Origin of the sequence: Pseudomonas sp. FH4, assembly GCF_000510915.2 — a bacterium.
Taxonomy (GTDB): domain Bacteria; phylum Pseudomonadota; class Gammaproteobacteria; order Pseudomonadales; family Pseudomonadaceae; genus Aquipseudomonas; species Aquipseudomonas brenneri.
The window spans coordinates 225,439-282,809 of record NZ_AOHN01000024.1 but is presented as its reverse complement, the minus strand read 5'-3'; the positions used below and the strand labels follow the sequence as shown (position 1 = coordinate 282,809).

The following is a 57,371-nucleotide window of genomic DNA, read 5'->3' as shown; positions in this document are numbered from 1 at the left end:
GTTCGCCCAACTGACCAGCCGCTTCCCTAACAGCCGCTACGCGCCGGACGCCAAGCAGCGCATGATCTACCTGCGCAACCTGCTGGCTTCCTACGAGATCCACGTAGCCCACTACTACCTGACGCGCCAGGCTTATGTCGCTGCCGCCAACCGTGGTCGCTATGTAGTGGAAAACTTCCAGGAAACCCCTTCGGTGGGTGATGGCCTGGCTGTGATGACCGAAGCCTACATGCGCCTGCATCTGGATACCCTGGCAGACACCAGCCTGCAGACCTTGAAACTCAACTACCCGGACCACCCTAGCCTGAAAGACGGCCAGTTTGTGCCGCAGGTTGCCGAAGCGGACAACCGCTCGTGGTTGAGCAAGTACACCCTGGGTCTGATCGAGTCCCGTCCGCCGTTGCCGCCGGGCGAAACCCGAGCCAACCAGGACATTCTCAAGCAGTACCAGGACGCCAAGGACTCCATTCCGTCGGACCTCAAGCCGCATGACGAGAACGGCGACGTGATCGAGGAAGAAGCCCCCGAAGCCCTGGGCAACAACCAGGACCGCTCGTGGTTCAGCTACATGACGTTCGGTGTCTTTGACTGACACCAGTCTGGCCACACAAGAAGGAGTCCCTCGGGGCTCCTTTTTTCATGGCGCGACTTTATTACCCTGTGCGCCGTTAACATCCTTGGCTAAACTGCCGGATTCCCTGTCGAGAAGCTGCCTGCCATGGTTCGTTTACTGTTCTGGATTGCCCTGATTGCTGCTGCGGTATGGTTCTGGCGCAAGTTCAAGCGCCCCGCTTCAACGCAGCAACACCCCCGCGAACAAGGCGCTGCGCCCATGGTTCGCTGTGCCCACTGTGGCGTACATTTACCCCAGGACCGGGCGTTGAACCAGCAGCAGGAGTGGTACTGCACCCAGGCGCACCTGGAGCAGGGACCGAAATCTATCGAACGCTGAAAACCCTGGACCTGCAGGCACCCAAGCTTATATCCGACCAGCGGGTGCATAGGGGGCGGGGTCAATCACCGGCTCGTGCCCCAACAGCAAGTCAGCAAACAACTGACAAGACGCAGGCGCCAATACCAGCCCGTTGCGGTAGTGCCCACAGTTGAGCCACAGACCTTCAAACCCTGGCACCTTGCCAATGTACGGGATGCCCTCTGGCGACCCAGGCCGTAAACCGGCCCAATGCCCCACCACTTCGGCATCCGCCAGCGCTGGAATCAATTCCACCGCCGAGGCCTTGAGGCTTTCCAGGGCCGGCTCGGTCGGCGTCTTGTCGAAACCCTCATGCTCCAGCGTACTGCCAACCAGGATATGCCCATCCCGACGCGGGATCGCATAGCGCCCCTTCGCCAGAACCATGCAGGACAGAAAGTCCGCAGCACACTTGTACAAAATCATCTGGCCCTTGACCGGCTCCACCGGCAACGTCAGACCCAGGCTGCCAAGCAACTCGCCACTCCAGGCACCGGCCGCGAGAACGACCTCGTCGCCCCGCACCTCACCCTGCGCCGTATTGACCCCGACGATGCTGCCGCCCTCCTGGATAAAGCCCTGTACCGCGCAATGCTCATGCAGGGTTACGCCGGGCAACGCCAACAACGCAGCCTTGAGGGATTTGACCAGGCGCGGATTGCGCACGTTGGCCACGTCCGCCATATAGATAGCCTGTGCAAACCCAGCACCCAGCACCGGCACCGCGTCACGGGCGGCCGAAACATCCACCTTGCTCAATGGCCGGCCTTCCTGAACGGCCCAGGCCAGGGCATCGGCTTCATCGTCCAGATCCAGCCAATACAGGCCCGTGGTATGAACCTCAGGGTCCACACCCGTGGCCGCAAACAGACGCTGGGCCAACTGTGGGTAGAAATCCTGGGACCAGTGCGCCAGCGCCGTGACTGCCGGGCTGTAGCGCCATGGATATAACGGCGAAACAATCCCGCCACCGGCCCAGGAGGACTCCTGCCCAAACGACGAACGGTCCAGAACGACCACCGCCCGCCCTTGAGTTGCCAGGTTGAACGCCGTCAACAGCCCGATAACACCACCACCCACAACCACGACTTGCTGTTGCTTGGTCATTGTTCCATTCAGCCCATAAAAAGAAAGGAGTGCCCACCAGCCTCAGCGCCCCCAGCATTCCTGACGCGTCGTGCCGGGCACAGCGCCGGGATTAGCCCGTGCGCCAGTGCTGGTCAAACTGAACTCACCACAAGGATCACCCAGCATCGCGACGGCAAAGGGCGTCGCGGTTAGCGTGAAATCCTGGGGATTCAGAATCACCGTGATTCTATAGCGATCATTGCCGGTGCTGACGCCGCTTGCATCAATAAAAGTGCCATTTCTCACGTAATAGCGCTCCAGATGCTGGGCTTGCTCCGTGAGCAGCCCGACAATTTCCGTGCGATAGGCTTTTTTCACATGGGCGGTGTACCCCGGATAAATCACCGCGGCCAATGTGGCAATAACCGCCAGTGCGATCAGTAATTCGATCAAGGTGAATCCTTTGCAGTTGCCGCTCATCGCGATGTCCACCTACTGAAGTTGTCGCCATAGAATTCGTCGAAATCGCTCACCGGCGTCATCAGCCGAGGCTACCCGTGCATAGACGCTCTCCAGAACGCTGCGCGACTGGCCGCTGATTCCCACTGCCGTGACCCGATACAAAGTCGCCGGGGTGTCGGGCGGCAAATGCGCCAATCCGATACCGACGCCCAGGTTTTGAATGCCATAAATACCCGCCTTCATGCCGACCCAGGTAACGGCCGAGACCGGATCGACGCCCGGCCGGCTGATGACATACGCCTCTTTCGGCGGTGCGCAGGTGACAAGTGACTGACAGGGCGGCAAACCGAATCCTTGCGCCTGCACAGCCGACTCACCGCGCCTGAGTCCGCTTTCGGCAGCCTGAAACGATTGGTTGCGATGCCGGAGGCTGCCAGCGAGCTGTTCCTGCGACGTTGCGCCCTGCATCGATGACAGCCCGAGAACCATCAACAACAGCAGCAACACCAGGCTGATCAACAGCACCATGCCACGCTGTCTGGGGGCCGATATCCGGAGCGCGCTATTCAAGACGATTACGCACGGCAGCGACAGCGCTATAGACCTGGTCCCGCACGCGGCCTGCCGGATCGCGGAGCGTCAACACCACACGCACACTGCGGATCAGCAAGTCATCATCGGGATCGCTGTCATACCGGGTCACGACACTGGAGCCAGGCTGGCTAGCCACCCCGAAGCTCAACTCGAACGCCCCCACGTTATCCACCAGCACTGCCTTGGCGGGGGATGCCGGAGTGCTTAGTTTCAGTTGCCCCGACTCAAAGCTGTAGGTCAGTTTGCGTACGGGAAAAGCGATCTGCCCGGCCCCTGGCTTGGGTGGCAGCCCCGAATAGGCCTGGGCGCTGCCGACACAATTGCTGAGCACCGTCCAGTCTGGCCGACTGCCCTGGCTACCGACATCGCTGGTAACCAGTGTCAAGCTGGTTGAGGCACCATTGACCACCACGCTGACCGGCCTGGAAAAGTCAGCAGGCGCCTGAGCAATCAAAGGCAGGGACAGGCAACCGAACATCCCCGCCAGACGAATCTCCTGGATCATCTTGCCCAGGACAAATCGACCCTCATCCTGCAATAACGCCGACGCGTACTGGCTGGCAGCGGTGCTTTGCGCCGCCAATGTTATCTGGACGGCCGCCAGGACCACGATCAGCCCCAAGCTCGCCGCCAGCAATACTTCGACCAGCCCAAACCCCGTACTGGAGCGCCTCATCGCGCAGGCCTCGGGTCAACCGCGACACGACTGGTCAGGGTGAATGTTTCACGGGTATTACCAGCATTGGCTGCGCGCGAATCATCCCAACTGATACTGATGGTGACTTCACGCTGATTGATCGCAATCGATCCTTTGGCGGTATCGCCGGCAAAGTGACTGATATTGGCCTCGAAGTCGTGCAAATCCAGATCCCGGACACTCGCGGCCACGGTGGTGGTGAGCGCAACATCGCCGCTCTCCCAGGCGTAGTCGGCACCGGCATTGGCGCGGATCCGGTCGAGCATGTCATAGGCAATGAAACTCGCCTGGCTGATCATCCTGGAGCTGTCGGTGTACTTGAGCACATTCAACTGGATCAGCCCGACCCCAAGCAGGCCAACGCCGAGAATCAGCAGCGAGACCAGCACTTCGATCAGGCTCATGCCGACCTGCCGGGTGGCACCAGAGGGGGCACAAGACGTTGCCGGGCAAGCGCGCATAGCCATCGTCATCCTTGTCGAGGGTCATCGAAACGGCCGAAATAGCCGTGTGTTGCCCAAGACTAGCGCCACACTCGCAGCCGCGCCGCCCCTAGGAATAAAGGGAAATACTTTGGACAGGAAGGCCATCACTGCACGGACGTAGACCACCGCTATAACTAGTACAGCCACAGCCCAATGAACTGTCCATGGAGGGACGAGGTATGAAACAACGCGGTTTCACATTGATCGAGTTGCTGTTCGGATTGATCTTCAGCGGCATCCTGGCACAACTGGCAGTACCCAGTTTCAAGAGCCTGCTGGACTCACAAACACGACTGAGCGCGGCGCAGACCCTGGCGTCCGGCCTGCGCTACGCCCGCACCCAGGCCATTGCACGCAATCGAACGGTGATCATCCATGCACGGGATGATGACTGGAGCCGAGGCTGGAAGGTGGTGGTGGACATGAATGGGCGCGGCCATCTGGACGACGACAACCCGGTATTGCTGGAGCGCCAGGACAATGGACGGATCCCCATCATCGGCAATACCCCGGTGCGCACGCAGATTCGCTTCAGCGGGTTGGGCGAACCCCTGCTGGCTGCGGGAGGGTTTCGCGCCGGCACTGTGCATGTGTGCTCAACGGACCAGCCGTTGAGCCTGCATCAGGTGGTGCTGGCGCCCACCGGTCGTATCAGCCTGCGCAGCGACAAGACCGAGCAGGCCTTGTGCCGGGGGTACGATGAACTGGGGCTCAGAGCAGCGAACGAACCCGCAGCTCCTTGGGCATGGAAAAAGTGATGTTTTCTTCACGCCCTGCCAACTCGTCGGCACCTGTGGCGCCCCACGCCTGCAACTGCTGGATCACGCCCCGCACCAGGACTTCCGGCGCCGAGGCGCCTGCCGTGATACCGATACGCTCGACACCATCGAACCAACTGCGCTGCAAGTCTTCGGCACCATCAATCAGGTACGCCGGGGTGGCCATGCGTTCAGCCAGTTCACGCAGACGATTGGAGTTGGAGCTGTTGGGGCTCCCCACAACCAGCACCACGTCACATTCGTCGGCCAGTTGCTTGACGGCATCCTGGCGGTTTTGCGTGGCGTAGCAGATGTCGTCCTTGCGTGGCCCACCAATGGCGGGGAAACGGGTACGCAGGGCGTCGATGACACGGCTGGTGTCATCCATAGACAAGGTGGTCTGGGTCACGAATGCCAACTTTTCAGGGTTATGCACTTGCAACTCGGCGACGTCTTTTTCGTCTTCCACCAAGTAGATCGCGCCGCCATTGCTGGCGTCGTACTGGCCCATGGTGCCTTCGACTTCCGGGTGGCCGGCGTGGCCGATCAGGATGCACTCACGGCCGTCGCGGCTGTAGCGCGCCACCTCGATATGCACCTTGGTCACCAGCGGGCAAGTCGCGTCGAACACTTTCAGGCCCCGGCCTGCTGCTTCTGTGCGTACAGCCTGGGAAACACCATGGGCGCTGAAAATGACGATAACGTCATCTGGTACCTGATCCAGCTCTTCGACAAAAATCGCGCCGCGAGCTCGCAGGTCTTCGACCACGAACTTGTTGTGGACCACTTCATGACGCACATAGATCGGCGGCCCGAAGACTTCCAGGGCGCGATTGACGATTTCGATCGCCCGGTCCACACCAGCGCAGAAGCCACGGGGGTTGGCGAGTTTGATTTGCATGCTGTGCCTCGTGTCTTGCCATGTAGGAGCGAGCTTGCTCGCGAAAATTTCACAGACACCGCGATCATTCAGGATGTCAGCATTATCGGTGAAGACCTTCGCGAGCAAGCTCGCTCCTACAGTAGGCCGGAATCGTCAGTTAGAGCGCTTTAACGTCGAAGATTTCAACATCAAAGGTCAAGGTCTTGCCGGCTAGCGGGTGGTTGAAATCGATGGTCACTTGAGTGTCATCGAAGGTTTTTACCACGCCGGGCAGCTCGGTATTCGCCGCATCATTGAAGATCACCAGCAAGCCTTCCGACAGTTCCATATCCTGGAACTGCGAACGCGGGATGATCTGTACGTTTTGCGGGTTGGGCTGGCCAAAGGCGTTTTCCGGGAGGATCTGCAGGGTGCGCTTGTCGCCGGCCTTGAAACCGAACAACGCAGCCTCGAAGCCCGGCAACAGGTTACCGTCGCCGACCTTGAAGGTCGCCGGGGCCTTGTCGAACGTGCTGTCGACCGTGTCGCCGTTCTCCAGGCGCAATGCAAAATGCAAGGTGACTTCCGTGTTCTGGCCAATGCGTTGTTCGGCCAATACTTGTTCAGTCATTTACGGTCTCTCCGGGTTTGTTGCCCTTGAACATATCCAGCGCCAGCATGACAGCGCCAACACAGATGGCGCTATCGGCAAAGTTGAACGCAGGGAAATAATAGCGGTTCTGCCAATGCACCAGAATGAAGTCGATCACATGGCCCAGGGCGATGCGGTCGTACAGGTTGCCCAAGGCACCGCCCAGCACCAACGCCAGGGCGATAGCCAGCCAGGTGTCATTGCGGCCCAGGCGCTTGAGCCAGACCACCAGCACCGCACTGACCACCACCGCGATCAGGGCGAACAGCCAACGCTGCCAACCACCGCTGTCAGCCAGGAAGCTGAATGCAGCGCCGGTGTTGTAGGCCAGGGTCCAGCTGAAGTAGTCAGGAATCACCACGATCTGCTGGAACATTTCCAGGGTGCCCTCGAAGTGAGCCTTGCTGACCTGGTCGATGACCAGGACCAGCAAGCTCAGGACGAGCCAGCCCAGACGTCCGAAACGGCTGGACTTAGGCATAGTGGCGAACCTCGCCAGCACCGCTGATGTTGTCGACGCAACGACCGCAGACTTCCGGATGCTCAGGGTTCACGCCGACATCTTCACGGCAGTGCCAGCAACGGGCGCACTTGGCGAAGGCCGACTTGACCACCTTGAGCTTGAGGCCCGGCACTTCGGTAGCGACCGCATCAGCCGGGGCCTGGGCGAATGGCGCCAGACTGGCTGTGGAAGTAATCAGCACGAAGCGCAGTTCGTTGCTCAACTTGCCCAGGTCGGCGCTCAGGCCCTCCTCGGCAAACAGCGTGACTTCGGCTTGCAGGTTGCCACCCACGGCCTTGGCCGCACGCTGGACTTCCAGCTCCTTGTTCACCGCGACCTTGACGGCCATCACGCCTTCCCAGTACTCACGGCCTAGTTCGAAGTCAGCCGGCAATTCGGTCAGGCCTTCGTACCAGGTATTGAGCATCACGGACTCGTTCCGCTCGCCCGGCAGGTATTCCCACAGTTCGTCGGCGGTGAAGGCCAGGATCGGGGCGATCCAGCGCACCAGCGCTTCGGTGATGTGGTACAGCGCGGTCTGCGCCGAACGGCGTGCCTTGCTGTCGGCGCCGGTGGTGTACTGGCGATCCTTGATGATGTCGAGGTAGAAGCCACCCAACTCCTGCACGCAGAAGTTGTGGATCTTCGAGTAGACGTTCCAGAAACGGTATTCGCCGTAGTGTTCCTGCAACTCGCGCTGCAGCAACAGGGTACGGTCCACGGCCCAACGGTCCAGGGCGAGCATTTCCTCGGCCGGCAGGATGTCGGTGGCCGGGTTGAAACCGGTCAGGTTCGACAGCATGAAGCGCGCGGTATTGCGGATACGACGGTAGGCATCGGCGCTACGCTGCAGGATCTGCTCCGAAACGGCCATCTCGCCCGAGTAGTCGGTCGAAGCCACCCACAGGCGCATGATATCGGCGCCCAGGGTGTCATTGACCTTCTGCGGCGCGATCACGTTGCCCAGGGACTTGGACATCTTGCGGCCGTTCTCGTCGACGGTGAAGCCGTGGGTCAGCAGTTCGCGGTACGGGGCGTGATCGTCGATGGCGCAGCCGGTCAGCAGGGACGAGTGGAACCAGCCACGGTGCTGGTCCGAACCTTCCAGGTACAGGTCGGCACGCGGGCCGGTCTCGTGACCCATCGGGTGCGAGCCGCGCAGTACGTGCCAGTGGGTGGTACCGGAGTCGAACCACACATCGAGGGTGTCGCTGATCTTGTCGTACAGCGGCGCTTCGTCGCCCAGCAGCTCAGCGGCATCCAGCTTGAACCAGGCTTCGATGCCTTCCTGTTCAACACGCTGGGCCACCACTTCCATCAACTCGACGGTACGTGGGTGCAGTTCGCCGCTTTCCTTGTTCAGGAAGAACGGGATCGGCACGCCCCAGTTGCGCTGGCGGGAGATGCACCAGTCCGGACGGTTGGCGATCATCGAGTGCAGGCGCGCCTGGCCCCAGGCCGGGACGAACTGGGTGTCTTCGATGGCCTTGATCGCACGCTTGCGCAGGGTTTCGCCGGCAACCGGCTCTTTGTCCATGCCGATGAACCACTGCGCGGTGGCGCGGTAGATCAGCGGGGTCTTGTGGCGCCAGCAGTGCATGTAGCTGTGCTTGATGGTTTCGGTGTGCAGCAGCGCACCGACTTCCGTCAATTTGTCGATGATCGGCTGGTTGGCCTTGAAGATGAACTGGCCGCCGAAGAACTCCAGCGAAGGCGCGTACACGCCATTGCTCTGCACCGGGTTGAGGATGTCATCGTTGACCATGCCATAGGCTTTGCAGGTCACGAAGTCGTCCACACCGTAGGCCGGCGCGGAGTGAACCACACCGGTACCCGAACCCAGCTCGACATAGTCGGCCAGGTACACCGGCGACAGGCGGTCATAGAACGGGTGACGGAAGTTGATCAGTTCCAGCGCGGAGCCGGTGGCGGTAGCGATCACCGAACCCTGCAGCTCGTAACGGGCCAGACAGGCCTCGACCATTTCCTCGGCCAGCACCAGCAGGCGATCACCAACGTCCACCAGGGCGTAGGTGAATTCCGGGTGCACGTTCAGCGCCTGGTTGGCCGGAATGGTCCACGGGGTGGTGGTCCAGATCACGATGGCAGCTGGCTTGGCCAGGCTCGCCAGGCCGAACGCCTGGGCCAGCTTGGCGTCGTCGGCGATCGGGAACGCGACGTCGATGGTCGAGGACTTCTTGTCTTCGTACTCGACTTCCGCTTCGGCCAGGGCCGAGCCGCAGTCAAAGCACCAGTTCACGGGCTTGAGGCCCTTGAACACGAAGCCGCCCTTGACGATTTCGGCCAAGGCACGGATTTCACCGGCCTCGTTCTTGAAATTCATGGTCTTGTACGGGTTGTCCCAGTCGCCCAACACACCCAGGCGGATGAATTCGGACTTCTGCCCTTCGATCTGCTCGGTGGCGTAGGCACGGCACAGCTCGCGGGTCTTGTCGGCACCCAGGTTCTTGCCGTGGGTCACTTCGACCTTGTGTTCGATCGGCAGGCCGTGGCAGTCCCAACCCGGGACATAAGGCGCGTCGAAGCCCGAAAGGGTTTTCGAGCGGATGATCATGTCCTTGAGAATCTTGTTCAGCGCATGACCGATGTGAATCGTGCCGTTGGCATAAGGAGGGCCGTCGTGCAGGACGAATTTCGGACGATCCTTGCCAATCTCGCGCAACTTTCCGTACAGGCCAATACTGTCCCAGCGCTGCAGGATCTGCGGTTCGCGCTGTGGCAGGCCGGCCTTCATTGGGAAGGCGGTGTCCGGAAGGTTTAGCGTGGCTTTATAGTCGGTCATTTAAGGCTCTTCATTAGCGATGGGCGCTAGGTGCGGCTAGTGCACGGGCGGCGGCGACATCCGCATTGATCGCCGTTTTCAACGCCTCAAGGGAGGCGAATCGCTGCTCTTCACGCAGCTTTTGGTGGAAAACCACCGTCAAACGCCGGTCATACAAATCCCCGGCAAAATCCAAAAGGTGAACTTCCAGGTGGGCCTTGCCATCACCTGCAACCGTAGGCCTGACACCTATATTGGCGACTCCGGGCCACGGCTGGCCGTCGATCTCGACACTCACCAGGTAGACCCCGGTCAGTGGCACGCGACGGCGCTTGAGTTGCACGTTGGCGGTTGGCGTGCCCAGTTGGCGCGCCAGCTTCTGGCCGTGCAAGACCCGCCCGGCAATCCGGAACGGGCGACCGAGCAAACGCTCGGCCAAAGCGAAGTCGGCAGCAGCCAGGGCATTTCGCACCTGGGTGCTGCTCACGCGCAGACCGTCCAGTTCAACGGTTTGCGCGGCTTCGACGGTAAAACCCTGGGTTACGCCGGCTTGTTGCAGGAAATCGAAATCCCCTACCCGGTCGCAACCGAAGCGGAAGTCGTCACCGACCTCCAAATGCTGCACACCCAAGCCATCGACAAGGATACGGTCGACGAACTCGGTGGCGCTGAGACTGCGCAAACGCTGGTTGAAGGCCAGGCACAGAACCCGGTCCACGCCTTCTTCGGCCAGCAACTGCAGTTTGTCCCGCAGGCGGGCCAAACGGGCCGGGGCCGTCTCGGGAGTGAAGAACTCACGGGGCTGCGGCTCGAAAATCACCACGCAGCTGGGCACGCCCAACTCGACTGCACGCTCGCGCAGCCGCGCCAGGATAGCCTGGTGGCCACGGTGAACACCGTCAAAGTTGCCAATAGTGGCGACGCAGCCCCGATGCTCGGGGCGCAGGTTGTGGAGACCTCGAACCAGCTGCATAACGCGCTTCTTGCTCATAAAGTGGTCGATTATAACCACACCCGGCCCCGGACGACAGGCAACAGCACAGGCCAAGTGATTCGAATCGAAAAAACAGCCAGCTTATTGTTGATTGCGATCAATTCAGCGCCTTGCGATTGAAATCCCGCAGACGGAAGCCCAGCAGCAATAACATGCCAAAGTAGGCGATCACCCCGGCCACGACCAGCAGGCCCAGGCGCAGGAATCGCTCCAGCATCTGCCCTTCGTCCCACGCGGGCATCCAGTGCATCAGCCCCAGCAATACCGCCGACATCACGGCCACGGCCAACAGCAACTTGAGGGCAAACACGCCCCAGCCCGGTTGCGGCTGGTACATTTTTTGTTTGCGCAGTTGATAAAACAGCAGGCCGGCGTTGATGCAGGCGCCGGCGCTGATCGCCAAGGCCAGGCCCGCGTGAGCCAGCGGCCCGATAAATATCAGGTTGAACAGTTGGGTGACCACCAGGGTGAAAATCGCGATTTTCACTGGAGTCCGGATGTTTTGCTGGGCGTAAAAACCCGGCGCCAACACCTTGATCACAATAATCCCCAGCAGGCCCACCGAATAAGCGATCAGCGCACGCTGGGTCATCAAGGCGTCGAAGACGCTGAACTGGCCGTACTGGAACAACGAAACGGTCAGCGGCTCGGCCAGGATCCCCAGGGCCAGGGCGCATGGCAGCACCAACACAAAGCACAGGCGCAGGCCCCAGTCGAGAATGCGCGAGTATTCATGGCGATCCTTGCTGGCATAGGTACGCGCCAGGGTCGGCAGCAAAATGGTGCCCAACGCCACGCCCAGCACGCCGGAGGGCAATTCCATCAGGCGGTCGGCGTAATACATCCACGACACGGAGCCAGAGACCAGCAGCGAAGCAAACGCGGTGTTGATGATCAGGGAGATCTGGCTGACCGACACCCCGAGAATCGCCGGCAGCATGTTTTTCATCACGCGCCACACGCCGGTATCCTTGAGATTGAGGCGCGGCAACACGAGCATGCCGATCTTTTTCAGGTGCGGCAGTTGGTACAACAGTTGCGCCAGGCCGCCGGCCAGCACTGCCCAGCCGAGCGCCATGACCGGCGGATCGAAATATGGCGTGAGGAACAGGGCAAAGATGATCATGCTGACGTTAAGCAGGGTCGGCACAAACGCCGGCACCGAGAAACGGTTCCAGGTATTGAGGATCGCGCCGGCCAGGGACGACAGGGAAATCAGCAATATATAAGGAAAGGTCACCCGCAGCAGATCACTGGTCAGGGCGAACTTTTCCGGGGTGTTGGCAAACCCGGGTGCCGTGGCCCAGATAATCCAGGGCGCGGCGAGCATCCCGGCGATGGTCACCAACATCAGCACCAGCGTCAAAAGACCCGAGACATAGGCAATGAATGTGCGGGTGGCCTCTTCGCCTTGCTGGGTCTTGTACTCCGCCAGAATCGGCACAAATGCCTGGGAAAACGCACCCTCGGCGAAGATCCGCCGTAGCAGGTTGGGCAGCTTAAACGCGATAAAGAAGGCATCCGTGGCCATGCTCGCGCCAAAAATACGCGCGATGAGGGTGTCACGCACAAACCCCAGAACCCGGGAAATCATCGTGATAGAGCTGACAGCGGCCAACGACTTGAGCAGATTCATTGAAAGAGTTTTTGCCTATAGATAAAGAGCAGGCGAACAAAGCGCCTACTTATGCGATACTACGCGCCTGCAACAGCACAGAGCCAAAGCTCGCGAGTTTACAGGTCAAGCGCCGGAAATAAATCACCCGCCTCTTCAGATCGACCACTCAGCAGTTCGCATCAGCCGCCCTTGACAAGACTTCAACTCATCGGCATGATTCGCGGCCTATTTTGTTTGCTATTTCCTAAAAAGTCTTTCGAGGAGCTCGACGGTGGCCAACACACCTTCCGCCAAAAAACGTGCAAAACAGGCTGAGAAGCGTCGCAGCCACAACGCCAGCCTGCGTTCCATGGTTCGTACCTACATCAAGAATGTAGTTAAGGCCATCGACGCAAAAGACGCTGCTAAAGCTCAAGCTGCTTACGTTCTGGCCGTGCCAGTTATCGACCGCATGGCCGATAAAGGCATCATCCACAAGAACAAAGCTGCTCGCCATAAAGGTCGTCTGAATGGCCACATCAAGGCTCTGAACCTTGCTGTTGCAGCCTAAGCGATAAGCTTGTTAAAAAACCGACCCCAGGGTCGGTTTTTTATTGCCTACGATTTATGCCACGCCCCAAAAAATGTGGGAGCTGGCTTGCCAGCTCCCACATAAAGCAACACTGCACCACCAGGCTTACTGCGCGCCAGGCCACGGCAGGATCGGAATTGCCGTCACCGCATTCTGCGGACTGCCTTCGATCAGGCGGTCGCTGTAGACCAGGTACACCAGGGTATTGCGCTTCTTGTCGAGGAAACGCACCACTTGCATAGTCTTGAACACCAGCGATGTGCGCTCCTTGAACACCTCATCGCCATCCTTGAGCTCACCCTTGAAGCGGATTGGCCCCACCTGGCGACAGGCAATCGATGCCTCGGCGCGGTCTTCGGCCAGACCCAGACCACCTTTCACCCCGCCCGTCTTGGCCCGGGACAGGTAGCAGGTCACGCCATCCACCTTGGGATCATCAAAGGCTTCGACCACGATCCGATCATTCGGGCCGACAAACTTGAACACGGTCGACACCTGACCAATCTCTTCAGCCGAAGCCAGCAACGGCACCGCCATCAGCAGGCCGAGCAACCCCTTCATTACACGCATCGATATGCTCCCTTTAGACCAGAATCAGGTTATCGCGGTGAACCAGCTCTGGCTCAGCCATGTATCCCAACAGACCGACAATCGACTCAGACGACTGCCCAATGATTTTCTGCGCCTCCAGGGCGCTGTAGTTGGCCAGGCCACGGGCAATCTCACGACCATCCGGCGCCACGCACACCACCATTTCACCCCGACGGAAACTGCCCTGGACCAGCTTGACCCCCACCGGCAGTAAGCTCTTGTTGCCCTGGGACAACGCCGAAACAGCCCCCGCATCCAGCACCAAGGTGCCGCGCGTCTGCAAATGGCCAGCCAGCCACTGTTTGCGCGCCGCCAACATGCCGCGCTCAGGCGACAGCAGCGTACCGATGCGCTCGCCCGCCTTGAGGCGATCCAGCACGCGCTCAATGCGCCCACCGACAATGATCGTATGCGCACCGGAACGGGCCGCCAGGCGCGCCGCGCGCAGCTTGGTCTGCATGCCACCACGCCCCAGCGCACCGCCGACACTGCCCGCCACCGCATCGAGCGCCGGATCATCGGCCCGCGCCTCGTAAATCAGTTGGGCATCTGGGTTGTTGCGCGGATCGGCATCGAACATGCCATCGCGATCCGTGAGAATCACCAGCAGGTCCGCTTCCACCAGGTTGGCCACCAGCGCGGCCAGGGTGTCGTTGTCGCCAAAACGGATTTCGTCGGTCACCACAGTGTCGTTCTCATTGATCACCGGGATCACCTTGAGCTCGACCAGGGCACGCAAGGTGCTGCGGGCGTTAAGGTAGCGCTTGCGGTCAGACAGGTCATCATGGGTCAGCAGAATCTGCGCAGTATGGCGACCATGCTCGGCGAAGCTGGATTCCCAAGCCTGCACCAACCCCATCTGGCCAATCGCCGCTGCAGCCTGCAATTCATGCATCGCGCTGGGTCGCGCGGTCCAGCCGAGGCGGCTCATCCCGGCGGCAACCGCCCCGGACGACACCAGCACCAACTCGACACCTGCCTCATGCAAGGCCACCATCTGCTCAACCCAGACGCTCATGGCCGCACGATCCAGCCCCTTGCCATCCGCCGTCAGCAACGCACTACCGATCTTCACGACCCAGCGTTGCGCACCCGTCACTTTGCTCCGCATCATCTTCAACCTTAGATTGAGGGCCGCGCGACCCAGCGCCGCCCATAACGTTATTCGTGACTACCGATTTCCAGATACTAAAACGCCGCTCGATTGAGCGGCGCTTAAGTTTATCGCAACGGATCAGTCACGCACGTAAATGATTTCCGGACCATCTTCATCATCCACGTCTTCCTCGTCCCAATCATCGTCACCGATGTCATGGACCGACTTGACGCCACTGCGACGCAGGGCACGCTGGTCATCCAGCGCCTGCAATTGCGCGCGCGCCTCGTCTTCGATGCGCTGGTCAAGATCCGCCAGTTCGGCCTTGTAGACCGGGTCGGCAGCCAGGCGATCTGCACGATCTTCCAGGTAGCGCATGATGTCACGGGTCAGACGCTCCGTGCCTTCTTTGGCAATGGCCGAGATCACGTAGACCGGACCTTCCCACTGCAGGCGGTCAACGATTTCCTTGACCCGCTCTTCGTGCTCCTCTTCGAGGATCTGGTCGCACTTGTTCAGCACCAGCCAACGGTCACGCTCAGCCAGGGACGGGCTGAACTTGGCCAGCTCGTTGACGATCACTTCGGCAGCGTCCGGGGCACTGGTTTCATCCAGCGGCGCCATATCGACGAGGTGCAGCAACAGACGGGTACGGGACAAGTGCTTGAGGAAGCGAATCCCCAGGCCAGCGCCATCGGAAGCACCTTCGATCAGGCCCGGAATATCCGCGACCACGAAACTCTTCCAGCGGTCGACACTGACCACACCCAGGTTCGGCACCAGGGTGGTGAACGGATAATCAGCCACTTTCGGCTTGGCCGCAGACACCGAGCGAATGAAGGTACTTTTGCCGGCGTTTGGCAGGCCCAGCAGGCCAACGTCCGCCAGCACTTTCATTTCCAGCTTCAGGTCACGCTGCTCACCCGGCTTGCCCGGCGTAGTCTGGCGTGGCGCACGGTTGGTACTGGACTTGAATCGGGTGTTACCCAGACCGTGCCAGCCACCCTGCACAACCATCAGCTTCTGGCCGGCCTTGGTCAGGTCGCCGATCACTTCCTGGGTCGCGGAGTCGATGATCGTGGTGCCGACCGGTACGCGCAGCACCATGTCCTCACCTTTTTTACCGGTGCAGTCGGTGCTGCCGCCGTTGGAGCCACGCTCGGCATCGAAGTGCCGGGTGTAACGGTAGTCCACCAGGGTATTGAGGTTTTCGTCGGCCATCATATAGATGGAACCGCCATCACCACCGTCGCCGCCGTTCGGGCCACCGTTTTCAATGAACTTTTCGCGACGGAAACTCATGCAACCGTTACCGCCGTCGCCTGCTTTTACTCGGATAGAAACTTCATCAACGAACTTCATAACAAAACGCCTCTCGCCGCACGGACGAGCTTAAGAAACCAAGACATAAGACTCTTGCAAAAATGAGCGCAGCGACCTCAATCGACGACTGCAAATCCCGCTGCCTTCGCCCACCACAAACAGCTTTGCAAGAGACTCACCCCACAAACGAAAAAGCCCCGTCGCAAGACAGGGCTTTTCCAGCGAGCTCGCAATTAAGCCGAGACAACGCTCACGTAACGGCGGTTGAACGCGCCTTTTACTTCAAACTTGATCACGCCTTCGATTTTCGCGAAGAGGGTGTGATCTTTACCCATGCCTACACCGTAACCGGCGTGGAATTGGGTGCCGCGCTGACGCACGATGATGTTGCCCGGAATGATTTTCTGGCCGCCATACATCTTAACGCCAAGGCGTTTGGCTTCTGAGTCGCGACCGTTACGGGTACTACCACCAGCTTTTTTGTGTGCCATGAGTCAATTCTCCTAGTGAGGAATTAGGCTGAAATTAAGCCTGAATACCGGTGATTTTGATCTCGGTGTACCACTGGCGGTGGCCCATACGCTTCATGTGGTGCTTACGACGACGGAACTTGATGATGCGGACTTTATCGTGACGACCTTGGGAGATCACTTCAGCCACAACGGTAGCGCCAGCAACAACTGGAGCGCCGATGTTCACGTCATCGCCATTGGCGACCAACAGAACGCGATCAAAAGTAACGGATTCGCCGGTAGCGATTTCCAGTTTTTCGATCTTCAGGTATTCACCTGGGGCGACCTTGTATTGCTTGCCACCAGTAACAATTACTGCGTACGACATGGTATTTCTCCGATAATCCTGCTCACCCAGCGCTTTATAAGAAGAGGTATTGGCTGGCATGGCTGCATGGGATGGACGTCCCGAATGCAATTGCGTAAGGCAGGTGCTGCCCAGGAAGTTCAGGGTGCGCGATTGTACGCAAGCTGTGGAAGGCTTGCAAGTAGCCATCCATCGCGCCTTGACACCCGGGGGCGCGGGTCCTAGCATGCCGCGCAACCCTTCTGGAGCGACTGTCGCTGATGCAACCCCAAGCTTTCTACCGCGCGGTGGCGGACGATTTTAGCGCCGTCGACGGCATCATCAAGAAGCAGCTGACTTCTAAAGTGCCGCTGGTCTCCAAAATTGGCGACTATATTACTTCGGCCGGCGGCAAACGCCTGCGTCCTTTATTAGTGTTGCTGTGTGGCAAGGCCCTGGGTCGTGAAGGCGATGACCTGCGCCTGCTGGCCGCCACTATCGAGTTCCTGCACACCGCCACCCTGCTGCACGACGACGTGGTCGACATGTCCGGTATGCGCCGTGGTCGCGAGACCGCCAACGCCATGTGGGGCAACGCACCCAGCGTGCTGGTGGGCGACTTCCTGTATTCGCGCTCGTTCGAAATGATGGTCGAGCTGGGCTCGATGCCCGTGATGAAGATCCTGTCCCAGGCCACGCGCATCATCGCTGAAGGCGAAGTGCTGCAGCTGTCCAAGGTGCGGGACGCGAGCACCACCGAAGAAACCTACATGGAAGTGATTCGCGGCAAGACCGCAATGCTCTTCGAAGCCTCGACCCACAGCGCAGCCGCTCTGTGCGAGGCGACCGCCGAGCAGGCCGAAGCCTTGCGCACCTTTGGCGATCACCTGGGCGTGGCCTTCCAACTGGTGGATGACCTGCTCGATTATCGCGGCGACGCCGAAACCCTGGGCAAGAACGTCGGTGACGACCTGGCCGAAGGCAAGCCGACCCTGCCGCTGATCTACACCATGCGCGAAGGCACGCCGGAACAGGCAGCCCTGGTGCGCAAGGCGATCCAGAAAGGTGGCATCGAAGACCTGGAAAGCATCCGCGCAGCCGTGGAGGCCTCTGGCTCGCTCGACTACACCGCACAACTGGCCCGCGACTACGTCGCTCGCGCCATCAAATGCCTGGAAGCCCTTCCAGCCAGCGAATACCGGGATGCCCTGGTGGAGCTGAGTGAGTTTGCGGTAGCCCGTACTCACTGATTGCGCCAACTGTAGGAGCGAGCTTGCTCGCGAAAAACGTCAACGATAACGCGCTGATTCTGGCTTTACGCGGTGTTCTTGAGTGCTTCGCGAGCAAGCTCGCTCCTACAGCGTTGATCCCTTTGCGCTAAAACCCTATATAATGTGCGACTTTTAGCCATCCTGACTTTCAAGGAGCCTTAGTGAGCACGTTGCCACCCTGCCCAAAATGCAATTCCGAATACACCTACGAAGACGGCGCCCAGCTGATCTGCCCGGAATGCGCCCATGAGTGGTCCGTCGGTGGTGAAGCCGAGGCAGCCAGCGATGAAACCGTGAAGAAAGACTCCGTCGGTAACGTCCTGCAAGACGGCGACACCATCACCGTGATCAAGGACCTCAAGGTCAAGGGCACCTCGCTGGTGGTCAAGGTCGGTACCAAGGTCAAGAACATCCGCCTGTGCGATGGCGACCACGATATCGACTGCAAGATCGACGGTATCGGCCCGATGAAACTCAAGTCTGAGTTCGTCCGCAAGGTCTGACCTGCCTGCCTCCATCCCGTGCCTCGCGCGGGATGGTGCCTCACCCTCCCCGCATCGCCCTCCCCAATAGCAAAAGGCCAGCCCTTTTGACCCTGCACAATGCCCACACAGAAAAACCAGGAAATTACCAATAGGGACTTGCTATTCCTTGAATAAGAATTATTCTCATTGAAACCTTTTCAAGGAGATGCGACCCATGACTTATTTGATTGATGCCTGGCTGGACCGTCCGCACCCTTACCTGCGGATCCTTCATCGGGAAACCGGGGAAGTGTGTGCCGTGCTGGAAGAAGAAGCGCTGAGTGAACTACAGGACCAGGGCGACCTGGACGTCAACGGCCTGAGCTCCAGTGAGCCTGGGGTGTTGAAAGAGGTGGTAAGGAACCTGTTTCTGTTCTGCTATGCCCGAGCATTGCGCCCGGTGACGGAGCTGCATGGCAAATTTCACCCATGAGCCACCCTGCAAAACACTGTAGGAGCGAGCTTGCTCGCGAAGGTATCAAAGGCACCGCGTTAATCCAGGAACTACGCGTTATCGTTGACGCCCTTCGCGAGCAAGCTCGCTCCTACAGGTAATTCAGCAGAAGGTCTTACAGAACGTCGAGCAGCTCGACGTCAAAAACCAGAACGCTGTGCGGCGGAATGCTGCCAACGCCTTGTGCGCCGTAGGCCAGTTCGCTCGGCACGTACAGGCGCCATTTGCTGCCGGCATTCATCAGTTGCAGGGCTTCGGTCCAGCCAGCGATCACGCCGCCGACCGGGAATTCTGCCGGCTGGCCACGCTCGTAGGAGCTGTCGAACACAGTGCCGTCGATCAGGGTGCCATGGTAGTGGGTACGCACCTGGTCTTCACGGGTCGGCTTGGCGCCGTCACCGGCTGTCAGCACTTCAAACTGCAGGCCGGAAGCCAGGGTGGTGATGCCATCACGCTTGGCGTTTTCAGCCAGGAACGCCAGGCCAGCGCCAGCTGCTGCTTCAGCCTTGGCTGCTGCTTCGGCTTGCATGATGTCGCGGATCACTTTGAAGCTGGCAGCCATTTGTTCCTGGTCAACACGGCTTGGCTTGCCGCCGAACGCGTCGGTCAGGCCGGTCAGGATCGCGTCCAGGTTCACGCCCGGTGGCGGGTTGTCGCGCAGTTGGTCGCCCAGCTGGCGGCCAATGCCGTAGCTGACGCGGGTTTCGTCGGTGGACAGATTGACTTCGGACATGGAAAGGCTCCGCTGTAGGACAACCGCAAAGGCCTGCAAAAGCGCAGTTTCTGCGTGTCATCCAAACTAAAAGGGCGAGCAGACTAGCACACTCGCCCTACGCTTGATGAGCCCAAAATCCCAGGCCCGAAGGCACCAGGCACGGATCAATGCTTGGTGACTTTATCCAGGTAACCCATGGCAAACGCCGAGATCACGAAGGTCATGTGAATGATCACGTACCACATCAGGTGCTGGGGATCGACGTTCTTGGCATCCATGAAGATGCGCAGCAGGTGGATCGAGGAAATCGCCACGATGGACGCCGCCACTTTCATCTTCAGCGACGAAGAGTCCATGGTGCCCAGCCAGTTGAGCTTTTCCTTGTTGTCATCAATATCCAGTTGCGAGACGAAGTTCTCGTAGCCGGAAATCATCACCATCACCAGCAGCCCCCCCACCAGGGCCATGTCGATCAACGACAGCAGCACCAGGATCAGCTCCGACTCGGCCATCGCAAAGACGTTGGGCAGCAGGTGGATCACTTCCTGGAAGAATTTCAGCGCCAACGCCAGCAGCCCGAGGGACAAGCCGAAATAGATCGGCGCCAGTAGCCAGCGGGAGGCGTACATTGCATTTTCGATAAAGCGTTCCATGGAATCTCACACAGCTTGGCTAGAAATGGCGGCGAGTATATCAGCCACGCACATTGCGCCATAACCACCCGGAAAACTGACCTGTAGCGCTTCTGTAAGACAATTTTTCTGCTAGTGTCGGCCTCATCAACGTGGCTCGATGCTGCCGGACAGGAATCTCAAATAATGGATGTGCGATCTCCCTTGGCCAGTCTTGGCCTGTGTGTGGCGTTGCTGGCGGCCGGCGGCTGCTCCCCCAGCGACGAGCACAAGCAAGCCAGTCTCGAAGAAAAAACCGCCCAGTTCGAGCAATCCCTGGACACGATCCAGGATCCCCGCCTCAAGGAAGCCGTAGCCGAACTGGGCGGCTCGTTGCTGTTGCTGGAGCGTGCGCGCATCAAGCTCGACACCAAGCCTGTCGAGACCGAGTACGGTGAAAACACCCTGGCCGCGCTTGCGCACTACCCGACGCCACAAGCACTGGTGGATACCTACATCAACGGGCTATTCGTCCTGCGCAAGAACTCGCACTCGGACTACCTGACCGACCTGCAACCGGTGTTCCCGTTCAGTTTCAATATGCCGGACCAATTCCCTTTCCCCCACGGCCTGGAATGGCAATCGGTAACCTTGAGCAACAACAAGATCATCCCGTTCCAGCCGGAATGGTCGGAAACCGACCCCGGTATCCAGTTGAGCCCCAGCAGTTCCAACCTGACCAACCCGGACGACCTGACCGTCACCTATCCGTTCATCGAAGGCATCGAGACGGACAACAAGAGCCAACCCCAACCCGTCACGCTCAAGGGCCAGGTAGAGGTCATCGCACCGCGTAAAGTCCTGACCTTCGACCTGACTCGCAAAGACGTGGGCCAGAAACGCAGCGAGGAAAACATCACCCTGACCCTCCTGGCCCTGGAAAACAACTACGCCGAGATCGAACTGACCAACACCGCGCCCCTGGCGCCGCAAGTGGCGGATGAATCGCCCAACCCACTGCTGGTCCAGGCCCGGGACACTACGGGGCAGTTTCTTTCCCGCTCCGGCTCAATCAACGAAAGCGCCGCCCAGGTGGCGTTCTACGAGCAGCAACTTTCGCAGATGCGCAAGCAGAAAACCTGGTCCGACGACTTTGAGAGGCAGTTGGGAGACGAGCAGAAAGCCTTTGAACAAAAGCAGGCCAGCCACTACGCCAAGGTCTACTTCAATGGGCAGATCGATAACCTGCAGGTCAACGTGCTGGACTTTTCCGAAGCGACCGTCACCCGCAAGGACCTTGAGCTGCCGATACGGCGCTTCGACAAAAACAGCCTGGAAAAAACCGTGCAGGCCCTGCCCATGCCGGTCACGGTGTATGACGACCAGGCCGCAGACTGGCTCCAAAGCGCCAGCCTCTCCGAAGACCAGTTGAAAAGCAGCATCAGCATCAGCCAGTCAGTGGAGGACGCCAGCGCCGCCCACATCGCCTTTGACCATCCTTTCACGTTCAATGACGACCTGATCGGCTCGACCCGCACCAGCAGCGATGCACCACTGACGTTCTTTACGGCAAACGATGAAGGCAAGCGCGGCGAGCCCATCGAGTTGCCCACCGAGGCCTTTGAAGTCGACCCATGGCGCGGCACGATCACCTACGACCTGAATTTATTCCCGGAAAACCCAGGGTTTGCCGTGGGATCAATCCCGCTGTTCCTGGCCAGCATCGAAAAAAGCACCGTCAGCACTGCACAATTGCCCAAGGGCCTGTCGGTCCAGGACAACGCGCTGATTGTCGACCAGGCGCTTTTCCCATCCGATAGCTGGCGGTTCTTTGCCAAGGACGCCAGTGGCAACTACTTGAAGGAAATCCTCGGCGTCAGCCATCGCGCCCAGGAATACGGCACCGCACTGTTTGATGTGCATTACTTTTATGGCCAGCCGACCGAGTTTGAAACCTACCAGCGTACGGCATTGAACACGGTGCAGTACGGCTTTGAAGTCAAGCTGGACAAGCCCGAGACCAAATAGCCCGCCAGGTCTACAGGTGCAGGGCCTGGGGCCGCCCACCATTAAGCTGTCGCAGGTGGGCTTGCAGGTGAATGCACCAGATCTGCGGGTCATCGGCCAGCTCGTAGCCGTGCAGGGTCAGGCTTTGCACGATGGACTCAAGAATATTTTCCGCGACGAACGGCCCATGGAAGGGCCCTTGGGACTTGATGGTCGAGGGCTGTTCGCCCGTCATTCCAGCGGCAAACAACAAAGTCCACATCCCGGTATCCCCCGCTAGAGGGCGAATGGAACATTCAATTCGGGTGACCAGGCCCAGGCACTGGCGGGTGAGGCAAAGGCTGCGCGGCATGGCGGCGACCCTCGGTAGATCCGGTGTTCAGCCTCCAGATACAAGGCTGTCTCTATCCCATGACTCCTGTAGATGTCCCTTGAGCTGAGAATAGAAGAAAACCGGTACAAACCAAGGTTGTAGGGACCAACGGCGGTTGGCCCCGAAAAATCCAGTCAAAATCATGACACGCTTTCTGTAGGAGCGAGCTTGCTCGCGAAGGTCTCAAGCACAACGCGTTAATCCAGAAGACACGCGTTATCGTTGTCGATCTTCGCGAGCAAGCTCGCGCCTACATGAGTGAACGCATCAGGTGGGCTTGGCCTCAGCCAACGCCTGCTGCGCCAGTTCCTTTTCCGCTTCCTTGAGGTCTTCTTCGCTGATCATCTCGGCAATGGCTCGCAGACGCTCAACCACACGGGCGTTGACGCTGCCCTCGGGGAATTGCCCTTCGGCATCCGGCTCACCGGCCGGCTCGCCCACCAGCAGGCTCAGCGCCTCGTCGGCCTGGCGCACGGCATACACATGGAACTGCCCTGCCCGCACCGCCTGCAAGACCTTCTCATCGAGCATCAACGTCGCGACGTTGGCCTGGGGAATGATCGCGCCCTGCTCGCCGGTCAAGCCACGAGCTTCGCACAGACGGAAGAAGCCTTCGATCTTCTCGTTGACCCCGCCCACTGCCTGCACTTCGCCAAACTGGTTGATCGAGCCGGTGATGGCAAAGCACTGCTTGAGCGGCGTCTTCGACAGCGCCGAAATCAACGTGCAAGCCTCGCCCAACGAGGCGCTGTCGCCGTCGACATAACCGTAGGACTGCTCCAGGGCGATGCTCGCGGAGATCGCCAGGGGGAATTCCTGGGCATAACGGCTACCCAGGTAACCGGTGAGGATCATCACGCCCTTGGAGTGGATCGGCTGCCCTAGGTTGACCTCACGCTCGATATCGACGATGCCGCTGCCACCCGGGTACACCGTGGCGGAAATCCGCGCAGGTACACCAAACGCCGAATCACCGACCTCCAGCACCGTCAGCCCGTTGCACTTGCCCACGGCTGCGCCGGCGGTGTCGATCAGGATGACCCCGGCGAGCATGTCGTCAAGAATCCGCGCCGATACTCGCCCGGTACGCGTGGCCTTGGCCTTCAACGCACGCTCGATATGCCCGGCGTCGGTGCGCTCGTCGCCCGCCAGGTGACGAATGAAGTCCGCCTCGCTGACCAGTTGGAACAGATCCCCGATACGCGCCGACAAACGCCCCTGATGCTCCGCCAGCCGTGCGCTGTAGGTTGCCAGCCGCGCCACCGCATCCGATGTCAGCGGCGCCATGCCTTCTTCCGAGGTCCGGGTTTTCAGCAACTGGGCGAACTGCTCCAGGCTTTCATCGACCATCGGGATGTCTTCATCGAAATCCACCAGCACCCGGAACATCTCCTGGAAGTCCGGATCCAGGTCTTGCAGGGTGTAGTACAACGAACGGGCGCCGATGATGATGACCTTGACCTGCAACGGGATCACTTGCGGATTGAGGGTCACGGTGGCCAGGCGGCCCAGTTCGCCCAGTGGCGATTCCATCTTCAGCTTGCGCGATTGCAGGGCCCGCTTGAGGGCGTCCCAGACAAACGGCTCGCTGAGCATTTTCTCGGCTTCCAGGATCAGGAAACCGCCGTTGGCGCGATGCAACGCACCGGGGCGCAGTTGCCGATAGGTGGTGTAGAGCGCGCCCTGGTCGGTGCTGTATTCGATCCGGCCGAACAGGTTGTCGTAAGTCGGGTGTGGTTCGAACACCACCGGCGCGCCACCATTGAGCGGATGGCCCACCACCAGGCTCGGGCAGTACTGCTCTTCGAGCAGCTTGCGCGCTTGGGCGTCGGTTTTCGCGTCGTCCACCAGCAACTCGACCACGGTCTTGAGCAGATAGACCTGCATCGCCTGCAGGTAACCGCAGACACCGGCGTTCTCGGCGTACTTCTCGGACAACGGTGCCAGCAACGGCTGCAAGGCCAGGGTGATGGTCTCTTCGTTGAACTGGCGCATCTGGTTGTTGGACTCGCGCTTCCACTGCGGCAAGCTGGCGAGTTCTTCGTTGAGGCGCTCTTCGAGCTCGGAAATATCGGTGTGGAAACGCTCGCGGTCGACTTCCGGCAGCTGCGAAAACTCGGCCTCATCCAGGGCCTTGCCATCGAGCATCGGGGTAAAGGCGATGTTGCTGCTGTCACGGTACAGCGCCACGTCCTTTTCCAAGGCCAGGCGCTCGATCACGTCCAGGGCACGGTCGTAGCGCTGGTTGAAGGCACGGTCGATGGCACTTTTGCGCTGTTGATACGTCGGGTGCTCGAATACCGCCGGGAACGTGGCGACCAAATTGTCGACCAAACCACTGATATCGGCGATGAACGGGGCCGCACCGCCCGCAGGCAATTCCAGGGCGCGGGGCTCGCGGGGTTCGTCGAAGTTATTGACGTAAACCCAGTCTGCCGGGGTCTGCAGGCGCTTGCCTTCGGCCTTGAGGTAGCGTTTGACGAACGAAAAGCGACCGGTACCGGGCTCGCCCATGACAAACACGTTGTAACCGGGGCGTGGCATCGCCACACCGAACTGCAATGCTTCAACCGCGCGTTCCTGGCCAAGCACACCGCGAAAGGGCTCCAGATCATTGGTGGTCGAGAAGCTGAACTGTTCAGCGGAGAAAGGACGAGTCAGCGCTTCGGGCGCTAGACGCAAGCTGGCAGCAACAGGATCAGGCATCGGGCTTCCTTACATCAGGCGGGGCAATGGCGGCATTCTGGCGCCGTGCGTAGCCGGCTGGCAAGGCACGACTGAGGTAAAGCATAGACACGGGATGCCGCCCGTAAAAAAACCAGTCTGCATTGATTGTTTTACAAAAACCCACGGAACCCTTGGAACATGCCTAAACTCCAAACTGCGCGGGTTGGACTAATAACTGGCCCCTAGGGCGCCATGAGGCGCCTGAACCCTTGTCCATTGGTTTGCACACAAAGAGAACAAAGCTATGAAACGGATCCTTCTCGGTACTCTCTTCACCGTCGTCTCCCTCAATGCAATGGCTGAAGCACCAGGTGGCCCGAACTGCGGTTGGGGCAACATGCTGTTCGAAGGCCAGCGCGGTACTCCCGCTCACTTCCTGGCTTCCACCACCAACGGCACCTCCGGTAACGCCACCTTCGGCATGACCTCGGGCACCAACGGTTGCAGCACCAACAGCGCGCTGACTTACGGCGGCAAATCGTGGATTGCCATGAATGGCATGATGAACGAGCTGTCCGAAGACATGGCCAAAGGCAATGGCGAAGCACTGACCACCTATGCCGTGGTCCTGGGCGTTGCGCCAGAAGATCGTGATCACTTCGCGGCTGTGACTCACGAACACTTCCAGCAGATCTTCAGCAAGGCTGACGTGACCGCCGAAGACGTGCACACCAACACCCTCGCCATCCTCAAGGGCGATGCCCGCCTGGCGAAATACGCCACCCAGGCTTAAGCTCGACCTGCCCGCGCCCTACCCGGCGCGGGTTTTATTTTTTGGACCTGCCCGCTTTGGGTCTTTATTTATTCCGACTTAAGTTGCCCCTATGCTCAAACGCCTTGCCTACCTGGCACTCTTCGCCTGCGCCCCGCTATCTGCGGCGCCGCACCTTGATGATCAACGTTTGCAGCAACTGGCCAATGATCCGTTCTGGCTCTCGCTGGGGCACTACGAAGCCGGCAAGATCAGCGGCTGGCGCAGCTATGTCAGCGACCAGAAATTCTTTCTCGCCAAAGACGGCGCGCACCACCCTGACGCCGAACTCAAGGCCACCGTAGAGGCGCTGTACGCCCCGGCCAGCCTCGGTGAAAAACACACCCAATGCGTGTACCCGGCCCGTACCCGCTGGCTCAAGGACCAGTTGCAACTGACTGACCTGCCGGCCGTGGACTGTGTCGAGTTCAAGCAATGGTTCAAGGACGTCGCGCCCCACAGTGCGGTGATGATCTTCCCGGCAGCCTACCTCAACAGCCCGTCCTCGATGTTCGGCCACACCTTGCTGCGTATCGACCAGGCTGACGTACAGAGCAACAAGACCGCGCTGCTCAGCTACGCGATCAACTTCGGCGCCTATATCGAAGGCTCGGACAACAGCCTCCTCTACGCCTGGAAAGGCCTGATGGGCGGTTATCCTGGCCTGTTCGCCCTGGTGCCCTACCAGGAAAAACTCTCCGAATACCGTAGCCTGGAAAACCGCGACCTGTGGGAATACCGCCTGAACCTGACCCAAGTCGAGACCGAGCGCATGGTCGAGCACGTGTGGGAGCTCAAGCAGATCCAGTTCGACTATTTCTTCTTCGATGAAAACTGCTCGTACCGCCTGCTGGAACTGCTGCAAGTGGCCCGCCCGGGCCTGCGCCTGACCGAACAGTTCCCGCTCACCGCCATTCCCACCGACACCGTAAAAGCGGTGAAAGACGCAGGCCTGGTGGAGAAAATCGATTATCGCCCGTCCCGCGAACGCGAGTTGCTGGAGCGCGCCAAGCCGCTGGACAGCGACGAGCAGCAATGGGTATTGAAGATCAGCGATGACCAGAAACAACTGCAAGACCCGGCATTCAAAGCCATCGGCAAAGATCGCCAGGCCCTGATCATCGACGCGGCCTACCGCCTTGGCCGCTACCGCGCCAATGGCCTGGAGCGCGACGCCGAACGCTCCCAGCGCAGTTTCGAATTGCTGCGGGCAATCAACCAGAACCCCGCGCCTGACCTGCAGATCGAACGCCCGGGCCTGCCCGAGAACGGCCACGAATCACGCACCTGGCAGGCCGGCATCGGCACCCGGGGCGACAAGGCCTTCGGCGAATACGGCCTGCGCATGGCTTACCACGACCTCAACGACAACGCCGAAGGGTTCCCCCTGGGGGCACAGATCGAAATCCTGCAGATGAAACTGCGCCAGTACGAGGGCAATAACTGGCAGCTGCAACAACTGGACCTGGCGACCATCCGTTCACTGACACCACGCAATGACTTGCTGCAACCGTTGTCCTGGCAAGTCACCGGCGGCCTGGAACGGGTACCGGGCAAACACAACGACGAAACCCTGGTCAGCCACGTCAACGGCGGCGCCGGCGGCACCTGGCAACTACGCGACGACATGCTTGGCTTCGCCCTCGGTACCGTACGCGTGGAACATAACAATGACTTCAGCGAATTCATCTCCCCCGCGGCCGGTTTCAACACCGGCCTGCTGTGGAGAAACCCACTGGGTAACCTGAGCCTGGAGGCCAAGGGCGATTTCTTCACCAATGGCGAAGTACGGCGCAGTATCAGCCTCAATCAACAGTGGGAAGTATCGCGCAACCTCGGCGTACGCCTGAGCGCGCAGCGAGAGTTCAGCCACTTGGCGACGCCGGTGAACGAGGTAATGCTGGAAGTGAAGTGGTATCACTACTGACCCGCCTCCAAAGCCCAACACAGATCTAAATGTGGGAGCGGGCTTGCTCGCGAAGGCGGTGTGTCAGTCGGCACCTATATTGACTGATATACCGCCTTCGCGAGCAAGCCCGCTCCCACATTGGGTTTGCGTTTATCCCTGAGCATGTTGCCCTGGCGGCCAATCCAGTGACATAGCCTCCCAACAGATTTCTCACCCCCCTTTCACATCTCCTCAACGAATCGCCTCCTAGACTTGCTCTATCAGCCGTTCAATGGCGTTGGAGTATGAGATGTGGCGGTTCGCGGTAATGCTGGGCGTGGTGATGGCGCTGTCAGGGTGCCAATCAACCCACGATCAATTGCTGGCCAAAGGTTATCCACCGCCCTTCGCCGACGGTTTTGACGATGGCTGCAACAGCGGGCGCCAGGCAGCCGGGGTGATCACCGGAGAGTTTCGCAAGGACGTCCCACGCTATTTAAAAGACCATGCGTACGCCGAAGGCTGGGAGGACGGTTTTCGCCAGTGCAAGGCCATGCGCGAGAGCGAGGAGCGTAATGACTACAGGGACCGCCACTGGGACGAGCGCGAGCGCGCCTGGCAGCAAGAGAAGGACCGCGACGCCGCACGGGCCTATCGCAGCCAATAAAACCTCTGTAGGAGCTGGCTTGCCAGCGATGGCGGCCGGAAGATCAACGCACCAGCGTCTGCCATCATCACCGGCAAGCCGGCCCCTACAGTTGATCAGCGTTATGGCTTAGACGATGCCCTGCGCCAGCATCGCATCAGCCACTTTCACGAAGCCTGCGATGTTCGCGCCTTTCACGTAGTTAACCCGGCCATTTTCCTCGCCGTAGTGCACGCAGGCATGGTGGATCGACTGCATGATGTTGTGCAGCTTGCTGTCCACTTCACCGGCGGTCCACAACAGGCGCATGGCGTTTTGGGACATTTCCAGGCCACTTACCGCCACGCCGCCGGCATTGGATGCCTTGCCCGGAGCGAACAGGATGCCGGCGTCGATAAAGATATCCACAGCCTCAAGAGTGGTCGGCATGTTGGCGCCTTCGGCCACGCAGATGCAGCCGTTGCGCAGCAAGGTACGTGCGGCTTGAGCGTCCAGTTCGTTCTGGGTCGCACATGGCAGGGCGATATCGCAGGCCAGTTCCCATGGGGTTTTGCCGGCGCAAAATTCCAGGCCGAAACGCGCGGCCAACTCGCTGATACGCCCGCGCTGCACGTTTTTCAGCTCCAGCAACGCCGACCATTGCTCCTCGGTCAAACCGCTTTCGCAATACAGGGTGCCTTCGGAGTCGGACAGGGAAATCACCTTGCCGCCCAGGTCCATGACCTTGCGCGCTGCGTATTGCGCAACGTTGCCAGAGCCGGAAACCGCCACGCGCTTGCCTTCGACGCGCTGGCCCTGGCGCTTGAGCATTTCTTCAGCGAAGTACACACAACCAAAACCGGTGGCTTCAGGGCGGATCAGGCTGCCGCCGTAGCTCATGCCCTTGCCGGTAAACACCGAGGTGAATTGATTGCTCAGGCGCTTGTACTGACCGAACAGGAAACCGATTTCCCGGGCCCCAACACCAATGTCGCCAGCAGGAACGTCTACGTCCGCGCCGATATGGCGGTACAACTCGCTCATGAACGACTGGCAGAAACGCATGACTTCAGCGTCGCTCTTGCCCTTGGGATCAAAGTCCGAGCCGCCCTTGCCGCCGCCCATGGGCAGCGAGGTCAGGGAGTTCTTGAAGGTCTGCTCGAAGGCGAGGAATTTCAGCACCCCCAGGTTGACCGACGGATGGAAGCGCAGGCCGCCTTTATAGGGACCAATGGCGCTGTTCATCTGGATACGGAAACCGCGATTGACCTGGACCTTGCCCTGGTCATCTACCCACGACACTCGGAAGGTAATGGCGCGTTCCGGCTCGCAGATGCGCTCCAGGATGCCCGAGGTCAGGTAGTGGGGATTGGCTTCTAGAAACGGCCACAGGCTGCGTAGGACCTCTTCTACGGCCTGGTGAAATTCCGGCTGGTCCGGGTCGCGTTTTTTCAGGCGGGCAAGGAAGGATTCGACGGATTCGATCATGAAAAGTCTCGGCAGATTTATTGTCGTTAATGGCGATTTGCCCAGGACTTTATCAACTCATGCTGCACCGCGACAGGGCAAAATGTCGCTTTTGTGAATTTAAATGGTGCAATAGATATAAATAACTGCGACTTGACGCCCCAAAAAGGGTATTTCAGCTTAAAGCATGCACCAACAGTTAAACCGCTTGCTCGCGAATGAACTCAACGCGGTACTCCCGAAACACAGGCAAAAAAAACGGAGCCCGAAGGCTCCGCTTTTCAAACCACCGACCCGATTCAGGCCAGTTTCTTGTGCCGCACACGGTGCGGCTGGGCAGCAGCTTCGCCCAGACGTTTCTTGCGATCCGCTTCGTACTCGGTGTAGTTGCCTTCGAAGAACACCGCCTGGGAGTCGTCTTCGTACGCGAGGATGTGTGTCGCCACACGGTCAAGGAACCAGCGATCGTGAGAGATCACAATCGCGGCGCCCGGGAAGTCCAGCAGGGCTTCTTCCAGGGAACGCAGGGTTTCAACGTCGAGGTCGTTGGACGGTTCGTCGAGCAGCAGGACGTTGCCGCCCTCTTTCAGGGTCAAGGCCAGGTGCAAGCGACCACGCTCACCACCAGACAGGTCCTTGACGAACTTCTGCTGGTCGCCGCCCTTGAAGTTGAAGCGGCCGACGTAGGTGCGCGACGGGATTTCATAGTTGCCGATGCGGATCTGGTCGGAACCGTCGGAAATCTGCTGGAACACAGTCTTGCTGCCATCGAGGTCTTCGCGGCTCTGGTCGACACAGGCCAGTTGCACGGTTTCGCCGACTTCGATGGTGCCCGAATCCGGTTGTTCCTTGCCCATCAGCATGCGGAACAGGGTGGATTTACCCGCGCCGTTGCCGCCGATCACGCCGACGATGGCGCCTTTAGGCATGGAGAACGACAGGTTGTCGATCAGCACGCGATCGCCATAACCCTTGCAGACGTTCTTGAACTCGATGACCTTGTCACCCAGGCGTGGACCGGCCGGGATGTAGATTTCGTTGGTCTCGCTGCGCTTCTGGAATTCCTGGGACTGCATTTCCTCGAAGCGTTGCAGACGGGCCTTGGATTTCGACTGACGGGCCTTGGCGCCTTTTCGTACCCATTCCAGCTCGTCTTTCATGGCCTTTTCATGGGCCGACTGCTGCTTGGATTCGGCCGCCAGACGGTCGGACTTGGCTTCCAGCCAACCGGAGTAGTTGCCCTCGTAAGGGATACCGGCGCCACGGTCGAGTTCCAGGATCCAGCCGGCGACGTTGTCCAGGAAGTACCGGTCGTGCGTGATCGCAACCACGGTGCCCGGGAAATCATGGAGGAAGTGTTCCAGCCAGGCCACGGAGTCGGCGTCCAAGTGGTTGGTCGGTTCGTCGAGCAGCAGCATGTCGGGGGCCGACAGCAGCAGGCGGCACAAGGCCACACGGCGCTTCTCACCACCGGACAGGTGTTCGACCTTGGCGTCCCAGGCCGGCAGGCGCAGCGCATCGGCGGCGACTTCCAGCTGGCGCTCCAGGTTGTGGCCGTCGCTGGCCTGCAGGATGGCTTCGAGCTTGGCCTGTTCAGCGGCGAGCTTGTCGAAGTCGGCATCTTCATCGGCGTAGGCGGCGTAGACCTCGTCCAGGCGGGCCTGGGCGTTCTTGATCACGCTGACAGCTTCCTCGACCACTTCACGCACGGTCTTGGACGGGTCCAGGATCGGCTCTTGCGGCAGGTAGCCGATGTTCAGCTCGGGCATCGGGCGGGCTTCGCCTTCGAACTCGGTGTCGACGCCGGCCATGATTTTCAGCAGCGTGGATTTACCCGAACCGTTGAGACCGAGCACGCCGATCTTGGCGCCAGGGAAGAAGGACAGCGAAATGTTCTTGAGGATTTCCCGCTTCGGTGGAACAACTTTGCCCAACCGATGCATGGTAAAAACGTATTGAGCCAAAATGTGGACCTCGTAAAAAGATGAGAACAGGGCCTGCGTAGCGTCATGGCGCTGTACGTAGCACATCGAATGATCAAGGTTAACCTAAGTCAGCGGCGGCGGGCAGATTGACAGGCGCTTTTGAGCCGCGCTTTTTCCTACTGAGGGCCAGATGGAACACAATACCCGGCAACACCGTCCTACATGAAGAAGACACATGGCACATGCATGCTGGACCACGCCTTACCCCCTGACGGTCCCGGGAGACAGCTTCCATGCTTAGCGTCATGTCTGCGCTGGGGTTGTTGCTATTGATGCCGGGGCCGACCAATACCCTGTTATTGCGCTCTGGCGTGCTCTCGGGCTTCAGGCTGGCCTGGCCCCTGAGCCTGTTGGAGTGCCTGGCTTACCTGCTGCAGATTTCATTTTGGGGCTACCTGCTCAGCCATATTGGCGCCAATGCGCCGTGGTGCCTGAAGGTGATGCAGTTCATCTCGATCTGTTACTTGGTCAAGACCTCATACGGCCTATGGCGCGAGCCTGCCGCCGATCTGTCCCCACTGCCCGGGGCGCGGGTGTCGAGGTGGCATTTCTTTTTACTGACGCTGATCAACCCGAAGGGTTTGCTGGTGGTTTCGTTCATCGTGCCGGTGCAGACCTTTGCCGATATAGCCTTGTACGGGCAGTTCGTCATGCAATTCACGGCAGTGGTGATCCCCGTTGGCTGCGCCTGGGTGCTGTTCGGCGCGCGCATCAAACGCAGCCGGCATGTATGGCTGACTCCACAGAACATCAACCGCACAGCCTCTGTGGTTATTAGTTGCTTTGCGCTGGCGATTCTATTCAGACTGGCAGATGCCTTGATCAGCACTGGCCCGGCCTGATAGTCCCGCTAAGCGGGGCTGGCACTTTGCCACAACTCAAGGCATGCTAGCCGCCCTCCGGGCGTCCGGCTTATAGTGCACGTCGCGCGCCAGTCCAGCCAAACCGCAGGATCACAGCTTGTCCAACGTAACAAAGCCAAGCCCCTTGCGCGCAGCTCATATTGCGCCAGGCGCTCCCCTGCACGGAACCCTCAAGGGCGCATTGGCGACGCTGGTCCTGCTGCTGCTTGCATTATTGTTCTGGCAACTGCTGGATCAATTGCAGCAAAACCAGAAAAACCAGCAGCAATACACCATCGACTACAGCGCGGACTTGGCCGAACAGATCAGCCTGAACATGGCCTTGAGTGCGCAAATCGCCCTCAACCTGCTACCCATCGTCGAGCCGCCGCGCAACGATGAACAGCACCAAGCCCTGATGCGCGCCTTGCAACGTTCGTTGCCGGAACTGCGCAGTGTTGCCCTGCTCGCCCCCAGCGGCGCGGTGATCACCGACACGGCCGACAACAGCCAGGACAGTGCCTGGCTCGAAGAACTGGTCAAGCGCAGCCATGCCCAGTCCTATTTCCTGAGCAATAGCAGCGACGGTTCCATCATCTACCTGCTGCTGCACCAGCCCAGCGGCGGCGCCAAGATGTATTGGGCATTGCGCCTGGCACCCAATTACCTGGCCAACCTGACCCGTCAGGACGGTCAGGGAGCGCGCCCGATGTGGGCCATAGAAAACCAGTTGAACCACCGGGTCGTCAGTCGCGACAGCGGCATGCCCAGCCAGTGGTCGGCCGGGCTGACCCCGGAAGAGCTGAAGAAAACCGTACTGGTCACGCCCCTGAGCAAAAGCGACTGGCAACTGCGCGGCCTGTTTGATCGCGCCGCCGTGCTGGAACAACTGCTGCCGGCGTTTATCGGCAAGTGTCTGCTGGGCCTGGCCTTTTCACTGATCCCGGTGCTGGTCCTGCTGAACATGCGCCGCCGCCAGCGCCAGGTCAACGAAGGCCGGCGCCGCTACCAGGATATTTTCGACGGCACCGGCGTGGCCTTGTGTGTGCTCGACCTGTCGGGCCTGCGAAGCTTCTTCGACAAGGCCCAATTGCACAGTCGCGAACAATTGCAGGACTGGCTGCACAACAGCCCCGAGCAACGCCAGCAACTGCTCAAGGAATTGCGTATCACCGAGGTCAACCAGGTGGCGGTGCGCCTGTTGAATGTGGCGTCCTGCGAACAGGCGTGGGAGCGCTTGATCGACGGTTGTGCGCTGAACACCAGCGCCATTGGCTATCAAGTACTTGAAGCGGTGCTGACCCAGCAAAAACAGTTGGAGCTGGAGATTCAACTCAGCGACATCGAAGGCAACGACCAGTACCTGTGGCTGGTGATGCGCCTGCCGGAAGAACAGCACGACTATAAAGCAGTGATCCTCAGCATCAGTGATATCACCAGCCGCAAGCTGATCGAACTGTCCCTGGTGGAGCGCGAAAGTTTCTGGTCGGACGTGGTGCGCACCGTGCCTGATCATCTGTATGTGCAGGATGTGATCAGCCAGCGGATGATTTTCAGCAACCACCACCTGGGCCACACCCTGGGCTACAACAAGCACGAACTGCAGCAAATGGGCGAATACTTCTGGGAAATCCTGCTGCACCCCGAAGACGCCGAGTACTATCACGACCTGCGCCAGCAACAGCGCGAAGCCGGTTACCTGACGCAGTTGCAGTGCCAGTTGCGCTTTCGGCACCGCAACAACCAGTGGCGGCGCTTCGAGATCCGCGAACAGGCCCTGGCCCGGGACAAGTCCGATCAGGTTACGCGGATTATCGGCGTGGCCAAGGACATTACCGATCAGATCGAAGCCAGTGAATCCCTGCGCGACAGCGAGCAACGCTACCGCATGCTGGCCGAAAGCATCAGTGACGTGATCTTCTCCACCGACAGCAAGCTGGCCCTAAACTACGTCAGCCCGTCGGTGCATGCGGTATTGGGCTATGACGTCGACTGGATCTTCAAGAACGGCTGGCAATCGACGATCGCCAACCCCCAGCAACTGACTGGCATCTACACCCTGGTTGAGCGGGTCAGCCGCTCCCTCGACCAGCCCCAAGCCCTGGCCCTGCTGCGCGATGACGTGCAGACCCAATTGTTTCTGTTCGATTGCCTGCGGGCCGACGGGCGCAAAGTACCGATCGAACTGCGCCTGGTGCTGGTGTGGGACGAGCACGGCGCGTTCGAAGGCATCCTTGGCGTAGGTCGCGATATCAGCCAGCAACGCCGCGCCGAGAAAGACTTGCGCATGGCGGCCACGGTATTCGAACACTCCACCTCGGCGATCCTGATCACTGACCCTGCCGGCTATATTGTGCAGGCCAACGAAGCCTTCAGCCGGGTCAGCGGTTATGCGGTGGCCGACGTCCTCGACCAGTTGCCGAACATGCTGACCGTCGACGAACAGCAGGAAGCGCACCTGCGCTACGTGCTTAAGCAACTGCACCAGCACAGCACCTGGGAAGGCGAAGTGTGGCTCAAGCGCCGCAGCGGTGAGCATTACCCGGCGTGGGTCGGCATTACCGCCGTGCTCGATGATGAAGGCGACCTCGCCAGCTACGTGTGCTTCTTCAGCGACATTAGCGAGCGCAAGGCCAGCGAGCAGCGCATCCACCGCCTGGCCTACTACGATGCCCTGACCCACCTGCCCAACCGCACTTTGTTCCAGGACCGCCTGCACACCGCCTTGCAGTCGGCCGAACGGCAGAAGTCGTGGGTGGTGCTGATGTTCCTCGACCTCGACCGTTTCAAACCGATCAACGACTCCCTGGGCCACGCCGCCGGCGATCGCATGCTCAAGGAAATGGCCACCCGCCTGCTCGGTTGCGTGGCCGAAGACGACACCGTGGCGCGCATGGGCGGGGACGAGTTCACCTTGCTCCTGCAACCGCGGGTCAGCCGCGAAATGGCGCTGAACCGGGCCATTCATGTGGCCGAGCAGATCCTCGCCAGCCTGGTGAAGCCGTTCGTGCTTGAAGGTCGCGAGTTTTTTGTCACCGCCAGTATCGGTATCGCCCTGAGCCCGCAGGACGGCAACGAACTGAGCCAACTGATGAAAAACGCCGACACCGCGATGTACCACGCCAAGGAACGCGGCAAGAACAACTTCCAGTTCTACCAGGCCGACATGAACGCCAGCGCCCTGGAACGCCTGGAGTTGGAAAGCGACCTGCGCCACGCCCTGGAGCAGAACGAATTCGTACTGTATTACCAGCCGCAGTTCAGCGGCGATGGCAAACGTTTGACCGGCGCCGAAGCCCTGCTGCGCTGGCGCCACCCGCGTCGTGGCCTGGTGCCGCCAGGGGACTTCATCCCAGTACTGGAAGAATTGGGCCTGGTGGTGGATGTGGGTGACTGGGTAATCGACGAGGCCTGCCGGCAACTCAAGACCTGGCACCAGAACAAGGTGCGGGTGCCCAAGGTCTCGGTAAACATTTCGGCGCGGCAGTTCTCCGACGGGCAGTTGGGTACGCGGATCGCCACCATCCTCAAGGAAACCGGCCTGCCGCCGGCGTGCCTGGAGCTGGAGCTGACCGAAAGTATCCTGATGCGCGAAGTCAACGAAGCCCTGCAGATCCTCGCCAGCCTGAAAAACCTCGGCCTGAGCATCGCGGTGGACGACTTCGGCACCGGTTACTCATCGCTCAACTACCTCAAGCAATTCCCCATCGACGTGCTGAAGATCGACCGCACCTTCGTGGATGGTTTGCCATCTGGCGAGCAGGACGCACAGATCGCCCGCGCAATCATCGCCATGGCCCACAGCCTGAACCTGGCGGTGATCGCCGAAGGCGTGGAAACCCATGAGCAACTGGACTTCCTGCGTGAGCACGGGTGCGACGAGGTGCAAGGTTACCTGTTTGGGCGACCGATGCCGGCCAATCGGTTTGAGGCGCAGTTCTGTAATGATGCACTGTTCATGTTTGACTGAAGTTTTGCGGTGAGGCTGATGGCCTCATCGCGAGCAAGCCCGCTCCCATATTTTGATTTGCGAACACATTCAAATGTGGGAGCGGGCTTGCTCGCGAAGAGGCCCTCAAATACGCCATCCATCTCTGGATGAACGCCACTTGTCCGCGACATGATGTCCTTTCATATGCCATCTAAAACCCATTGGGTTAGAATGCCCCTCTTTTCTGCCCCCGATCCTTGAGGACCGCCATGTTCAGCCGTGATTTGACTATTGCCAAGTACGACGCCGATCTCTTTGCCGCCATGGAGCAAGAAGCCGTGCGCCAGGAAGAGCACATTGAGCTGATCGCTTCGGAAAACTACACCAGCCCTGCGGTGATGGAGGCTCAAGGTTCGGTTCTGACCAACAAGTACGCCGAAGGTTACCCAGGCAAACGCTACTACGGCGGTTGCGAATTCGTCGACGTGGTTGAGCAACTGGCCATCGACCGCGCCAAGGAACTGTTCGGCGCCGATTACGCCAACGTCCAGCCTCACGCCGGCTCCCAAGCCAACGCGGCCGTTTACCTGGCCCTGCTGCAAGGCGGCGACACCATCCTGGGCATGAGCCTGGCCCACGGCGGTCACCTGACCCACGGCGCCAGCGTTTCGTCCTCCGGCAAGCTGTACAACGCTGTGCAGTACGGCATCGACGGCAACGGCCTGATCGACTACGACGAAGTCGAGCGCCTGGCGGTCGAGCACAAGCCAAAAATGATCGTGGCCGGTTTCTCTGCCTACTCGCAGATCCTCGACTTCCCACGCTTCCGTGAAATTGCCGACAAGGTTGGCGCCTACCTGTTCGTCGACATGGCCCACGTGGCCGGTCTGGTCGCCGCTGGCGTCTACCCGAACCCGGTACCTTACGCTGACGTCGTGACCACCACGACCCACAAGACCCTGCGCGGTCCACGTGGAGGCCTGATCCTGGCGCGCGCCAACGCCGAGATCGAGAAGAAGCTGAACTCCGCGGTATTCCCGGGCGCCCAGGGTGGCCCGCTGGAGCACGTGATCGCCGCCAAAGCGATCTGCTTCAAGGAAGCGTTGCAGCCTGAGTTCAAGACTTACCAGCAACAAGTGGTGAAAAACGCCCAGGCCATGGCCACTGTGTTCATCGAGCGCGGTTTTGACGTGGTTTCCGGCGGTACTGAAAACCACCTGTTCCTGCTGTCGCTGATCAAGCAGGACATCTCCGGTAAAGATGCTGACGCTGCCCTGGGCAAAGCCTTCATCACCGTGAACAAGAACTCGGTACCGAACGACCCACGTTCGCCGTTCGTCACCTCGGGCCTGCGCTTCGGCACCCCGGCCGTGACCACTCGTGGCTTCAAGGAAGCAGAGTGCAAGGAACTGGCTGGCTGGATCTGCGACATCCTGGCAGACCTTTCCAACGAAGCCGTGATCGATGCGGTCCGTGAGAAGGTCAAGGCCATCTGCAAGAAGCTGCCGGTATACGGCGCTTGATTGCAGTTGCTTGAATGAAAAGCCCGGCTCTTGCGCCGGGCTTTTTTATGCCGATCTGAACCTGGAATGCAGATCAAAATGTGGGAGCGGGCTTGCTCGCGAAAGCGACCTGTCAGTTGATGCATGTACCGACTGATACACCGCTTTCGCGAGCAAGCCCGCTCCCACATTTTGATCTGCATTTCAGGTCAGGATTGGTAAACCCGGGCAAAGCCTGCACGGATTTTGTCTTCGGGCAACTCATCGGCAATAAACACAATCACACTCTCCCGCGCCTCGCCTTCGGCCCATTCGGTATCCCAATCGAAACCGTAGAGCTTGAGCACGCCCTGGAACACCATGCGCCGGTCTTCTCCGGCGATGTTCAGCACGCCCTTGTAGCGCAGCAGTTGCTTGCCGTGCTCTTCCAACAGCTCGTTCATGAAGTCGCTGAGACGGTCGATATCCAGCGGCTGGTCAGTACGTAACACCAGGCTGGAGATACGATCGATAGACGGCGCCTGGCTGACCGGGCGCAGGGTCATGCCGGCGTTGAGGTTGAAGCCGCGCACGTCCAGCAACTCGGCGAGATCGATCTTGCCGTGCTCCACCACACGAATCGGCGCGCGTCGGTTGATGCGGGTCAGGCGCTGGCTGAGGGCATCGAAGCTGGCGTCGTCGACCAGGTCGCGCTTGCTCACCAGCAGACGATCGGCAAAGCCGATCTGCGCCTGGGCGATGGTCTGCGTCAGGTGGTGTTCTGCGTGGGCCGCGTCCACCAGGGTGATGATGCCGTCGAGGATGTAGCGCTCGCGCAGTTCTTCATCGATGAAAAAGGTCTGGGCCACCGGCGCCGGGTCGGCCAGGCCGGTGCATTCGATCACCAGGCGGTCGAAGGCGATCTCGCCGCTGTCCAGGCGTTCGAGCAGCAGGTACAGGGCTTTGGTCAGGTCGGTGTGGATGGTGCAGCACACGCAGCCGTTGGACAGGGTCATGACTTGCACCGGCTCATCGCCCAGGAGCTGGGTGTCGATGCCGGCGTCGCTGAATTCGTTTTCGATCACGGCGATTTTCAAGCCGTGTTCGGCCTTGAGCAGATGGCGCAACAAGGTGGTCTTGCCAGCGCCGAGGAAGCCGCTGAGGACGGTGACGGGGATGGGAGAGATCAAAAATATTCTCCTGAAAAATGGGAGCGCAAAAACAACTGTAGGAACGAGCTTGCTCGCGAAGAACGTCAACGATAACGCGTGCTATCTGGATGCACGTGGTGTCCTTGGGTTTTTCGCGAGCAAGCTCGCTCCTACAGGTAAAGCGGTTTTACCAACTTAACAGCACTTGGGCCCGCCCTTGCCGCCGTAACGGGCTTCCTGGCGCTCCCGGAAGAACGCCTTGTAGTCCATCACCGGCTTGTCCGGGTGCTTGGTTTGCATATGCTCGACGTAGGTGTCGTAGTCGGGCATTCCGACCATCAGGCGCGCGGCCTGACCGAGGTATTTACCGAGGCGACCAATGTCATTGAACATGTTTGCAACCCTCTATTACGCGTCCGGCATGGCTTGGAATGGTGCTTCTTTATCCGTGCGTTCCTTGCTGCCCCAGGCGGCTACGCCGACCTTGATCGCATAGAACAGGATGCTGAAGACCACGAACAGGAACAGTACCGTCAGCGTCGCGTTGGTGTAGGCGTTCCAGATCACGTGCTGCATCTGGTCGATGTTCTTCGCCGGAGCGAGGATCTGCCCGTTGGCCAAGGCATCGCTGTACTTCTTGGCCAGCGACAGGAAGCCGATCGCAGGGTTAGCGTCGAACAGCTTGATGAAGCCTGCGGTGGTGGTGCAGATCAGCAGCCACACAGCCGGCAGCAGGGTGACCCAGATGTAGCGCTGGCGCTTCATTTTGATCAGTACAACGGTGGCGAGCATCAGTGCGATACCGGCCAGCATCTGGTTGGAGATGCCGAACAGCGGCCACAAGGTGTTGATGCCACCCAGCGGATCGATCACGCCCTGATACAACAGGTAACCCCACATTGCCACGCAGCCTGCAGTCGCGATCAGGTTGGCAGTCCAGGACTCGGTACGCTTGAGCGCCGGGACGAAGGAGCCGAGCAGATCCTGGAGCATGAAGCGACCGGCACGGGTACCGGCGTCGACTGCGGTCAGGATGAACAGTGCTTCGAACAGGATCGCAAAGTGGTACCAGAATGCCATGGTGTTTTCACCCGGCAGCACACTGTGCAGGATCTGTGCGATACCGACCGCCAGGGTCGGTGCACCACCGGCACGGGCCAGGATGGTGGTTTCACCGATATCGTTGGCCACCGCCTGGAGCGCTTCCGGAGTAATCGCAAAGCCCCAACTGCTGACGGTCTGCGCCACGGTCACCACGTCACTGCCAACCACGGCAGCCGGGCTGTTCATGGCGAAGTACACACCCGGCTCGATCACCGAGGCGGCAACCATGGCCATGATGGCCACGAAGGACTCCATCAACATGCCGCCGTAACCGATGTAACGGGCGTTGGTTTCGTTATCCAGCAGCTTGGGCGTGGTACCCGAGGAAATCAGCGCGTGGAAACCCGATACCGCGCCACAGGCAATGGTGATGAACAGGAACGGAAACAGGCCGCCCTTCCACACCGGGCCAGTGCCATCGATAAACTGGGTCAGCGCCGGCATTTTCAGGTCAGGCATGGTGACCAGGATGCCAATCGCCAGGGCGATGATGGTGCCGATTTTCAGGAAGGTAGACAGGTAGTCACGCGGAGCCAGGATCAGCCACACCGGCAATACCGCGGCCACGAACCCGTAGCCGACCAACATCCAGGTGATCTGGATCCCGGTGAAGGTGAAGGCCTTGGCCCATACCGGATCAGTGGCAATCTGCCCGCCCAGCCAGATCGAACCCAGCAGCAGCAACACGCCGATGATCGAGATTTCGCCGATGCGGCCCGGGCGGATATAGCGCATGTACACGCCCATGAACATCGCGATCGGGATGGTCGCCATCACCGTGAAGATGCCCCACGGGCTTTCGGCCAGGGCCTTGACCACGATCAGCGACAGCACCGCAAGGATGATGATCATGATCAGGAAGCAGCCAAACAGCGCGATGGTCCCGGGAATGCGGCCCATTTCTTCGCGGACCATGTCCCCCAGGGAGCGGCCGTTGCGACGGGTGGACAGGAACAGGACCATGAAGTCTTGCACTGCACCCGCCAGCACCACGCCAGCAATCAGCCACAGGGTACCTGGCAGGTAGCCCATCTGCGCCGCCAATACCGGGCCGACCAACGGCCCCGCGCCAGCGATGGCCGCGAAGTGGTGACCGAACAGAATATGTTTGTTGGTCGGCACATAGTCCAGACCGTCGTTGTTGAGCACTGCGGGGGTGGCCCGCCGTGGATCGAGTTGCATCACATTATTTGCGATGAACAGGCTGTAGTAACGATAAGCCACCAGATAAATGGCGACTGCCGCGACTACAATCCACAAGGCGTTGATCGCCTCGCCGCGACGCAAGGCCACTACGCCCAGGGCGCACGCTCCTACGATTGCCAGCAACAGCCAGGGTAGGTGGCGTAGCAGGCTATTATTATTTTTCATTTTTATATTCCAGCCAGGTTGGACAGAAAGACAGCCATCCGGAGTTTAGCGCGCTGGGCCCTAAAGACCAGCCCCCTACGTTGGTCTAGAGCCTTGCCGGGGTGAAAAAAAAGCGAAATAAACGCCCGATAATGGCGCAAGGCTACAATCCCTGTATCTACAGAGGGTTTCACCATGAGCGACCAGCCGTCAGATCGCCGCCGTTTTCGGCGGATTGCCTTCGATGCCAGGACTGAACTCAAGCAGAACGGCCAGCAATGGCCGGTGCAACTGGTGGATTTATCGCTCAAGGGGTTGTTGGTGCAAAAACCCGCGCCGTGGTTGGGCAAGGGTGACGAGCCGTTTGATGTGGACATCCATCTGGACGCCGAGACCGATGTGCAGATGCAAGTGCGGTTAACCCATGACGACAAGGGTCAGTTGGGGTTTGTCTGCGAGCATATCGACCTGGATTCGATCACCCATTTGCGCAGGCTGATCGAGCTGAATCTTGGCGATGAGGATGAACTGCATCGAGAGCTGGGGGAATTGCTGAACATCTGACTGACAACACAGGACAAAATATGGAAGGGGCCTGCTCCCTCCCACATTGGTTTTGTGGTGTTGTTGGTTATTCGAACAAGGCATCCAGTGCCTGTTCCAGGCGCGTGACCGCAATAATCTGCAGCCCCGGCGGCGACTCCTTCGGCGCATTGCCCTTGGGCACGATGGCGCGCTTGAAGCCATGCTTGGCCGCTTCCTTGAGGCGCTCCTGGCCGCTGGGCACCGGGCGCACCTCGCCCGACAGGCCGACCTCACCAAACACCAACAGGTCATGGGGCAGCGGCCGGTTACGCAGGCTGGACATCACCGCCGCCATCAATGCCAGGTCCGACGCGGTTTCCAGCACCTTGACCCCGCCCACCACGTTGAGGAACACGTCTTGGTCATGGGTCGGGATCCCACCGTGGCGATGCAGCACCGCCAGTAACATCGCCAGGCGGTTCTGATCCAGGCCCAGGGTCACGCGGCGCGGGTTGGCCAGGTGGCTGTCGTCCACCAGGGCCTGGACTTCCACCAGCATCGGCCGGGTACCTTCCCACGTTGCCATCACCACGCTGCCCGGTACTTCTTCCTGGGCACGGGTCAGAAAGATCGCCGACGGGTTGGAGACTTCTTTCAGCCCCCGATCCGTCATGGCGAATACACCCAACTCGTTGACCGCGCCGAAACGGTTTTTCACCGCCCGCAACAAGCGTAGGCGCCCATCGGACTCGCCTTCGAAATACAACACTGTATCAACCATGTGCTCCAGCACCCGAGGACCGGCCAACGCGCCTTCTTTTGTCACATGGCCCACCAGGAAAATCGCCGTGCCGCTCTGCTTGGCGTAGCGCACCAGCAACGCCGCACTTTCCCGCACCTGGGATACCCCACCCGGCGCCGATTGCAGTTGCTCGGTGAAGATCGTCTGGATCGAGTCGATCACCATCACCTTGGGCTTTTCCACACGGGCGGTGGCGATGATGCTTTCGATACAGGTTTCGGTCATGACCCGCAGTTGGTCCTGGGGCAGGCCCAGGCGCCGGGCGCGCATGGCCACCTGTTGCTGGGATTCTTCGCCAGTGACGTACAGGGCCGGCATGCGGCTGGCAATACTGCACAGGGTCTGCAGGAGGATGGTCGACTTACCGATACCCGGGTCACCGCCAATCAGCACCACCGAACCGTCCACCAGACCGCCACCGAGCACCCGGTCAAGTTCGCCGGACGCCGTGGAAAAACGCGGTATCTCTTCGACACTGACCTCGGCCAGGGTCTTGATCTGGGCTTGTTGCCCGGTCCAGCCTGCGCGACCGCTAGGCGCCGCCGCACCGCCGCTTTCAATCATGGTTTCCGTGAGGGTGTTCCACGCACCGCACTCGCCACACTGGCCCGCCCACTTGGGAAAGGTCGCGCCGCACTCCGTGCAGCCGTACATGCGCTTGGCCTTTGCCACCTGAGAACCTCCAACCGAAAAACCGCGATGATAGCTCAGCGTGGCGCCGGGGTCCGGATTTCCCCGTTGACCAATCGTGAAGCACTGTTTCCCACCGGGTCTTCGGCGTTCAGGTCGGCGCCCTTGGCCTTGAGTGCATCCAGTAATTCGACGCGCTGGAACAGCCCGGCGAACATCGCCGCCGTCTGCCCGGCGCCATTACGCTGGTCGGGATTGCAGTCGGCACCCAGCAAACGCTGAGCGATTTTCAACTCGCCCTTGAAAATGGCGCCCATCAACGCGGTATTGCCGCGCTTGTCCTGGACACAGGCATCGGCACCGGCAGCCAGCAACCGCTCCACGGCCGGCCCCTGCCCGTGATAGGCGGCGAGAATCAGCGCCGTGTAGCCCTTGTCATCAACGGTACTCAGGGAATAGCCGGCCTCGATAAAGGTATTGAGCATTTCCACGTCGCCACGCCGGGCGGCATCGAAGTAGTAGTCCTGCAACTGCGCCTTGAGGGCCTGTGGGTCAGCGAACACACTCAAGGACCAACAGGCCAAAAGCGCTCCTATAAAGCTACGCATCATCAAATTCCTCCATGGCCCCCTGTAGGAGCGAGCTTGCTCGCGAAAAACGCAAGGGCACCGCGTTAATCCTGAATCTACGCGGTGCCTTTGAGAGCTTCGCGAGCAAGCTCGCGCCTACACAGAGGAGTTAATCAGTCGTTCAGCTTTTCAGCCAGTGCCTTGACCCGCGCCAGATCGCCCTTGGCGACCTTGGCCACGCCAGTGCCGTATTCCGGGTCGGCCTTGTAGAGGAACGACAGGATGATGTGCTTGCTCTCGTCATCCGTAGTCGCCAGGGAGCCACCGAAGTTATCGATCAAGTCCTGGCGTTCCTTCTGGCTGTAGGAGCGGTACAAGTCGCCCGCCTGCTTGAAGTTCTGCTCACGCTGGATCTTCGCCTGCTGGGTGCTGCCGGCCAGGGGCATCTGGCTGTAACGCGCACTTTGCAACTCTTCGCGTGGTACCAGGCGACTTGGTTGGTAGTTCACGCCGCTGGTGGTCTTGCCGAAGTTCATGGCGCCATCCTGGTTGCCGTTGTTGACGGTAATCCGTGGGGCGTTGATCGGCAGTTGCAGGGCGTTGGCTCCCAGGCGATACATTTGCGTATCGGCGTAGGAGAACACCCGACCTTGCAACATCCGGTCTTCCGACGGTTCGATGCCCGGGACGAGGTTCGCCGGGGCCATGGCCACTTGCTCGGTTTCCTGGAAAACGTTGGCCGGGTTACGGTTCAGCACCATTTGCCCGACTTTGCGCTCGGGCACATCGGGCCAGATCTTGGTGGCATCCAAGGGGTCGAAATCAAACTTGGCCAGTTCTTCGGGCTTGAGGACCTGCACATACAAATCCCACTTGGGGAAGTCGCCCTTGTTGATATGGGTGACCAAGTCGTTAGTCATATGGCTGTAATCACGACCCTGGACGTCGACAACTTGTTTGGGGTCCAGGTTCTTGATGCCCTGCAGGCTCTTCCAGTGAAACTTGACGTAGTGCACTTGCCCCTTGGCATTGATCAACTTGTAGGCATGTACACCATTACCGTCCATTTCCCGGTAACTGGCCGGCGTGCCGGAGTCCGAATACAACTCGGTCAATGTGCGGGTGGCTTCTGGAACATGGGAGAAGAAGTCGAAGCGGCGGGAGTCGTCATCCAGGTTAGTGCGCGGGTCAGGTTTGAAGGCGTGCACCATATCCGGGAACTTGATCGCATCGCGAATAAAAAAGGTGGGGAAATTATTGCCCACCAAGTCCCAGTTACCTTCGGCGGTATAGAACTTGGTGGCGAAACCGCGAGGGTCGCGCAGGGTTTCCGGGGAATGGTTGCCATGGACGACGGCAGAGAAGCGTACGAACACCGGTGTGGCCTCGCCTGCGGCAAATACCTTGGCTTTGGTCAGGTCGCTGAGGTTGTCGGTGACCGTGAAGGTGCCATGGGCCCCGGTACCACGGGCATGTACCACACGCTCGGGGATACGTTCACGATCAAAGCGCTGCAGTTTCTGGATCAACTGCACATCTTGCAGTAATACCGGGCCGGTCGCGCCAGCCGTTTGCGAGTTCTGATTATCGCCAACCGCCGCACCATTATCGCGCGTCAAGTTAGCGGCCTGTACAGACACCGAAAGCAGACTGGCACTGGCAATTATCAATACAGTTCGCGCAGCAATAGACCTGCGACTAATAAGGTTTTTCATCAGGCGTTCCTCTGGTTGTTTTATTGCACTCGAACAGGTGCTTGCCAGAGGCTAGAGCCCTGAACGCCAGAAGATAAATAGAAAACCCTGACCTACCCGATTGAAAAAATAATCTGGTAAAGCCCTGAAATCACGGGTAATCCGCGCGCGAATGATGGCACTTTGCAAACTATTTGCGATTTAATATGTCGATAACAACGAACAGTGTTAACAGTTGTGTCGCGCAAGCCACTGCAGACTGACTTACACTGCACTCTCCCCTCTCAACTGTAACAAGGAATAACCTATGGGCGTGCTCAGTGAGTTCAAGGCCTTCGCGGTCAAAGGTAATGTGGTCGACATGGCGGTCGGTATTATCATCGGCGCCGCCTTCGGCAAAATTGTTTCATCCTTTGTGGGCGACGTAGTGATGCCACCCATCGGCGTGTTGATCGGCGGTGTGAACTTCGGGGACCTGGCGGTAACGCTCAAGGCCGCTCAGGGCGATATCCCTGCAGTAGTCCTGGCCTACGGCAAATTCATCCAGAGCATCATCGACTTCGTGATCATTGCGTTCGCAATCTTCATGGGCGTCAAGGCCATCAACCGCCTCAAGCGCGAAGAAGCCGTGGCACCAACCCTGCCACCGGTGCCCACCAAGGAAGAGGAACTGCTGGGGGAGATCCGCGATCTGCTCAAGGCCCAGAACAACAAGCCCTTGTAACCGACTCGCAACATGAAAAGGCGCCTCTGACCAGGCGCCTTTTTTCTACCAGTAGTTTTCTACGGCGACTTGCCCCGGTCTGCGGGCCAGGCTCAATTGCATATCCCGTTGTTTAAGCAACTGGCGGGTGTCATCGATCATCTGCGGGTTGCCGCAAATCATCACCCGTGAATGCTCCGGCGTCAGGTCCACGCCCGCCGCCCGCTCCAGTTCGCCATTTTCGATCAGGGTGGTAATACGCCCATTCAATGCGCCCGGGTGCTGCTCACGCGTCACGATGGGCAGGTAAGTGAGTTTATGGGCGTATTCGCTCAGGTATTCACGCTCACCCAATTGCGCGATCAGTGTCTGGTAGGCCAGTTCCCGGGCTTCCCTGGCGCTGTAGACCAGGATGATCCGCTCGAATTTCTCCCAGACTTCAAAGTCCTGCAGGATCGACAGAAATGGCGCAATGCCCGTGCCGGTGCCCAGCAGCCATAGGTCGCGACCATCGACAAAGCGATTCAAGGTCAAAAAACCGGTGGCCTGGCGCTCCACCAGCAACTCATCGCCAACGCGCAGGCGGCTCAGTTCACTGGTGAACTCGCCGCCAGGCACCACGATGGAGAAAAACTCCAGGAACTCATCAAAGGGCGATGACACCACCGAATAAGCACGCCACACCAGGCTCCCATCGGGCTTGGTCACGCCCAGGCGAACAAACTGCCCGGCGGTGAACCGAAAACCCGGATCGCGGGTGGTACGCAGGGTGAACAGGCTGGGGGTCAATGACTGCACATCAATCAGGGTCTGGCGGGTGAATTTTTCAGCACTGGCCGTCATGGGGGGCTCCGGTCTACAGGTAATCCCTAGTGTCGCCCAAAGTGTCGCCCGGAAACACCGCCGGTTTGTAGTGGCATCCAGCCAGGCTGACAGACCATGTTGTACGGACCTACGACTCATACGATCTGGCGAAGTCCCACACACAGGCCTCCTGGCGTCTGTACCCCTGTCAAAACTGCTAAAAACCGCCGCGATAAGTGCGAAATATCCCACCTAGCGTTTAGATGCTGTCCTACACTCGACCCGGTGACGCTATAGGAAGTGCGTCATGTACAAACCAATATGTACCTCATGGAGAGTTACCGATGGTCCACTGGCGCAACACACGCCTCCCTAAACTGGAAGGTGAGGATGAAGTGACCACAATGTTCGAAGCGGCCCTGAACATCACGTATGAGCTAGGCTTCGAATACTGCGGTTTTACCATGGGCTCCAATGCCCTCTATCGCCCGCCCCAGAACATCAACCTCAACAACTATCCGGATGAATGGAACACCCTCTACAAAACACAACACTACTTCGAACTGGACCCGCTGGTCAGCCACTGCAAACACAATGTGCTACCGATCGTCTGGGAGGAAAAAACCTTTTCCGCAGTCCCTGACATGTGGGCACATGCCCAAACCCACGGTCTGAGTCATGGCTGGGCACAGTCGGTGCATGACTTCCACGGTTTTTTCAGCATGATCTGCCTGGCGCGGCGCAATGGCCTGGTGCAAGCCCATGAACTCTACGAGAAAACCGGCCAGGTACTGTGGATATGTCATGCCTTGCATACCGTAGCGGTACAGAAATATGCCAAGGCGCCTGATTTCCAGTGTCCCAGCAAACTCAGCAGTCGCGAGACCGAGATCCTGCAATGGTCGGCACTGGGCAAAACGGCGGCCGATATCGCCACGATCCTGTGCCTGTCAGAACGCACCGTGGGGTTTCATATCAGTAGCGCGATGAGAAAGCTGGGGGTCAACAATAAGATTGCCGCCGTGATGAGCGCCGTGAAACATGGCCTCTTTTAAAGGCTGCGGGTTAAAACACCGAATGTAATCCTCTGGAAAAAAACGTAACATTTACGGCCAGTTCTGAGTGATGACGCAGCCCTTCAACACCCGCGTCGCAGTCCACTCAGGAGGTTCCTCGCCCAGCCGGGAACACCCGTCGATCATCCAGAGTTCCCCCCGCCATGCCCCTGCTCGAAAGCCCCTTCGCCCAACTCGACTTGATCCGCCAGCCCGAGCAGCAAAATGAACCGCTGCAGGCGTTCGATGCGGCCGACGAGTATTTGCTCGCCCACCTGGCCGAGCAGCAACCGGCCAGCAGCACCCGCGTGCTGGTGCTCAATGACAGCTTTGGCGCACTGGCGGCCAGTCTTGAGGGGCATGTGCATGTCACCACCTGCGGCGATTCGTTCCTCGGCACCCAGGCCCTGCAAAAAAACCTGGTGCGCAATCACAAGACCTTCGATGCCGTCACCGTGGTTCCCGCCAGCCAGATCCCCCACGGGCCATTCGACCGTGTGCTGATCCGGGTGCCGAAAACCCTGGCGCTGCTGGAAGAGCAACTGATCCGTCTGCAAGGCCAATTGGCACCCGGCGCCGAAGTGATCGCGGGCGCAATGGTCAAGCACCTGCCCCGCGCCGCCGGTGAACTGCTGGAGCGTTACATCGGGCCGATGCACGCGTCGCTGGCGGTAAAAAAGGCCCGGCTGCTGATCGCCACCCAGGCTGATCGACCGCAGGCCGTGTCGCCCTACCCCACGCGCTATCGCCTGGACGTACCGGCCATCGAATTGCTTAACCACGCCAACGTGTTCTGCCGCGAAGGCCTGGACATCGGCACCCGCGCCTTCCTCCCCCACCTGCCGCAAAACCTGGGCAGTGCCCGCGTGGCAGACCTGGGTTGCGGCAATGGCGTACTGGCGATTGCCAGCGCCCTGCAAAACCCCGAAGCGCAATACACCCTGGTGGACGAGTCCTATATGGCCGTGCAATCAGCGGCCGAAAACTGGCAGGCGGCACTGGGCGAGCGGCCAGTGACTATTCGCCCCGGCGACGGCCTGGCAGACCAGGAGCCGCAATCTTTGGACGTGGTGTTGTGCAACCCACCGTTCCACCAACAGCAGGTGGTGGGCGATTTCCTCGCCTGGCGCATGTTCCAGCAGGCCCGCGAAGCGCTGGTGGTCGGCGGCGCCTTGTACATCGTCGGCAACCGCCACCTGGGTTATCACAGCAAGCTGGCGCGCCTGTTCCGTGGGGTGGAGCAGGTGGCGGCGACGCCAAAGTTCGTGATCCTCAAGGCCCGTAAATAAGCCACGCAAAAAAAACCCTCCGCAAGGAGGGTCAAGACAGCGTGGGATGTCAGTGAGTGCTCAAGCCAGCGGCGTTCATGAACATGCGCATCAGGCTGGCCACCACGAACAGGGCCAGGACGCTGCCGGTCCAGATCATCGCCAACCAGCCCAGGCGCTGCCAGAGCGGCTTTTTCTCGGCCTGTTCGATGTCGTCCAGTGAAGGTTTACCGCTCATGGTGCACGCCTCCTAGTGATAGCCGTCTTCATGGGTCACCTTGCCGCGGAACACGTAATAGCTCCAGAAGGTGTAGCCCAGGATGAATGGGATGATGAACAGCGTGCCTACCAGCATGAAGCCCTGGCTTTGCGGCGGCGCGGCAGCGTCCCAGATCGAGATCGACGGCGGGATGATGTTCGGCCACAAGCTGATGCCCAGGCCGCTGTACCCCAGGAAGATCAACACCAGTGTCAACAGGAACGGCGCGTAATGAGCATTGCGGGCCACGGCACGCACCAGGGCGTACATGGTCACCAGGACCAGGATCGGCACCGGCAGGAACCAGAACAGGTTCGGCAGGGTGAACCAGCGCGAAGCGATGTCCGGGTGAGCCAGGGGCGTCCAGATACTGACGATGCCAATCACCGCCAACACCACGAACGCCAGCGGTCGTGCCAGGTTGTGCATCTGCTCCTGCAACTTGCCTTCAGTCTTCATGATCAGCCAGGTGCAGCCCAGCAGCGCATAGGCCACGATCAAGGCCACACCGCAAAACAAAGCAAACGGCGAGAACCAGTCCAATGAACCACCGGCGAACTGGCGGTCGACCACCGGAATGCCCTCGATGAATGCCCCCAGCGCCACGCCCTGGAAGAAGGTGGCGGCCAGCGAGCCGCCGATAAACGCCTTGTCCCACAGGTGGCGCTTGTCATCCTTGGCCTTGAAGCGGAACTCAAAGGCCACGCCGCGGAAGATCAGGCCGATCAGCATCAGGATCAACGGCAGGTACAGCGCCGAGAGCACCACCGAATAGGCCAGCGGGAACGCGCCGAACAACGCCGCGCCCCCCAGTACCAGCCAGGTTTCGTTGCCGTCCCAGACCGGGGCGACGGTGTTCATCATCACGTCGCGGTCAGTCTTGCCCGGGATAAAGGGGAAGAGAATGCCAATCCCCAGGTCAAAGCCATCCATGACCACGTACATCATGATGCCGAAGATGATGATCACGGCCCAGATCAGCGGAAGATCAATACCCATGACTCAATTCCCCTTGTTCAGAGTGTCGCCGTGATCGGCGTCGCCGCTGTCATCGGCCGCCGACAATGGACGCGCCGGGGTGCGTTGCTGCCCGGGGCCACCGTGGGCCGGCTCGGTGCTTTCGTGGGTCACCGGGCCTTTGCGCACCAGGCGCATCATGTAGCCCAGGCCGGCGCCAAACAGGGCGAAGTACACCACCACAAACAGCGCCAGGGTGATGCTCATCTGCACCACGCTGTGGTTGGAGGAGGCGTCCGCCGTGCGCATCAAGCCGTAGACCACCCAGGGCTGGCGCCCGATTTCGGTGGTGAACCAGCCGGCCAGGATCGCAATCAACCCCGACGGGCCCATCCATAGCACCAGGTACAGGAAGGGTTTGTTGCTATAGAGCTTGCCGCCCTTGCGCAGCCAGAGGCTGAACAGGCCGGTGAAGATCATCAACATGCCCAGGCCGACCATGATCCGGAACGACCAGAATACGATGGTCGAGTTGGCGCGATCCTCGGGCGGGAACTCCTTGAGGGCCGGCACTTGCTTGTCCAGGGAGTGGGTGAGAATCAGGCTGCCCAGGTAGGGGATTTCCACCTTGTACTTGGTTCGCTCCTCCTTCATGTCCGGCCAGCCGAACAGGATCAGCGGGGTCGGCTCATTGCCGATGTTTTCCCAGTGGCCTTCGATGGCGGCGATTTTCGCCGGTTGGTGCTTCAGCGTATTGAGGCCGTGGAAGTCACCGATGACCGCCTGGATTGGTGCGACGATCAACGCCATCCACATTGCCATCGACAGCATGGTGCGGATCGCCGGGTTGTCCTTGCCCCGCAGCAAGTGCCAGGCCGCCGAGGAGCCGACGAAGAACGCGGTGGCGACAAACGCCGCCGTGGCCATGTGTGCCAGGCGATAGGGGAACGAGGGGTTGAAGATCACCGCCAGCCAATCGGTCGGGATCACCCGGCCATCGACGATTTCAAAACCTTGCGGGGTTTGCATCCAGCTGTTGGAGGCAAGGATCCAGAACGTCGAGATCAACGTACCGACGGCTACCATCACCGTGGCAAAGAAGTGCAGCTTGCGCCCGACCTTGTTCCAGCCAAACAGCATCACCCCAAGAAAGCCCGCTTCAAGGAAGAACGCGGTGAGCACTTCATAGGTCAGCAAGGGCCCCGTGACGGAACCGGCGAAGTCCGAGAAGCGGCTCCAGTTGGTGCCGAACTGATAGGCCATGACCAGGCCCGAGACCACGCCCATGCCGAAGTTGACGGCAAAGATCTTCGACCAGAAGTGGTAGAGGTCACGGTAGGTATCGTTGTGGGTCTTGAGCCACAGGCCCTCCAGCACCGCGAGGTAACTGGCCAGGCCAATGGTGATGGCCGGGAACAGGATATGGAACGAGATGGTGAACGCGAATTGAATTCGGGCGAGATCTAGCGCCTCCAAACCGAACATAAGTCTTCCTCTGTCAGGTAATACCGGCTGCAAGCAGGGAGGCCTGCACCCACTGCCCCCACGGATATGGAGTGTGGCGAATTGCAATTCGTTCTTTTTTTACCAACCACGTAGGGATTCTGGCCTTGCGGCCGCCAGCACAACACTCAAGTCAGCATTGATCTGGATCAAGCAACGATGAAAGAGTAGTCCCATTTTCCAGGTTGGACTGTGTGGTCTTTTGCCGCGTGACAGGTTGACTCAGCAAAATAGATGCCTTGCTAAGGATATTTCCGAAGCAGCAACTATTTGTTACAGGTTGGTGCTAATCTCGCCTTTCCCCACGCTCAGTCCAGTCCCTGCCGATGCCCAGTGAAACCCCGCTGCTGTTACGTCATCACCGCCCTTTTATAGCGTTCTGGCTGGCACGGATTTTTACCGCCAGTGGCTTCCAGATGCTCACCGTGGCCATCGGCTGGAACCTCTATCAACTGACTGGCAACGTGCTGGACCTGGGGTTGGTAGGCCTGGTGGAGTTTGTACCGCGGGTGCTGTTCATGCTGCACACCGGGCATGTCGCCGACCGTTACGAACGACGCAAGGTCGCCGCCATTTGCCAGACGTTGCAGGCGATGATCGCCCTGGCGCTGGTGATTGGCAGCCTGACGGGCAATGTCACCCGCGAGATGATTTTTATCCTGGCGTTCCTGCTCGGCGCTGCCCGCTCCTTCGAAATGCCCACCACCCAGGCCCTGCTGCCGAGCATCGTGCCCAGTGCCCTGTTCCCACGGGCGGTGGCAGCGGCGCAGTCGGCCCAGCAATCGGCAACCATCGTCGCGCCGGCCCTGGGCGGTTTGCTTTATGCCTTCGGTAGCGCCTGGGTGTATGGCCCGACGGTGCTGCTGTACCTGATTGCTTGTGTGCTGACCCTCAACCTGCCGGCGCGGCAAACCCCGCTGAACAAAGGCAAGGCAACGCTGGACTCGTTGCTGGCGGGGATTCGCTTTATCCGCAGCCGGCCGGACATCCTCGGGGCGATCTCCCTGGACCTGTTCGCCGTGCTGCTAGGCGGCGCCACCGCGTTGCTGCCGGTGTTTGCCAAGGACATCCTGTTGACCGGCCCATGGGGCCTGGGGCTGCTGCGTTCGGCGCCAGCGGTGGGCGCGCTGCTGATGTCGTTGTGGCTGGCGCGGTTTGCCGTGGACCGGCACGTGGGCCGTGTGATGTTTACCGCCGTCGGCGTGTTTGGCGTGGCGACCGTTGCCTTCGGCCTGTCCACCTCGTTCTGGTTCTCCCTGGCGGTGCTGGTGGTGCTGGGGGCAGCAGACATGATCAGCATGGTGATCCGTGCCTCATTCGTGCAACTGGAAACCCCCGATGAAATGCGCGGGCGGGTCAGTGCGGTCAATGGCTTGTTTATCGGGGCGTCCAATCAGTTGGGCGAGTTCGAGTCCGGCGTTACCGCCCACTGGTTGGGCACGGTGCCCGCCGTGGTGCTGGGCGGGGTCGGCACGCTGGTGGTGACCGGGGTGTGGATCAAACTGTTCCCGACGCTGGCCAAGCGGGACCGCATGCATACGCCGGCCGAGGCGCCCTGACCCTGTAATTACATGGGGCCATTACTGGATGCGTAGCTGAGTCTTCAAGGTGTTGCGCGGCACATTGATGGACGTGTTGCTGTACTCGAACCAGCCCGCTGCGCGGATATCCACGTCAAAGACATAGACGTAGCCCATCAACGTACCAGCGCCATTGCACGCCTGGCTGCTGGAGCCGACTTGGCAGATAGCCGTACTGCGCCCCGCAAGCCGCGCCCCATCAAAGGTGGCGATGGAATTATTGCCAAGGCCCACTTCCATCACCGAGACCTGCGTCGGCCCACGGTGCTGGCACTGCCGGGTGCTGTCGGCGCCCTCGGCGATGGACTCGTTGCACGCCTGGGACTGCACCTGGAACACCCGCACCTCGCTCAAGGCCGGTGCAGGCGCGCCCCATGCCGGTGCCGCCGCCAGCCACAGGCCGATACAGGCGAACGGAGCTAGACTGCACGCGATGGCTTTTTTCATGCTTTGGATGACTCAGGACTGAACGTCGACGGAGTATGCCTCAAGGCCACACTCAACAAAACCGAGGCTGGGCGCCACAGGCCGTCGACCTGCTGGTATGATGCGCCGCTTTTTCCGATCCTCTCTAGAAAACACGCGGCGCTTGGCGCAGTTTGTGCTTTGACTTTGAGGTCAACAAATCACGGCGCCAAGCGCGCCACAGGGAGCAGGCATGCTGGAAAAGCTGTTTCAACTCAAGGCACACAACACCAACGTGCGTACCGAGATTCTCGCCGGTATCACAACGTTCCTGGCCATGGCCTACATTCTGTTCGTCAACCCGAGCATCCTCGGCGAGACCGGCATGGACAAGGGCGCGCTGTTTGTCGCCACTTGCCTGGCGGCGGCCATCGGTTCGACGATCATGGGCCTGATCGCCAACTACCCGATCGCCCTGGCACCGGGCATGGGCCTGAACGCCTTCTTTACCTACACCGTGGTCCTGCACCTGGGCCATACCTGGCAAGTGGCGCTCGGTGCGGTATTTATCTCCGCCGTGCTGTTTTTCCTGCTGTCGATCTTCCGCATCCGCGAATGGATCATCAATGCGATCCCGTTGCCCCTGCGCTCGGCGATTGCCGCCGGTATCGGCCTGTTCCTGGCGCTGATCGCCCTGCATAACGCCGGGATCGTGGTCAGCAACCCGGCGACCATGCTGGGCATGGGCGACCTGGCCAAACCTGCACCGATCCTGGCGACCCTGGGCTTTTTCCTGATCGTGGCCCTGGAAGCCCTGAAAGTGCGCGGCGCGGTGTTGATCGGCATCCTCGCGGTGACCATCGCAGCCATCGCGCTCGGCGTGACCCCATTCGGCGGCGTGGTATCGATGCCACCGTCCCTGGCCCCGACCTTCCTGCAGCTGGACATCGCCGGCGCCCTGGACGTGGGCTTGATCAGCGTGATCTTCGCCTTCCTGTTCGTTGACCTGTTCGACAACTCCGGCACCCTGATCGGCGTCGCCAAGCGCGCCGGCCTGATGGGCAAGGACGGCCACATGCCGAAAATGGGCCGCGCCCTGATCGCCGACAGCACCGCCGCCATGGCCGGTTCACTGCTGGGCACCTCGACCACCACCAGCTACATCGAGTCTGCTGCTGGCGTGAGTGCCGGCGGCCGCACCGGCCTGACCGCCATCGTGGTGGCGATCCTGTTCCTGCTGGCGCTGTTCTTCTCGCCGCTGGCGGCCAGCGTCCCGGCGTTTGCCACCGCTCCCGCGCTGCTGTTTGTCGCGGTGCTGATGACCTCGGGCCTGGCGGAAATCGACTGGGACGACATTACTGTTGCCGCGCCGGTGGTGATCACCGCCCTGGCGATGCCCTTCACTTACTCCATCGCCAACGGCATCGCCTTCGGCTTCATCGCCTGGACCGGTATCAAGCTGCTTACGGGCCGCTACCGTGAACTCAACCCAGCGCTGGTGATTCTGTCGATCCTGTTCGTGATCAAGCTAGGCTGGTTCCCCGCATGACTTTTGATGCAGCAAGTTACGCCCTGCAACTGCAAGACAAGGTCACGCGTTTGCGTGACCTGCTCGCGCCGTTCGACGCGCCCGAGCCGCAGGTCTTCGATTCGCCCCTGCAGAACTTCCGCCTGCGCGCCGAGTTCCGCCTGTGGCGCGAAGGTGGCCAGCGCCACTACGCGATGTTCTCCCAGGACGACAAGCGCACGCCGATCCTGATCGAAGAATTCCCCATCGCCAGCCTGCGCATCAATCAGTTGATGCCGCAACTCAAGGCCGCCTGGCAAGCCAGCGCCGCCCTGAGCCACAAGCTGTTCCAAGTGGAGTTCCTCACCACCCTGGCCGGCGACGCGATGATCACGTTGTGCTATCACCGCCCGCTGGACGAACACTGGCACACCGCTGCCAACCAGCTGGCTGCCGACCTGAACGTCAGCATCATCGGCCGCTCCAAGGGCAAGCGTGATGTGATCGGCCACGACTACGTGATCGAGAAACTCGCTGTCGGCGGTCGCACCTTCAGCTATCGCCAACCCGAAGGCGCCTTCACCCAGCCCAACGGCACGGTGAACCAGAAGATGCTCAACTGGGCCTATGACGCCCTGGGCGATCGCAGTGATGACCTGCTGGAGTTGTATTGCGGCAATGGCAACTTCACCCTGCCCCTGGCGACCCGCGTGCGCAAGCTGCTGGCCACCGAGATCAGCAAGACGTCGGTCAATGCCGCCCTGAGCAACCTCGATGAAAACGCGGTGGATAACGTCACCCTGGTGCGCCTGTCCGCCGAAGAACTGACCGAAGCCCTGAACGAAGTGCGGCCGTTCCGACGCCTGCACGGCATCGACCTCAAGAGCTACGAGTTCGGTAGCGTATTCGTCGACCCACCTCGCGCGGGCATGGACCCGGACACCTGCGAGTTGACCCGGCGCTTCGAGAACATCCTGTACATCTCCTGCAACCCGGAAACGCTGGCGGCCAACATCGCGCAACTGTA

General features: G+C 59.9%; 54 protein-coding genes (2 of these 54 only partly in view). 21 read left to right on the top strand and 33 right to left on the bottom strand.

The genetic code is table 11. The features are described from left to right. Together H097_RS19990 and H097_RS27940 are read left to right on the top strand one after the other, a co-directional pair. Positions 1–592, top strand: partial view of an outer membrane protein assembly factor BamD gene (locus H097_RS19990; RefSeq protein WP_032861895.1) — the 3' portion only. Its footprint begins 434 nt before the window's first position; only the last 592 of its 1,026 coding nucleotides appear in the window; the start codon falls outside the window, past its left edge; it ends in the stop codon at positions 590–592. A 126-nt stretch (positions 593–718) separates the two neighbouring features. Further along, positions 719–952 (top strand): PP0621 family protein, encoded by a 234-nt coding sequence (locus H097_RS27940; RefSeq protein WP_082445643.1) that lies wholly within the window; start codon positions 719–721, stop codon positions 950–952. Positions 953–979: 27 nt separating this feature from the next. Here the strand turns inward: H097_RS27940 and thiO are convergent, their stop codons facing one another. Genes thiO through pilV form a run of 5 tightly spaced genes read right to left on the bottom strand, consistent with a single transcriptional unit; the run spans position 980 to position 4,255 of the window. Beyond that, positions 980–2,080, bottom strand: coding sequence for a glycine oxidase ThiO (gene thiO / locus H097_RS19985; RefSeq protein ID WP_032861894.1), 1,101 nt, complete (start codon positions 2,078–2,080; stop codon positions 980–982). Positions 2,081–2,122: 42 nt separating this feature from the next. After that, positions 2,123–2,521 carry a type IV pilin protein gene (locus H097_RS19980; RefSeq protein WP_032861892.1) on the bottom strand — a complete coding sequence of 133 codons (399 nt, stop codon included), beginning with the start codon at positions 2,519–2,521 and terminating at the stop codon, positions 2,123–2,125. 12 nt (positions 2,522–2,533) lie between these two features. Then, a complete protein-coding gene (locus H097_RS19975; RefSeq protein WP_050593418.1) occupies positions 2,534–3,031 on the bottom strand; it encodes a PilX N-terminal domain-containing pilus assembly protein in 498 nt (165 codons plus the stop codon). Between the two features lie 34 nt (positions 3,032–3,065). Next, positions 3,066–3,773 carry a hypothetical protein gene (locus H097_RS19970; protein WP_032861888.1) on the bottom strand — a complete coding sequence of 236 codons (708 nt, stop codon included), beginning with the start codon at positions 3,771–3,773 and terminating at the stop codon, positions 3,066–3,068. After that, positions 3,770–4,255 (bottom strand): type IV pilus modification protein PilV, encoded by a 486-nt coding sequence (gene pilV, locus H097_RS19965; protein WP_032861887.1) that lies wholly within the window; start codon positions 4,253–4,255, stop codon positions 3,770–3,772. Before pilV ends, H097_RS19970 begins: the two co-directional genes overlap by 4 nt. Positions 4,256–4,458: 203 nt before the next feature. Here pilV and H097_RS19960 point away from each other — a divergent pair, with 203 nt between their 5' ends. Further along, a complete protein-coding gene (locus H097_RS19960) occupies positions 4,459–5,037 on the top strand; it encodes a GspH/FimT family pseudopilin (protein ID WP_032861886.1) in 579 nt (192 codons plus the stop codon). Here the strand turns inward: H097_RS19960 and ispH are convergent. The 6 genes from ispH to murJ all read right to left on the bottom strand — a co-directional run bounded on the left by ispH (position 4,991) and on the right by murJ (position 12,465). After that, positions 4,991–5,938 carry a 4-hydroxy-3-methylbut-2-enyl diphosphate reductase gene (ispH, locus tag H097_RS19955; protein WP_032861885.1) on the bottom strand — a complete coding sequence of 316 codons (948 nt, stop codon included), beginning with the start codon at positions 5,936–5,938 and terminating at the stop codon, positions 4,991–4,993. The two genes, H097_RS19960 and ispH, sit on opposite strands and share 47 nt — an antisense overlap. A gap of 139 nt (positions 5,939–6,077) precedes the next feature. After that, on the bottom strand, positions 6,078–6,515 hold the full coding sequence (gene fkpB, locus H097_RS19950) for an FKBP-type peptidyl-prolyl cis-trans isomerase (protein ID WP_174553312.1): 438 nt from the start codon (positions 6,513–6,515) through the stop codon (positions 6,078–6,080). 7 nt (positions 6,516–6,522) lie between these two features. Then, positions 6,523–7,032 (bottom strand): signal peptidase II, encoded by a 510-nt coding sequence (gene lspA / locus H097_RS19945; RefSeq protein WP_032861883.1) that lies wholly within the window; start codon positions 7,030–7,032, stop codon positions 6,523–6,525. Further along, the gene (gene ileS / locus H097_RS19940; protein WP_032861881.1) at positions 7,025–9,856 is read right to left on the bottom strand and encodes an isoleucine--tRNA ligase; all 2,832 of its coding nucleotides are present in this window, start codon (positions 9,854–9,856) and stop codon (positions 7,025–7,027) included. Before ileS ends, lspA begins: the two co-directional genes overlap by 8 nt. Before the next feature lie 13 nt (positions 9,857–9,869). Further along, positions 9,870–10,808, bottom strand: coding sequence for a bifunctional riboflavin kinase/FAD synthetase (gene ribF, locus H097_RS19935; RefSeq protein WP_029292040.1), 939 nt, complete (start codon positions 10,806–10,808; stop codon positions 9,870–9,872). A 118-nt stretch (positions 10,809–10,926) separates the two neighbouring features. Next, positions 10,927–12,465, bottom strand: a complete 1,539-nt coding sequence (gene murJ / locus H097_RS19930) for a murein biosynthesis integral membrane protein MurJ (protein WP_032861880.1) — start codon at positions 12,463–12,465, stop codon at positions 10,927–10,929. A 253-nt stretch (positions 12,466–12,718) separates the two neighbouring features. Between murJ and rpsT the strand changes: the two genes are divergently transcribed. Then, entirely contained in the window at positions 12,719–12,997 is a 279-nt protein-coding gene (rpsT, locus tag H097_RS19925) for a 30S ribosomal protein S20 (RefSeq protein ID WP_032861879.1), read from the top strand. A 126-nt stretch (positions 12,998–13,123) separates the two neighbouring features. Here rpsT and H097_RS19920 read toward each other — a convergent pair whose 3' ends face one another. From H097_RS19920 to rplU, 5 genes are all read right to left on the bottom strand, one after another. After that, positions 13,124–13,588, bottom strand: a complete 465-nt coding sequence (locus H097_RS19920; RefSeq protein WP_032861878.1) for a CreA family protein — start codon at positions 13,586–13,588, stop codon at positions 13,124–13,126. Positions 13,589–13,601: 13 nt separating this feature from the next. Next, positions 13,602–14,720, bottom strand: a complete 1,119-nt coding sequence (gene proB, locus H097_RS19915; RefSeq protein WP_032861877.1) for a glutamate 5-kinase — start codon at positions 14,718–14,720, stop codon at positions 13,602–13,604. A gap of 123 nt (positions 14,721–14,843) precedes the next feature. After that, positions 14,844–16,067 carry an Obg family GTPase CgtA gene (gene cgtA, locus H097_RS19910; protein ID WP_032861876.1) on the bottom strand — a complete coding sequence of 408 codons (1,224 nt, stop codon included), beginning with the start codon at positions 16,065–16,067 and terminating at the stop codon, positions 14,844–14,846. A 194-nt stretch (positions 16,068–16,261) separates the two neighbouring features. Continuing rightward, complete coding sequence (gene rpmA, locus H097_RS19905) at positions 16,262–16,519, bottom strand: 50S ribosomal protein L27 (protein ID WP_029292052.1); 258 nt, start codon at positions 16,517–16,519, stop codon at positions 16,262–16,264. A gap of 34 nt (positions 16,520–16,553) precedes the next feature. Continuing rightward, on the bottom strand, positions 16,554–16,868 hold the full coding sequence (gene rplU, locus H097_RS19900; protein WP_003176051.1) for a 50S ribosomal protein L21: 315 nt from the start codon (positions 16,866–16,868) through the stop codon (positions 16,554–16,556). Between the two features lie 239 nt (positions 16,869–17,107). Here rplU and H097_RS19895 point away from each other — a divergent pair, with 239 nt between their 5' ends. The 3 genes from H097_RS19895 (at position 17,108) to H097_RS19885 (ending at position 19,054) form a co-directional block, all read left to right on the top strand. Further along, positions 17,108–18,076 carry a polyprenyl synthetase family protein gene (locus H097_RS19895; protein WP_032861875.1) on the top strand — a complete coding sequence of 323 codons (969 nt, stop codon included), beginning with the start codon at positions 17,108–17,110 and terminating at the stop codon, positions 18,074–18,076. Between the two features lie 182 nt (positions 18,077–18,258). Further along, on the top strand, positions 18,259–18,600 hold the full coding sequence (locus tag H097_RS19890; RefSeq protein ID WP_032861873.1) for a zinc ribbon domain-containing protein YjdM: 342 nt from the start codon (positions 18,259–18,261) through the stop codon (positions 18,598–18,600). A gap of 196 nt (positions 18,601–18,796) precedes the next feature. Then, complete coding sequence (locus H097_RS19885; protein ID WP_032861871.1) at positions 18,797–19,054, top strand: hypothetical protein; 258 nt, start codon at positions 18,797–18,799, stop codon at positions 19,052–19,054. A gap of 136 nt (positions 19,055–19,190) precedes the next feature. Here the strand turns inward: H097_RS19885 and H097_RS19880 are convergent, their stop codons facing one another. Next, positions 19,191–19,808, bottom strand: a complete 618-nt coding sequence (locus H097_RS19880; RefSeq protein WP_032861870.1) for an FKBP-type peptidyl-prolyl cis-trans isomerase — start codon at positions 19,806–19,808, stop codon at positions 19,191–19,193. A gap of 146 nt (positions 19,809–19,954) precedes the next feature. Next, the gene (locus H097_RS19875; RefSeq protein WP_029292073.1) at positions 19,955–20,443 is read right to left on the bottom strand and encodes a TIGR00645 family protein; all 489 of its coding nucleotides are present in this window, start codon (positions 20,441–20,443) and stop codon (positions 19,955–19,957) included. Positions 20,444–20,608: 165 nt separating this feature from the next. Here H097_RS19875 and H097_RS19870 point away from each other — a divergent pair, with 165 nt between their 5' ends. After that, entirely contained in the window at positions 20,609–22,429 is a 1,821-nt protein-coding gene (locus H097_RS19870; protein WP_032861869.1) for a hypothetical protein, read from the top strand. Between the two features lie 10 nt (positions 22,430–22,439). On the opposite strand, the gene H097_RS19865 is transcribed toward H097_RS19870, so the two are convergent. Both H097_RS19865 and H097_RS19860 read right to left on the bottom strand, forming a co-directional pair. After that, a complete protein-coding gene (locus H097_RS19865; RefSeq protein WP_032861868.1) occupies positions 22,440–22,760 on the bottom strand; it encodes a hypothetical protein in 321 nt (106 codons plus the stop codon). A 288-nt stretch (positions 22,761–23,048) separates the two neighbouring features. Continuing rightward, a complete protein-coding gene (locus H097_RS19860) occupies positions 23,049–25,487 on the bottom strand; it encodes an AAA family ATPase (protein ID WP_032861867.1) in 2,439 nt (812 codons plus the stop codon). Between the two features lie 265 nt (positions 25,488–25,752). Here H097_RS19860 and H097_RS19855 point away from each other — a divergent pair, with 265 nt between their 5' ends. The 3 genes from H097_RS19855 to H097_RS19845 all read left to right on the top strand — a co-directional run bounded on the left by H097_RS19855 (position 25,753) and on the right by H097_RS19845 (position 28,814). Next, positions 25,753–26,241, top strand: a complete 489-nt coding sequence (locus H097_RS19855) for a DUF3015 domain-containing protein (protein WP_032861865.1) — start codon at positions 25,753–25,755, stop codon at positions 26,239–26,241. A 91-nt stretch (positions 26,242–26,332) separates the two neighbouring features. Next, entirely contained in the window at positions 26,333–28,186 is a 1,854-nt protein-coding gene (locus H097_RS19850; RefSeq protein WP_032861864.1) for a DUF4105 domain-containing protein, read from the top strand. 271 nt (positions 28,187–28,457) lie between these two features. Then, complete coding sequence (locus H097_RS19845) at positions 28,458–28,814, top strand: hypothetical protein (RefSeq protein WP_032861863.1); 357 nt, start codon at positions 28,458–28,460, stop codon at positions 28,812–28,814. A gap of 108 nt (positions 28,815–28,922) precedes the next feature. On the opposite strand, the gene gdhA is transcribed toward H097_RS19845, so the two are convergent. Then, a complete protein-coding gene (gene gdhA, locus H097_RS19840) occupies positions 28,923–30,260 on the bottom strand; it encodes an NADP-specific glutamate dehydrogenase (RefSeq protein WP_032861862.1) in 1,338 nt (445 codons plus the stop codon). Positions 30,261–30,538: 278 nt separating this feature from the next. After that, entirely contained in the window at positions 30,539–32,203 is a 1,665-nt protein-coding gene (gene ettA / locus H097_RS19835) for an energy-dependent translational throttle protein EttA (RefSeq protein WP_032861975.1), read from the bottom strand. A 254-nt stretch (positions 32,204–32,457) separates the two neighbouring features. Here ettA and H097_RS19830 point away from each other — a divergent pair, with 254 nt between their 5' ends. The 3 genes from H097_RS19830 (at position 32,458) to glyA (ending at position 38,520) form a co-directional block, all read left to right on the top strand. Further along, entirely contained in the window at positions 32,458–33,066 is a 609-nt protein-coding gene (locus H097_RS19830) for a LysE family transporter (RefSeq protein ID WP_032861861.1), read from the top strand. A gap of 118 nt (positions 33,067–33,184) precedes the next feature. Beyond that, positions 33,185–37,036, top strand: coding sequence for a bifunctional diguanylate cyclase/phosphodiesterase (locus H097_RS19825; RefSeq protein ID WP_032861860.1), 3,852 nt, complete (start codon positions 33,185–33,187; stop codon positions 37,034–37,036). 230 nt (positions 37,037–37,266) lie between these two features. Then, complete coding sequence (gene glyA, locus H097_RS19820; protein ID WP_032861858.1) at positions 37,267–38,520, top strand: serine hydroxymethyltransferase; 1,254 nt, start codon at positions 37,267–37,269, stop codon at positions 38,518–38,520. A gap of 188 nt (positions 38,521–38,708) precedes the next feature. Here glyA and yjiA read toward each other — a convergent pair whose 3' ends face one another. From yjiA to H097_RS19805, 3 genes are all read right to left on the bottom strand, one after another. Continuing rightward, the gene (gene yjiA, locus H097_RS19815; protein ID WP_032861856.1) at positions 38,709–39,668 is read right to left on the bottom strand and encodes a GTPase; all 960 of its coding nucleotides are present in this window, start codon (positions 39,666–39,668) and stop codon (positions 38,709–38,711) included. A gap of 156 nt (positions 39,669–39,824) precedes the next feature. After that, on the bottom strand, positions 39,825–40,022 hold the full coding sequence (locus tag H097_RS19810) for a YbdD/YjiX family protein (protein WP_032861855.1): 198 nt from the start codon (positions 40,020–40,022) through the stop codon (positions 39,825–39,827). A gap of 15 nt (positions 40,023–40,037) precedes the next feature. Then, entirely contained in the window at positions 40,038–42,104 is a 2,067-nt protein-coding gene (locus tag H097_RS19805) for a carbon starvation CstA family protein (RefSeq protein ID WP_032861854.1), read from the bottom strand. A gap of 174 nt (positions 42,105–42,278) precedes the next feature. Between H097_RS19805 and H097_RS19800 the strand changes: the two genes are divergently transcribed. Beyond that, a complete protein-coding gene (locus H097_RS19800; RefSeq protein WP_032861853.1) occupies positions 42,279–42,647 on the top strand; it encodes a PilZ domain-containing protein in 369 nt (122 codons plus the stop codon). Between the two features lie 67 nt (positions 42,648–42,714). Here the strand turns inward: H097_RS19800 and radA are convergent, their stop codons facing one another. The 3 genes from radA to katB form a co-directional block, all read right to left on the bottom strand. Continuing rightward, entirely contained in the window at positions 42,715–44,082 is a 1,368-nt protein-coding gene (radA, locus tag H097_RS19795) for a DNA repair protein RadA (RefSeq protein ID WP_032861851.1), read from the bottom strand. Positions 44,083–44,117: 35 nt separating this feature from the next. Next, positions 44,118–44,648, bottom strand: a complete 531-nt coding sequence (locus tag H097_RS19790; RefSeq protein WP_032861973.1) for an ankyrin repeat domain-containing protein — start codon at positions 44,646–44,648, stop codon at positions 44,118–44,120. 134 nt (positions 44,649–44,782) lie between these two features. Then, positions 44,783–46,324, bottom strand: a complete 1,542-nt coding sequence (katB, locus tag H097_RS19785) for a catalase KatB (protein WP_032861850.1) — start codon at positions 46,322–46,324, stop codon at positions 44,783–44,785. Between the two features lie 286 nt (positions 46,325–46,610). Here katB and mscL point away from each other — a divergent pair, with 286 nt between their 5' ends. Next, entirely contained in the window at positions 46,611–47,027 is a 417-nt protein-coding gene (gene mscL, locus H097_RS19780) for a large-conductance mechanosensitive channel protein MscL (protein ID WP_032861849.1), read from the top strand. 45 nt (positions 47,028–47,072) lie between these two features. Here mscL and H097_RS19775 read toward each other — a convergent pair whose 3' ends face one another. After that, a complete protein-coding gene (locus H097_RS19775; protein WP_032861847.1) occupies positions 47,073–47,849 on the bottom strand; it encodes a ferredoxin--NADP reductase in 777 nt (258 codons plus the stop codon). A 305-nt stretch (positions 47,850–48,154) separates the two neighbouring features. Here H097_RS19775 and H097_RS19770 point away from each other — a divergent pair, with 305 nt between their 5' ends. Continuing rightward, positions 48,155–48,865 carry a LuxR family transcriptional regulator gene (locus H097_RS19770; RefSeq protein ID WP_032861846.1) on the top strand — a complete coding sequence of 237 codons (711 nt, stop codon included), beginning with the start codon at positions 48,155–48,157 and terminating at the stop codon, positions 48,863–48,865. Between the two features lie 164 nt (positions 48,866–49,029). Further along, positions 49,030–50,154 carry a class I SAM-dependent methyltransferase gene (locus H097_RS19765; protein ID WP_032861845.1) on the top strand — a complete coding sequence of 375 codons (1,125 nt, stop codon included), beginning with the start codon at positions 49,030–49,032 and terminating at the stop codon, positions 50,152–50,154. 49 nt (positions 50,155–50,203) lie between these two features. Here the strand turns inward: H097_RS19765 and H097_RS27920 are convergent, their stop codons facing one another. Genes H097_RS27920 through H097_RS19755 form a run of 3 tightly spaced genes read right to left on the bottom strand, consistent with a single transcriptional unit; the run spans position 50,204 to position 52,834 of the window. Next, complete coding sequence (locus H097_RS27920) at positions 50,204–50,371, bottom strand: DUF2474 domain-containing protein (RefSeq protein WP_065942821.1); 168 nt, start codon at positions 50,369–50,371, stop codon at positions 50,204–50,206. A gap of 12 nt (positions 50,372–50,383) precedes the next feature. Continuing rightward, a complete protein-coding gene (gene cydB / locus H097_RS19760) occupies positions 50,384–51,391 on the bottom strand; it encodes a cytochrome d ubiquinol oxidase subunit II (protein WP_032861844.1) in 1,008 nt (335 codons plus the stop codon). A 3-nt stretch (positions 51,392–51,394) separates the two neighbouring features. Next, positions 51,395–52,834, bottom strand: a complete 1,440-nt coding sequence (locus H097_RS19755) for a cytochrome ubiquinol oxidase subunit I (RefSeq protein WP_032861843.1) — start codon at positions 52,832–52,834, stop codon at positions 51,395–51,397. Between the two features lie 344 nt (positions 52,835–53,178). On the opposite strand from H097_RS19755, the gene H097_RS19750 reads away from it, so the two are divergent. Continuing rightward, entirely contained in the window at positions 53,179–54,411 is a 1,233-nt protein-coding gene (locus H097_RS19750) for an MFS transporter (RefSeq protein ID WP_032861842.1), read from the top strand. 21 nt (positions 54,412–54,432) lie between these two features. On the opposite strand, the gene H097_RS19745 is transcribed toward H097_RS19750, so the two are convergent. After that, positions 54,433–54,879, bottom strand: coding sequence for a DUF4879 domain-containing protein (locus tag H097_RS19745; RefSeq protein WP_032861841.1), 447 nt, complete (start codon positions 54,877–54,879; stop codon positions 54,433–54,435). Positions 54,880–55,090: 211 nt separating this feature from the next. Here H097_RS19745 and H097_RS19740 point away from each other — a divergent pair, with 211 nt between their 5' ends. Continuing rightward, entirely contained in the window at positions 55,091–56,386 is a 1,296-nt protein-coding gene (locus tag H097_RS19740) for an NCS2 family permease (RefSeq protein WP_032861840.1), read from the top strand. Continuing rightward, positions 56,383–57,371: the 5' portion of a tRNA (uridine(54)-C5)-methyltransferase TrmA gene (trmA, locus tag H097_RS19735; RefSeq protein ID WP_032861839.1), read on the top strand. Its footprint extends 91 nt past the window's final position; only the first 989 of its 1,080 coding nucleotides appear in the window; its start codon is at positions 56,383–56,385; its stop codon lies off the right edge, out of view. Before H097_RS19740 ends, trmA begins: the two co-directional genes overlap by 4 nt.

Excerpts from the sequence above, each read along its gene's own strand:
- H097_RS27940 (WP_082445643.1), top strand. The coding sequence starts at position 719 with ATGGTTCGTTTACTGTTCTGGATTGCCCTGATTGCTGCTGCGGTATGG.
- thiO (WP_032861894.1), bottom strand. The coding sequence starts at position 2,080 with ATGACCAAGCAACAGCAAGTCGTGGTTGTGGGTGGTGGTGTTATCGGG.
- H097_RS19980 (WP_032861892.1), bottom strand. The coding sequence starts at position 2,521 with ATGAGCGGCAACTGCAAAGGATTCACCTTGATCGAATTACTGATCGCA.
- H097_RS19975 (WP_050593418.1), bottom strand. The coding sequence starts at position 3,031 with ATGGTGCTGTTGATCAGCCTGGTGTTGCTGCTGTTGTTGATGGTTCTC.
- H097_RS19970 (WP_032861888.1), bottom strand. The coding sequence starts at position 3,773 with ATGAGGCGCTCCAGTACGGGGTTTGGGCTGGTCGAAGTATTGCTGGCG.
- pilV (WP_032861887.1), bottom strand. The coding sequence starts at position 4,255 with ATGCGCGCTTGCCCGGCAACGTCTTGTGCCCCCTCTGGTGCCACCCGG.
- H097_RS19960 (WP_032861886.1), top strand. The coding sequence starts at position 4,459 with ATGAAACAACGCGGTTTCACATTGATCGAGTTGCTGTTCGGATTGATC.
- ispH (WP_032861885.1), bottom strand. The coding sequence starts at position 5,938 with ATGCAAATCAAACTCGCCAACCCCCGTGGCTTCTGCGCTGGTGTGGAC.
- lspA (WP_032861883.1), bottom strand. The coding sequence starts at position 7,032 with ATGCCTAAGTCCAGCCGTTTCGGACGTCTGGGCTGGCTCGTCCTGAGC.
- ileS (WP_032861881.1), bottom strand. The coding sequence starts at position 9,856 with ATGACCGACTATAAAGCCACGCTAAACCTTCCGGACACCGCCTTCCCA.
- ribF (WP_029292040.1), bottom strand. The coding sequence starts at position 10,808 with ATGCAGCTGGTTCGAGGTCTCCACAACCTGCGCCCCGAGCATCGGGGC.
- murJ (WP_032861880.1), bottom strand. The coding sequence starts at position 12,465 with ATGAATCTGCTCAAGTCGTTGGCCGCTGTCAGCTCTATCACGATGATT.
- H097_RS19920 (WP_032861878.1), bottom strand. The coding sequence starts at position 13,588 with ATGCGTGTAATGAAGGGGTTGCTCGGCCTGCTGATGGCGGTGCCGTTG.
- proB (WP_032861877.1), bottom strand. The coding sequence starts at position 14,720 with ATGCGGAGCAAAGTGACGGGTGCGCAACGCTGGGTCGTGAAGATCGGT.
- cgtA (WP_032861876.1), bottom strand. The coding sequence starts at position 16,067 with ATGAAGTTCGTTGATGAAGTTTCTATCCGAGTAAAAGCAGGCGACGGC.
- rpmA (WP_029292052.1), bottom strand. The coding sequence starts at position 16,519 with ATGGCACACAAAAAAGCTGGTGGTAGTACCCGTAACGGTCGCGACTCA.
- rplU (WP_003176051.1), bottom strand. The coding sequence starts at position 16,868 with ATGTCGTACGCAGTAATTGTTACTGGTGGCAAGCAATACAAGGTCGCC.
- H097_RS19895 (WP_032861875.1), top strand. The coding sequence starts at position 17,108 with ATGCAACCCCAAGCTTTCTACCGCGCGGTGGCGGACGATTTTAGCGCC.
- H097_RS19885 (WP_032861871.1), top strand. The coding sequence starts at position 18,797 with ATGACTTATTTGATTGATGCCTGGCTGGACCGTCCGCACCCTTACCTG.
- H097_RS19880 (WP_032861870.1), bottom strand. The coding sequence starts at position 19,808 with ATGTCCGAAGTCAATCTGTCCACCGACGAAACCCGCGTCAGCTACGGC.
- H097_RS19875 (WP_029292073.1), bottom strand. The coding sequence starts at position 20,443 with ATGGAACGCTTTATCGAAAATGCAATGTACGCCTCCCGCTGGCTACTG.
- H097_RS19870 (WP_032861869.1), top strand. The coding sequence starts at position 20,609 with ATGGATGTGCGATCTCCCTTGGCCAGTCTTGGCCTGTGTGTGGCGTTG.
- H097_RS19865 (WP_032861868.1), bottom strand. The coding sequence starts at position 22,760 with ATGCCGCGCAGCCTTTGCCTCACCCGCCAGTGCCTGGGCCTGGTCACC.
- H097_RS19860 (WP_032861867.1), bottom strand. The coding sequence starts at position 25,487 with ATGCCTGATCCTGTTGCTGCCAGCTTGCGTCTAGCGCCCGAAGCGCTG.
- H097_RS19855 (WP_032861865.1), top strand. The coding sequence starts at position 25,753 with ATGAAACGGATCCTTCTCGGTACTCTCTTCACCGTCGTCTCCCTCAAT.
- H097_RS19850 (WP_032861864.1), top strand. The coding sequence starts at position 26,333 with ATGCTCAAACGCCTTGCCTACCTGGCACTCTTCGCCTGCGCCCCGCTA.
- H097_RS19845 (WP_032861863.1), top strand. The coding sequence starts at position 28,458 with ATGTGGCGGTTCGCGGTAATGCTGGGCGTGGTGATGGCGCTGTCAGGG.
- gdhA (WP_032861862.1), bottom strand. The coding sequence starts at position 30,260 with ATGATCGAATCCGTCGAATCCTTCCTTGCCCGCCTGAAAAAACGCGAC.
- H097_RS19830 (WP_032861861.1), top strand. The coding sequence starts at position 32,458 with ATGCTTAGCGTCATGTCTGCGCTGGGGTTGTTGCTATTGATGCCGGGG.
- glyA (WP_032861858.1), top strand. The coding sequence starts at position 37,267 with ATGTTCAGCCGTGATTTGACTATTGCCAAGTACGACGCCGATCTCTTT.
- H097_RS19810 (WP_032861855.1), bottom strand. The coding sequence starts at position 40,022 with ATGTTCAATGACATTGGTCGCCTCGGTAAATACCTCGGTCAGGCCGCG.
- H097_RS19805 (WP_032861854.1), bottom strand. The coding sequence starts at position 42,104 with ATGAAAAATAATAATAGCCTGCTACGCCACCTACCCTGGCTGTTGCTG.
- H097_RS19800 (WP_032861853.1), top strand. The coding sequence starts at position 42,279 with ATGAGCGACCAGCCGTCAGATCGCCGCCGTTTTCGGCGGATTGCCTTC.
- H097_RS19790 (WP_032861973.1), bottom strand. The coding sequence starts at position 44,648 with ATGCGTAGCTTTATAGGAGCGCTTTTGGCCTGTTGGTCCTTGAGTGTG.
- katB (WP_032861850.1), bottom strand. The coding sequence starts at position 46,324 with ATGAAAAACCTTATTAGTCGCAGGTCTATTGCTGCGCGAACTGTATTG.
- mscL (WP_032861849.1), top strand. The coding sequence starts at position 46,611 with ATGGGCGTGCTCAGTGAGTTCAAGGCCTTCGCGGTCAAAGGTAATGTG.
- H097_RS19775 (WP_032861847.1), bottom strand. The coding sequence starts at position 47,849 with ATGACGGCCAGTGCTGAAAAATTCACCCGCCAGACCCTGATTGATGTG.
- H097_RS19770 (WP_032861846.1), top strand. The coding sequence starts at position 48,155 with ATGGTCCACTGGCGCAACACACGCCTCCCTAAACTGGAAGGTGAGGAT.
- H097_RS19765 (WP_032861845.1), top strand. The coding sequence starts at position 49,030 with ATGCCCCTGCTCGAAAGCCCCTTCGCCCAACTCGACTTGATCCGCCAG.
- H097_RS27920 (WP_065942821.1), bottom strand. The coding sequence starts at position 50,371 with ATGAGCGGTAAACCTTCACTGGACGACATCGAACAGGCCGAGAAAAAG.
- cydB (WP_032861844.1), bottom strand. The coding sequence starts at position 51,391 with ATGGGTATTGATCTTCCGCTGATCTGGGCCGTGATCATCATCTTCGGC.
- H097_RS19755 (WP_032861843.1), bottom strand. The coding sequence starts at position 52,834 with ATGTTCGGTTTGGAGGCGCTAGATCTCGCCCGAATTCAATTCGCGTTC.
- H097_RS19750 (WP_032861842.1), top strand. The coding sequence starts at position 53,179 with ATGCCCAGTGAAACCCCGCTGCTGTTACGTCATCACCGCCCTTTTATA.
- H097_RS19745 (WP_032861841.1), bottom strand. The coding sequence starts at position 54,879 with ATGAAAAAAGCCATCGCGTGCAGTCTAGCTCCGTTCGCCTGTATCGGC.
- H097_RS19740 (WP_032861840.1), top strand. The coding sequence starts at position 55,091 with ATGCTGGAAAAGCTGTTTCAACTCAAGGCACACAACACCAACGTGCGT.